Source organism: Sphingobacterium sp. JUb56, from assembly GCF_014191365.1.
GTDB lineage: Bacteria > Bacteroidota > Bacteroidia > Sphingobacteriales > Sphingobacteriaceae > Sphingobacterium > Sphingobacterium anhuiense.
In genome coordinates this window covers 57,672-115,342 of record NZ_JACHWL010000003.1, presented here as the reverse complement: position 1 = coordinate 115,342, position 57,671 = coordinate 57,672, and the positions used below count along the sequence as shown (strand labels likewise).

Annotated in this window: 36 protein-coding genes (1 of these 36 only partly in view); 5 read left to right on the top strand and 31 right to left on the bottom strand. The window is 38.5% G+C overall.

The genetic code is table 11. The features are described 5' to 3' along the window. From FHR29_RS24765 to FHR29_RS24730, 8 genes are all read right to left on the bottom strand, one after another. On the bottom strand, positions 1–387 hold the start of the coding sequence (locus FHR29_RS24765; protein ID WP_183917958.1) for an aspartyl protease family protein. It extends 1,083 nt beyond the left edge of the window; 387 of the gene's 1,470 nt are visible here — the first part of the coding sequence; the start codon lies at positions 385–387; the stop codon falls past the left edge of the window. A gap of 12 nt (positions 388–399) precedes the next feature. Further along, entirely contained in the window at positions 400–1,929 is a 1,530-nt protein-coding gene (locus FHR29_RS24760; protein ID WP_183917956.1) for a PKD-like family lipoprotein, read from the bottom strand. 11 nt (positions 1,930–1,940) lie between these two features. Continuing rightward, positions 1,941–2,744 carry a DUF4843 domain-containing protein gene (locus FHR29_RS24755; RefSeq protein WP_183917954.1) on the bottom strand — a complete coding sequence of 268 codons (804 nt, stop codon included), beginning with the start codon at positions 2,742–2,744 and terminating at the stop codon, positions 1,941–1,943. A gap of 7 nt (positions 2,745–2,751) precedes the next feature. Next, a complete protein-coding gene (locus tag FHR29_RS24750) occupies positions 2,752–4,191 on the bottom strand; it encodes a RagB/SusD family nutrient uptake outer membrane protein (RefSeq protein ID WP_183917952.1) in 1,440 nt (479 codons plus the stop codon). A 4-nt stretch (positions 4,192–4,195) separates the two neighbouring features. After that, the gene (locus FHR29_RS24745) at positions 4,196–7,534 is read right to left on the bottom strand and encodes a SusC/RagA family TonB-linked outer membrane protein (RefSeq protein WP_183917950.1); all 3,339 of its coding nucleotides are present in this window, start codon (positions 7,532–7,534) and stop codon (positions 4,196–4,198) included. A 304-nt stretch (positions 7,535–7,838) separates the two neighbouring features. Then, entirely contained in the window at positions 7,839–8,972 is a 1,134-nt protein-coding gene (locus FHR29_RS24740; RefSeq protein ID WP_183917948.1) for a FecR family protein, read from the bottom strand. Positions 8,973–9,052: 80 nt separating this feature from the next. Next, positions 9,053–9,625 (bottom strand): RNA polymerase sigma factor, encoded by a 573-nt coding sequence (locus FHR29_RS24735; RefSeq protein ID WP_183917946.1) that lies wholly within the window; start codon positions 9,623–9,625, stop codon positions 9,053–9,055. 148 nt (positions 9,626–9,773) lie between these two features. Then, complete coding sequence (locus FHR29_RS24730; protein WP_183917944.1) at positions 9,774–11,081, bottom strand: replication-associated recombination protein A; 1,308 nt, start codon at positions 11,079–11,081, stop codon at positions 9,774–9,776. 203 nt (positions 11,082–11,284) lie between these two features. Here FHR29_RS24730 and FHR29_RS24725 point away from each other — a divergent pair, with 203 nt between their 5' ends. Further along, entirely contained in the window at positions 11,285–12,862 is a 1,578-nt protein-coding gene (locus FHR29_RS24725) for a DUF3843 family protein (RefSeq protein ID WP_183917942.1), read from the top strand. A 75-nt stretch (positions 12,863–12,937) separates the two neighbouring features. On the opposite strand, the gene FHR29_RS24720 is transcribed toward FHR29_RS24725, so the two are convergent. The 17 genes from FHR29_RS24720 to FHR29_RS24640 all read right to left on the bottom strand — a co-directional run bounded on the left by FHR29_RS24720 (position 12,938) and on the right by FHR29_RS24640 (position 42,868). Beyond that, positions 12,938–14,353, bottom strand: coding sequence for an arylsulfatase (locus FHR29_RS24720; RefSeq protein WP_183917940.1), 1,416 nt, complete (start codon positions 14,351–14,353; stop codon positions 12,938–12,940). 304 nt (positions 14,354–14,657) lie between these two features. Then, positions 14,658–16,439 (bottom strand): RagB/SusD family nutrient uptake outer membrane protein, encoded by a 1,782-nt coding sequence (locus FHR29_RS24715; protein WP_183917938.1) that lies wholly within the window; start codon positions 16,437–16,439, stop codon positions 14,658–14,660. Between the two features lie 32 nt (positions 16,440–16,471). Continuing rightward, on the bottom strand, positions 16,472–19,930 hold the full coding sequence (locus tag FHR29_RS24710; protein WP_183917936.1) for a TonB-dependent receptor: 3,459 nt from the start codon (positions 19,928–19,930) through the stop codon (positions 16,472–16,474). A gap of 148 nt (positions 19,931–20,078) precedes the next feature. Next, positions 20,079–21,158, bottom strand: a complete 1,080-nt coding sequence (locus tag FHR29_RS24705; protein WP_183917934.1) for a FecR domain-containing protein — start codon at positions 21,156–21,158, stop codon at positions 20,079–20,081. 67 nt (positions 21,159–21,225) lie between these two features. Continuing rightward, positions 21,226–21,807 (bottom strand): sigma-70 family RNA polymerase sigma factor, encoded by a 582-nt coding sequence (locus FHR29_RS24700; protein WP_132844281.1) that lies wholly within the window; start codon positions 21,805–21,807, stop codon positions 21,226–21,228. A gap of 183 nt (positions 21,808–21,990) precedes the next feature. After that, the gene (locus tag FHR29_RS24695; RefSeq protein ID WP_183917932.1) at positions 21,991–23,940 is read right to left on the bottom strand and encodes a hypothetical protein; all 1,950 of its coding nucleotides are present in this window, start codon (positions 23,938–23,940) and stop codon (positions 21,991–21,993) included. A 23-nt stretch (positions 23,941–23,963) separates the two neighbouring features. After that, positions 23,964–25,718, bottom strand: a complete 1,755-nt coding sequence (locus FHR29_RS24690; RefSeq protein WP_183917930.1) for a LamG-like jellyroll fold domain-containing protein — start codon at positions 25,716–25,718, stop codon at positions 23,964–23,966. Positions 25,719–25,730: 12 nt separating this feature from the next. Continuing rightward, positions 25,731–27,740: a M60 family metallopeptidase gene (locus tag FHR29_RS24685; RefSeq protein ID WP_183917928.1), complete on the bottom strand. Its 2,010-nt coding sequence runs from the start codon at positions 27,738–27,740 to the stop codon at positions 25,731–25,733. An 11-nt stretch (positions 27,741–27,751) separates the two neighbouring features. Beyond that, positions 27,752–29,497 carry a LamG-like jellyroll fold domain-containing protein gene (locus tag FHR29_RS24680; RefSeq protein WP_183917926.1) on the bottom strand — a complete coding sequence of 582 codons (1,746 nt, stop codon included), beginning with the start codon at positions 29,495–29,497 and terminating at the stop codon, positions 27,752–27,754. Between the two features lie 45 nt (positions 29,498–29,542). Further along, complete coding sequence (locus tag FHR29_RS24675) at positions 29,543–31,153, bottom strand: DUF5008 domain-containing protein (RefSeq protein ID WP_183917924.1); 1,611 nt, start codon at positions 31,151–31,153, stop codon at positions 29,543–29,545. A 3-nt stretch (positions 31,154–31,156) separates the two neighbouring features. Continuing rightward, positions 31,157–31,888, bottom strand: a complete 732-nt coding sequence (locus FHR29_RS24670; RefSeq protein ID WP_260292935.1) for a fasciclin domain-containing protein — start codon at positions 31,886–31,888, stop codon at positions 31,157–31,159. 13 nt (positions 31,889–31,901) lie between these two features. Further along, entirely contained in the window at positions 31,902–33,494 is a 1,593-nt protein-coding gene (locus FHR29_RS24665) for a RagB/SusD family nutrient uptake outer membrane protein (protein ID WP_260292932.1), read from the bottom strand. Between the two features lie 10 nt (positions 33,495–33,504). Continuing rightward, on the bottom strand, positions 33,505–36,678 hold the full coding sequence (locus tag FHR29_RS24660; RefSeq protein ID WP_183917920.1) for a SusC/RagA family TonB-linked outer membrane protein: 3,174 nt from the start codon (positions 36,676–36,678) through the stop codon (positions 33,505–33,507). A 14-nt stretch (positions 36,679–36,692) separates the two neighbouring features. Continuing rightward, positions 36,693–37,661, bottom strand: a complete 969-nt coding sequence (locus FHR29_RS24655; protein WP_132844294.1) for a DUF5007 domain-containing protein — start codon at positions 37,659–37,661, stop codon at positions 36,693–36,695. 2 nt (positions 37,662–37,663) lie between these two features. Further along, entirely contained in the window at positions 37,664–38,323 is a 660-nt protein-coding gene (locus FHR29_RS24650) for a fasciclin domain-containing protein (protein WP_183917918.1), read from the bottom strand. 11 nt (positions 38,324–38,334) lie between these two features. Beyond that, positions 38,335–39,855: a RagB/SusD family nutrient uptake outer membrane protein gene (locus FHR29_RS24645; RefSeq protein WP_259194389.1), complete on the bottom strand. Its 1,521-nt coding sequence runs from the start codon at positions 39,853–39,855 to the stop codon at positions 38,335–38,337. Positions 39,856–39,898: 43 nt separating this feature from the next. Then, entirely contained in the window at positions 39,899–42,868 is a 2,970-nt protein-coding gene (locus FHR29_RS24640; RefSeq protein ID WP_183917916.1) for a SusC/RagA family TonB-linked outer membrane protein, read from the bottom strand. Positions 42,869–43,174: 306 nt separating this feature from the next. Here FHR29_RS24640 and FHR29_RS24635 point away from each other — a divergent pair, with 306 nt between their 5' ends. Then, the gene (locus FHR29_RS24635) at positions 43,175–44,296 is read left to right on the top strand and encodes a lipopolysaccharide assembly protein LapB (RefSeq protein ID WP_183917914.1); all 1,122 of its coding nucleotides are present in this window, start codon (positions 43,175–43,177) and stop codon (positions 44,294–44,296) included. A 45-nt stretch (positions 44,297–44,341) separates the two neighbouring features. Here FHR29_RS24635 and FHR29_RS24630 read toward each other — a convergent pair whose 3' ends face one another. After that, positions 44,342–45,079 carry a dienelactone hydrolase family protein gene (locus FHR29_RS24630; RefSeq protein ID WP_183917912.1) on the bottom strand — a complete coding sequence of 246 codons (738 nt, stop codon included), beginning with the start codon at positions 45,077–45,079 and terminating at the stop codon, positions 44,342–44,344. Between the two features lie 558 nt (positions 45,080–45,637). Here FHR29_RS24630 and FHR29_RS24625 point away from each other — a divergent pair. Then, positions 45,638–47,758 carry a carboxy terminal-processing peptidase gene (locus tag FHR29_RS24625; protein WP_132844303.1) on the top strand — a complete coding sequence of 707 codons (2,121 nt, stop codon included), beginning with the start codon at positions 45,638–45,640 and terminating at the stop codon, positions 47,756–47,758. Positions 47,759–47,831: 73 nt separating this feature from the next. Here the strand turns inward: FHR29_RS24625 and FHR29_RS24620 are convergent, their stop codons facing one another. From FHR29_RS24620 to FHR29_RS24605, 4 genes are all read right to left on the bottom strand, one after another. Continuing rightward, the gene (locus tag FHR29_RS24620; protein WP_221197946.1) at positions 47,832–49,538 is read right to left on the bottom strand and encodes a glycoside hydrolase family 3 protein; all 1,707 of its coding nucleotides are present in this window, start codon (positions 49,536–49,538) and stop codon (positions 47,832–47,834) included. A 118-nt stretch (positions 49,539–49,656) separates the two neighbouring features. Next, on the bottom strand, positions 49,657–50,199 hold the full coding sequence (locus FHR29_RS24615; protein ID WP_021188632.1) for a TetR/AcrR family transcriptional regulator: 543 nt from the start codon (positions 50,197–50,199) through the stop codon (positions 49,657–49,659). A 252-nt stretch (positions 50,200–50,451) separates the two neighbouring features. Continuing rightward, positions 50,452–51,135: a response regulator transcription factor gene (locus FHR29_RS24610; protein ID WP_132844305.1), complete on the bottom strand. Its 684-nt coding sequence runs from the start codon at positions 51,133–51,135 to the stop codon at positions 50,452–50,454. Between the two features lie 8 nt (positions 51,136–51,143). Then, on the bottom strand, positions 51,144–52,559 hold the full coding sequence (locus FHR29_RS24605) for a sensor histidine kinase KdpD (RefSeq protein WP_183917910.1): 1,416 nt from the start codon (positions 52,557–52,559) through the stop codon (positions 51,144–51,146). A 121-nt stretch (positions 52,560–52,680) separates the two neighbouring features. Here FHR29_RS24605 and FHR29_RS24600 point away from each other — a divergent pair, with 121 nt between their 5' ends. Beyond that, positions 52,681–54,069: a DUF4270 family protein gene (locus FHR29_RS24600; RefSeq protein WP_165902472.1), complete on the top strand. Its 1,389-nt coding sequence runs from the start codon at positions 52,681–52,683 to the stop codon at positions 54,067–54,069. Positions 54,070–54,075: 6 nt separating this feature from the next. Next, positions 54,076–55,083, top strand: a complete 1,008-nt coding sequence (locus tag FHR29_RS24595) for a kelch repeat-containing protein (RefSeq protein ID WP_183917908.1) — start codon at positions 54,076–54,078, stop codon at positions 55,081–55,083. A 142-nt stretch (positions 55,084–55,225) separates the two neighbouring features. Here the strand turns inward: FHR29_RS24595 and FHR29_RS24590 are convergent, their stop codons facing one another. Beyond that, entirely contained in the window at positions 55,226–57,637 is a 2,412-nt protein-coding gene (locus FHR29_RS24590; protein ID WP_260292924.1) for a TonB-dependent receptor, read from the bottom strand. Positions 57,638–57,671 lie beyond the last annotated feature (34 nt).

The window sequence follows — 57,671 nt, the reverse complement described above, 5'->3', positions numbered from 1 at the left end:
AGTAGCCCTTTTCATTCCATAAAGCTGATCAAATAATGTAATACGAACCAGCTTGCCTTCACTATTGAGCAAAGCATCCGTTTTTGTTTTCTTCCCCCCTTTTTCGGTTATTTCCACCGCATAAAGCTGCCCTTTATCAGTTTTCTTATTAGAAATTAAGGATATTGATTCAGCAGGATAATTTTTAATGATCTGCTGCAACCGATACTCAGCGCCCTTACCCGTATGACCAGCCACAGCGAAATTGTCTGCCAATGCGGTGATGAGATCCGTATAATCTTTTTTGAGAAAAGCATTCTGTAATTGCTGATCAAAAGACCCTCCGGATTGTGCGAATCCCATACCTATGGTGAAAGTTGCGAGAATTGTTAATATGTATTTTTTCATCGCTTTCCTTTTTTATTCGCGGTAAGAAACATCTGCAATTTTGCCAAATCCAGTATAGGATTCGGTCAATTTTGCAGCTCCGCCTAAACTGATTTCATAAAACTCCATCTTCCCTGAAGTATTGGGCTGGCTTGGATCGTAACTGCAGATCATCAATTTCTTTGAAAAATCTACATAACGTGGATCTGTCTTATTTTTGAGCAGTTTTTGATACTTCAATACACTAATTTTCCGATTTCCTAAATCAAGTAACATCGTGTATTTTTTACCGAACGGATCATATTGGTACACGTAACTTCCGACCGTATAGATAAGAGATCCGTAAACCGGATCGACCACATAACTCGTGGCTTGATCGATCTGGTGGGTATTGCTTACGACATCAAATGCCAAGGGCGTAAAGGTGGAGCTGCTGTGTACAAATCGTAATAATTTAATCTGACTGGTACTGCTATTTTTTAATAAGGCATAAAATTGATTGGTAGCGGTCAATGCTCTTTCCATATACAACAAGTCCATACCGACTTGATCGGGCGTGAAAATTTCTGGTTGCGAAGAACTAGGTTGCAATAAAGAATAATTGGTTCCGGAGTGCACAAGAAATCTTTTGTTATTCTGATCAAAAACAACTGCATAAGCAGTTCCTGCACCATAAAACTCGGCGATATATTTAGATATATTCAGCCGCGATCCACCGCTGACCCGATTTAATGTCGGTCCGTACAAGAAATTTTGTGTAATATTTTCGCCCATTAAGACACCATCACTATCTAGAATATAGGCTAACGCTGAATATTGCGATCGAATAACCTCGGCATGGTAAGTAGCAGAGGTAGGATGGTTGACCTCAAAACGTAAGTTTCGATAATTAGTCCAAGTTTGGATCTCATTATTAAAACTTAAAGTCGTCTGATCTGTCCCAACATAAATACGGTTTGAATATTTACTTGTGAAAGGATCGCGATTATAAAGATAATAAACCAGTTTTGGTTTTCCCTCTAGTTTTGCATCACTGAATGTGCTCAAAATATCGGTATAAGGAATATACTTTTGTTGACTCACATTATAATTCAACATATCTAACCGAACCTTGCCATCAATATCATTTAACACCAACCAGCCATTGCTCAATTCGGAAGTGACGTTAAGTTTGGAAATATTTTGATAGCGGTAATTAGTCTTTTTATTTTGAATACGGAAATACAGATCATACTCCCCTGGAGGTAACGTAATCGTCGTATCTAGATCGAGCTGATTCCCCAAAAATTTCTTCTTATCTGCGTTCAACACAGCGCTACTGGGATTAATCGTAAACCATTCAAAAGTATAGTCAGCAACATGAAATGGAGCGCCATCCGAAAACTTGATAACGGGTTTAATAACAAATTCCTTTTGATTGAAAGCTTGATAAATCGAGTCGACGCCCGTAAGTTGAATTTCACTTAATTCACTGTAGGTATAATTTCCTAAATCCTTATTACATGATAACAGACTGAATGTAAATAGGAACATCACTAATATTGCTTTAAGATTCTTTTTCATAATTAGTCTTTTTACTGTAGATAAACACCTAAGGTCATCGGGAGACCATCTTCATCTAAAACAGGAGTACCTTCTGCCTGCATTTCTTCAAAATAAGATTTGAGACCATATGCCCAGGCCAATATCGACGAAACGGAAGGCTGATAACCGATTGCGGTTATCTCTTCCAGATTCAATCCATAGCGATCAATTAGCAATTTCAATTTTTTGCCAGAAAATTTACCGAGATATCCATTGATGATACTTGCGGTCGTAGATTGTGTAGCATCCCAAAACCAGGGTGTACCAGCGATATCATTGGCCCAAAAAGTGAATTTGTTAAAATATTTTGTTTGTTCATTTGCTCCCGTTCCAATCAACTGGCTATTCATTGCCGTCGTAAAATTGGCGTTGTCCTCCAATTGCAAAAAGACCGTTAGGTTTTTCTCCTTCAGTTCTGCTGTTCTGTTTAAAACTAGCAAAAGGGTATCATTGACCTGCCCGCCTTTAATGGTGAAGCTACGGTCAAGGAATTCAAAATCACGGCCCTCTTTTAAATCACTACTGGGATCGATAGACAATTTATAGGGCCGGTCTGAAGTCTGTACTGAACCCATGGAGGCTACAATAATTGAATAAACTGCATTTTTCTCCGCAGGATCCATGTATCCGAAAGAAAAATTACCGTTATCTTTTGGTTCATAAATATTATTTCGAATGGTTCCTTGAAAATAAATCGCTGGATTTCCGGAGTATAATTCCAGAGGTTCCTGCTTACATGAGAACAAAAACAAAAGTGTCCCCATGCCTAAAATTGTATGTAAATTTCGCATCATTTTAAATTTATCTAGGGTCTGTTTCAGATAGCGGTACCGGAAAGGTATAGTTGTCCTTACTAACCGCTTTATTGGTAGTCGTTGCTCCACTGATGGTACGCAGATCATTACGTTTATAGTAATACCAGAGCTGACCTTCTCCATAAAATTCCTTACGGTATTCCTTTTTAATATTATCCGTCAGGTTGACTTCGGTCGACAATATTTCGCAATTTCTGTTCTGACGTAATTCGTTTAAATAAGCGAGTCCTTTTGTAGTATTGGGTTCACATTCTGCAGCAATCAAAAACACTTCACTAAGACGGATTCCAGCAATAGTATAGCGATAATTACGGTAATTGATATTGGACAGGTCTTTGTACTTTAAAAACACAGGATAGGTTTTTCCTCCGTCGACCCGCCAGGATGAAGAATAGCGATAATCATTTTCCCAATTTTCATAAACCTGATTGATAAAACGAGTCGTTGTACCTGCACTTAAGATTGTTTTATCATCTAGCGCAGGATTAAAGAGAGCTTCATAACTCGTATACAAACGTGGGCTTTCAAAAGCAAAAAGTAGCTCCATTGAAAAAATTCGATTGATGATGGATACTTCGCTTAAATCACTGGATTTTACCCATGGAAATTTACTTTTAGCTTCAATTACCGTTGTTGCTGCTTTCAATGCTTCGGATTTATTTCCGGCATATAAGTGCACACGCGCCTGTAAACCTTTGACCGCAAAATAATTGAAATGATAATTTCTAAATTGGAGAAATGGCTTATTTCCAACATCAATTGTCCCTACAGTCTGATCAACCTTCGTTAAGCTTAAAACAGGATCGTGCTTAAGCAATAAAGCTTCAGATGCTTGGAGATCGGCTATTATTTTTTCCATTACAAACGAACTCTTCGAAAAGGGAGCTGCTTCATAACTGGTATTGGAATAATAAGGGATCAATTGCACTTCTGGTTCTAAAGTATAGGCGGGAGCAAATAACCGCAGGATATCAAAATAAATATAGGCACGTGATGCTAATGCTTCGCCACGCATCAGACTTAAGGTTTGCTCGTCCAAGGTAGAACCGTAAGTATCTAAGTTTTCTAAAAAACGGTTAATGTTGGTTATATTGACATACAAGCTTGACCAAATATCATCTATTTTAGCTTTTACATCTTTATCCGCATAATTGAAGTTATTCAATTGCTTACGTATTTCACTATGGGTGGTAGAGATGTAATAGGTCTGCGCTAAGATATCGAGTGTTTCTAAAGTTAATGTGCGACCATACAATTTATTGTCAGCCATATTGAGATAAATTCCGTTTAGCGCATCGTAAAACCCTTGTGGAGTTTTAAAGACTTCTTCCTCAATAAATTTATCTTCGGGCTTGACGTCCAACCACTTTTTGCAGCTACTGAAAAGAACGGTTAGTGCCAACAAAGGAATTAATATTTTTTTCATGATTTTATTTGAATGTTGCGTTAAGACTCAAGGATACCGAGCGTGTAAAAGGATAGGAAATACCGCGCTCTCGTCTAACTGTCGAAGTGTAGAAAATATCGTTCATGAGTGCATTAATACGGAGGTTAGATAATTTTACCTGATCAAGCCACCTTTTATTCCGAAATTCATAACCGAACGTGATGGACTCGCCGCTAAATGAATTTTCACGTTGTATAAAGCGGGATGAAATCGGTGTTGTAGTTGTAATAGCAATACCTTTGAATTGAGCTTCATCACCGGGCTGTTGCCAGCGATCATAAAGCGCACGTTTATCTTGGTTACTGTTGACAATTTCTTCTTCAGACATATTCTCCACTTTATTAAACAGTGCGGTATTGAAATTGTCTTTCCTTAAGATATAACGGACCATCACATTGGCGGTAAAACCTTTATAAGCCAGACTGGTCCGAAGAATTCCTTCGGCAAGCGGCTGTGCATTTCCAATCGCCTGAAGATTGTCTATATTGTAATTGAAGGTTTGCTCTCCCGCTTTCGTTAAAAATACTTCTCTTCCTGTCGCTGGATCAATCCCCAAAGACGGAACTGCCCATAAGGTATTAGGACTATAACCATCGCGGTAGCGGATCAAAGCATTACTCTCCCGCATTTCTTGATTTAAAGAATTTAACTTATTGTCGAAATGGTCATATTTAGCCTTTAACATAGACCCTGTCAAGCCAAAAGTCAGAACAAAACGATCTTGTGGCCTATAAATAGGTGAATAATTAACGGTAGCTTCCAGCCCTTTATAATCTAAAGTACCTGCATTGAAAGGATAAGCTGATAAGCCGGTCGAAGAAGGAAGGGTTACAGCTACGACTAAAGGATCGGTAAACTTATCATAGGCATTTAATTGGAGATTTAATTTGTTACTAAATAAGGTTACATCCATACCGACACTCGTTTGTCGTGTACGTTGCCATTCCAGATCCGGTGCTCCCAATGCAACAAGTGAAATTCCCTGGCCAAAACGGTTCACGTCGGTATTATAATTAAAAACCGACTGGCTGACATTTCCGAAGTTTTGATTTCCTGTCACGCCGATATTTCCTCTTAAACGTAAGACATTGATCCAAGAAATACCCTTCATAAAACTTTCATGATGTGCATTCCAGCTGGCACCGAAAGAATAATAAGGCGAGAACAGATTGTTTGAACCAAAACTGGTCGAACCATCGACATTATAATTGACATCAACATTATATTTTTGAGCATAGGAATAGTTCACAGAACCGACCAGTGAAGTTCTTCTCGTTACACGGGTAGAAGCACTCGGTCTGGAATCTGTTTCAAAACCAAATGCAAAACTTGGATTTCCATTGCTTGCAGCAGGAAATCCAACAGCGGTATACCCATTTAATGTATTTTGGGTTTCACTGATTTCAGCTCTTAAATTGGCTGTAATGGCGTGAACTTCGTTCAAAACTTTACCATAGGTCAACATCGCATTGGCTGTATAACCGAATGTTGATGCTTCACGATGAGTCAAACTTCCTTTTTTCCGGTTCTCCACATTTTGAAAGGAACTGTGTAAAGGCGAGAGGAATTTGTCTGTGTTCGTTAACCCTTTACTAATCTGACCGCTGGCTGTTAAACGTAAGGCTGAATTAAAATCATAGGTCAGCATCAAATTATTATTGACAACATAGTTCTTGCCTTCATCAAAACTGGCCAGGTGCGCATCATACATTGGATTGAAAACTGACCAATAATAGCCAAATGTCCGGGAGTTATCTTGATAGGCTAAATATTTTTCTGAGGCAGGAAGAAATTCATAATAAGGGTTGGTATTCACCCAGGTTGAAAAACTACCGTAAGGTGATTCATTACTTTTATATCCTGTTACAAAAGCTCTATTAGCGATGTTTAATTTTCCGGTTCGATAATTTAGATTCAGGTTAGCCCCCCAATCTTCTCTACCCGAACCTTTCATCGCTCCCTTGGTATCCTTATAATTAAGGCCAATATCAAAGACAACCGCACCTTCCCCACCACGTGCACTTAAAGAGTGCCGATGAGAAAATCCATTTTGAATGGGTTTATCTAGCCAATAGGTATCAACGCCTGTCAGCACTGTTGCTAAACGTTCGTTATATAACTGATCCAGTTCCAATTGCTGGGATATGATATTATTACTCGCCGTAAAACGCCCTGACAATCTTTCAAACTCCAGTTTTTCAGTCGCATTCATCATATTATAACTCGACAGATCTGGAACCTGCGATTGCATATCTGTGGTATATGATAAAATAACCTTTCCTGCTTTTGGCTTAATTGTTTCCACAACAATAACTCCATTGGAAGCGCGCGAACCGTAAATAGCAGTGGAGGCTGCATCTTTCAAAATCGTCACCGATTGGATAATATTCATATCCAGATCCATGATCGTTCTTAAATTGGTTTCGAACCCGTCTAATATAAATAGCGGCTGGTTGGGATCAGTTGAAAATTCATCACGCAAATTGGAAGATGCAATACTGGTCTGTCCGCGAAGCTCAATAGTAGGCAACATATTGGGATTTGACCCCATAGCATTATTCTCGATCTGAATAAAAGAAGGATCGAGGGCACGTAAGCTGGCAACAATATTCTGGTTGTTGACCATCTTGAGTTCTTCACCTGTAAAAGTTGCTGTTGCACCAGAGAAACTCTCCTTTTTACGGGTCATCATCCCAGTTACCACCACCTCATCCATGGCATTATCTTTCTTCTTTAACTTGATCAGCATATTACCACCGTTCAGGTTAGCTTTTACCTCCTGGTTTTCAAATCCAACAAAAGAAATAACAAGTATTTCATTCAAAGCGGTAATAGGAAGGGTAAAGGAACCGTCTTCAAGAGAGTTAACGACTTTTTTAGGATCATCCTTTAGACGGATTGTGGCACCTGCAATAGCTTGATTGTTATCATCGATGACTTTACCTTTAATGAACTGCTGTCTAACTTGATGAAAGGGATCAGTAAGATGAAATGTAGCCGAAGGGGAAATGGTTCTGACACGATCTTTTTTCTTGATAACCACAGTCTTATCAAAAAAATGATAGGTTAGATTAACATCCTCCAAAATACTGTTCAGTGCTTGGCGTAAAGGGATATTCTGGAGGTCAACTGAAAGGTTTTCCAATGGAGCGACTTCAGCTTTTTTGTAAAAAAAGCTATAACCGCTTTGCTTCTCAAGGTCCTTTAAGATGGATTCAAGGTTTACTTTTTGCTTCTTTATGCTCACCTGCTGCGCATAGCTATGTGCATCCACTTGGGACAAACCTAACCCTAAAAGTAAGGCTATTAAGTTGATTCTCATTAGGGATTTGGGTAAAGGCCGCGCAAAGAAAGGGACTGTTTTTTCGGTCCTCCAATGTTTCGGACTATTTTGCAAAAGCCACGAAGTAAGGCACCGAAAATCTTTCTCCCCTTTGCTAGACGGAGTTCGCGTAATTTTCATTAAATTCGTTTGTTTGGTTAATGTTGTTAGTTTTTCACAAAATCGATACGTAAAGCCAAATCTTATTGCGGGTTCTGTTGGAGCAGAATCCGCTTTTTATTGACTTATACTTAAAAGTATCAGGTTATCATGTCCAGGTTTTTCATATTGGCTTTAAGTTTGGTTAAGTAATAATAAGGTGAATGCGGTTTCCAGAACCGACAACTGCTTTAGTCTTTAAATCGGCAAAATTTAAGAGTTCTATTAATTTATCTAAACTGATATTTCTTGGAATTTTCCCACTGTATTGAGGTCCTCGGTCAATACGCTGATAGCTGACATCAATATCATACCAGCGGGCAATTTCTTGCATCACTGCTGCCGTGTTCGTACCATCAAAACAAAACTGCCCTCTTTTCCAACCGAGCACATCTTCCATATTTACAGCAGCAGCAACCAGCTTTCCTTGTACTGTCTGTGCCTTTTCATTCGGTTTCAGATGAACAGACTGCCCTATATCTTTACGCGAAACAACAACAGAGCCTTCTTCTAAAGCTGTTTGTATCTGCTCTTTTGCATAGGCATTTACATTGAACTTCGTTCCTAATACTTCGGTCTGCTCTTGACCAGCTTTAACGATAAATCGAGCTTTATTTGTTGTTTTCTGCACATGAAAATAGGCTTCTCCTTCTAACTCCACCACGCGATCTCCACCTTCAAAAGAGGAAGGATAAATTAATTTAGAATCTGCATTTAAACTCACGAGCGTTCCATCAGATAACATGAGGTCATAAGTAGCCCCTTTGGGAGTATATAGAGTATTTCGTTGTACCTGCTGTTTTCCTGTAGCAACATTACGGTAAATAACTTTGCCTTGAGCATCTTTACTAATAAGCGTTCCGCCAACTTGCACACTTTGGTTTAAGGCCAATTGATCCAGATTGATCTGTTGCCCATCAGCCAAAGTTATTATAGCTGTTTCATGGCCCGGAGGAATGGAGGCTAGTAGGGATTTTGAAGCTTCTTGTTCTGTAACAGGCCAATAACGGACGGCAAGAAATGCAATCATCAAGATGGCCGCTGCAACACTGCTGTATCGTACAATACGTGAAATGCGAATACTTTTCTGGCTCTTATTAATCGTGCTTAATAACCGTTTTCGGGTATTTTTACGCATTTCGATCAACTCTTGTTCACCTCGTTCTTGCTCAGAAGGAAGCGCATCCATCCAGTCAAAAAGTGCTCTTCGCTCCTGCGGGCTCTCTTGCCTGTTTAAAAATAACGTGATTAACTTATAGATATGCTTCACTTGTTTCATAAGGGGCATCAAATTGATGGTCAGTTATAATACAAGTGTCAAAAACTAGGGGTAGCTTCTACTCGAGAAATGATTTTTTTTTAAAAAATTAAAAAAACATGAAACAGATGACTTGTAACAGCCCTCAATCGCTTGATAGCTTTATTGATATGTTTCTCAACTGTAGACTCAGAAATATTCAATTTTGCGGCAATCTCCTTATTGCTCAGAAACTCCTCCCGGCTTAATTTGAAAACTTCGCGACATTTTTCTGGCAGATTTTCAACCTCATTGGCCACGGTATCCAACATATATCGATAGTATAATTGATCTTCTAAGGGCAGGCTATCATCGAATAGATCAACATCACGAATATCCTGCTGATTGCCCTGTTTGAGCTGCTGTCTAAAATGTGCAAGCATCAAGTAACGACAAGAGGAATATAGATAAGCCGGTAAAGAAACAATTTCAACAATTTTAGCTCTGTTGTTCCATAAGGACAGGAAAAGGTCATGCAGGATATCTTCTGCTGTCTGAGGGTTTGAAATTTTTTTGCTAATGTGCCTGATCAAGTCTGCCGAATAGAAATCATATATAATGGCGAATGCCTGTTGATCTCCTTCTCCAATACGAATCAGAAGTTCTTCAAAGTTATGTCCATCAATATGTTTCATAGTACATGTAGTGGCAGTAAACATACAAAATATTTAACATTTCCTTAACAAAAACAGTTCAGGTAAAAGTAGAAATTGCATTTTACTGCCTGTTTTATTTTAATTCAATAAAACAGGCATATGCACTGCTGCTGCCACCACATAGAGATTAATACCGATATTTTTCCTTCCACTTATCCCGTAATCCCTGTCTTAACTTTTCTTCCTGTGGGTTTTTACCGGGATCGTATAAAGTCATACCGCTCAGTTGGTCGGGCAAAAATTCCTGCAGAACAAAATTTCCCGGAAATGCGTGCGCATATTTATATTCGGCTCCATAGTTAAGCTCTTTCATCAATTTTGTCGGCGCATTTCGCAAATGAAGGGGTACGGAAAGGTCTCCCGTTTGCTTCACGATAGCTTGTGCCTTATTGATTGCTTCGTAAGAGGCATTGCTTTTGGGAGAGCTCGCCAAGTAAGTAACGGCCTGCGCCAAAATAATCCTCGATTCCGGCCATCCGATGACATTAACAGCCTGGAAACAGGTATTCGCTAAGAGTAACGCATTGGGATTGGCATTACCGATATCTTCAGAAGCCAATATCAGAAGACGACGAGCAATGAAAGAAGGATCTTCCCCCCCTTCGATCATACGTGCCAGCCAATAAATTGCCGCATTGGGATCTGATCCACGGATCGATTTAATAAAAGCAGATATAATATCGTAATGTTGCTCGCCTGTCTTATCGTAAATAGCCATATTCTGCTGTACCTGCTTCAGTACAAATGCATTGGTAATCGGTTCATGATGCAGTAGCGCAGCATTACTGACCAGTTCAAGCACATTTAAAAGCTTACGGGCATCACCACCTGACAGACGTAAAATAGCTTCATATTCTTCAATTTCAATGCTTAATGCTTTGAGGTATTCGTCTTCATGCAAGGATTTCTCCACTAAACCAATCAGGTCTTCAGAACTTAAGTGTTCAAGAACATAAACTTGGCAGCGCGATAATAGTGCAGATATGACTTCGAAAGATGGATTTTCTGTCGTTGCCCCGATAAGCGTCACTAAGCCCCGTTCAACAGCCCCTAATAAAGAATCCTGTTGTGATTTAGAAAAACGGTGGATCTCATCAATAAACAGAATGGGTTGCTCCTGATTAAAATTCATAGCCGCTTGTTCCTGATTTAAATTCATCAGTCGCTCTGCTTTATCAATAACTTCGCGAATATCTTTCACTCCGGCCTGAATAGCACTTAAGGAAAAGAAGGGACGCCCCAATTCTTTGGCCATCAAGAGTGCAAGGCTGGTCTTACCAACTCCCGGAGGTCCCCAAAGTAACATGGAGGGAATATTTTTTTGCTGGATGGCATGATATAATACCGCATCGTGACCGATAATATGTTGCTGTCCAACATAATCTTCCAATTTCTTGGGACGCATGCGCTCTGCCAGTGGAATTCGTGTAGCCATAGATCAAAAGTAAGAAGATATTGCCAAATGTCCATTTACTTCACAATCAATTTATGGAATTCAAAAATTTGGTTATTTTTGAATGAGCATTGAATCGATACAACCCACTTGAGCTGAAACAGCTCTTTAATACTTGGCTTAGGATAGCTTCATTGCCCGAAAAATAAACCGAGTGAAACGAGCTCATTTAATGATTAATTTTAATGAAAAAAAACCGCATTTATATACAGGATTGGCTAGGACAGCACCCTTATCAAGGAAGATCGGATGCCGATCGTTTTTATTTAGAAGTAGCCAATGATATACAGGATGCCTTAAATACACTTTGGTTTGATGAAGAAGAAACCGATGCCCTGATCAGACCTGAAATGATTAAAACACTCAGTGTTTATTTGACCTGCTATCTGGAGGATGTGGTTTCTGGAACAAAACTTTTCGATGCTTTCCGAAAAGAGCACCAGGCACTTTATGGAAAGATGCTCCCTTTTTTCGAAGATGCGGCATTGACAGACTATTACCCGGAAGATATCAATCCACAAGATGTATTAGTCCTTGCATGGCTATTTTTCAGCGAACGTAACCCACACCTTTTCTTGGATAAAGAAGGCCGTTTACTGGCTTTGGTGACCGACCTAGCTTATGCTGTTTTGGAAGAATATTATGAGACTGCACCTGAAAATACGCTGTTACAAAAAGAGTATACACTAGCGACAGATGCCAATTATCTTGAAGTACGCAACTATGCTGAGAAGGTAATTGCGACCAATTATATCACCGGTGGCTATTACTATAACAGTTTGATGCAGCATATGGATATCGCTGACTTAGGACGCTATCAGCACGATCCGGCCTACTTAAATCAAATGACTTTCCGTGTTCGTGACAATCATTTCACTTTTTTCCGTCTACACCTATTAGCACTCAGATCCTGTGAATTTGTTGCTTCGACTGTAGATACTAACCATCCGCAACATGAGAATCTAAAAACCATCGGCAACAGAATTGATAGCTTTTTTGAATTTAAAAAAGTGGAAGAGGGCCGTTTAGAATTGAAACACCTGACAACTGGAGAAATTTTCTTGGTCAACCAAAATTCGATTCAAAACTTTCAGGAACCTACTGCTGATCAACTGTTCTATATGGAGATCGTGCCATGGGAAGGGGCCTGGAACCTATCGGGTATGATGTCTGCTGTCGAAAGGGATCAGATTGACTTAGCTTCCGATCAGGAAATGGATCAAGCATACGTGGTCGAAGCATTGCACGGAAAAACAACACTTATCGAAAACGCAGCACAACAAGTTGCTGACCTAAAGGAGCTGTTTGTTAAAAAACATCAGGGTCAGCTGGCATTTATGGAAGAATCTGAAATCAGCAGCTATATCCGCGATCTGACCAATACGTACCGCGAGCAGGTGGGATTACCGCCAATCGAAGAGGTTGCGAATCCGAATGAGGCAAGAGCTATGCCTGTTACAGCATTCTATAATTCGAAAATAGGTCTGGAATTTTTCGGTGGAATCGAAACGCTTTTCCCGCTTCAGAATAATCCATATTTTGTCGAAAATGAAAACGAACCGATCAGTTATGCGCAGCATCTATTGCAGCTCCTGGTTCAGAAATTTTACTCCGTTGGGCTTGTACAACATTATTACGAATTATACGAAAAGGAAATCAATGAGCAGTTTTTCTATCCACTAAGCAGTGAAACGATTGATTTTCTGATCCGTTTCTATAAAAGCGAAACCTATCATCAACAGCCACATGTGATGGTTAAGTAATATAAAGAAAGTTAGAAAGTTAGAACATTCTAACTTTCTAACTTTCTAACCTCCTTATCTAACCATCTAACACCCCTATCTAACTAAAGGAAAATCACTCGTTTCTACATGTGCTTTTGCGATGATTTTACGTAATTCTTCTACTTTTTTCGCGTTATTCGTCGCCAAATTATTTTGCTCTTTAGGATCTAATTTTAGATTGTAAAGTTCAGCAACAGGATTTCCACTTCTCACGTGCTGCAAAATCAATTTCCAGTCACCTTGACGCACTGCTTGACGGCCGCCATCTTCATGAAATTCCCAATATAGGTAATCATGCTGCTTTTGCTTTTTTGGTTTTCCCAATAATGTCGGAACAAAAGAAAGACCGTCTGTATATTGTGGCTTACCTGCTTTTGCCACTTCAGCTAACGTCGGCAGGACATCCCAGAATGCTCCTAAATAATTGGAGGTAGTGCCAGGAGCAACTTTTCCTTGCCAATAAACAATGAAAGGAGTTTTTACACCGCCCTCATATAGATCACGTTTATAACCCCGTAAACCTGCCGAACTGTTGAAAAAATCGGGATCTGCACCACCTTCACGATGTGCACCATTATCACTTGTAAAAACGATAATCGTATTATCTAACAAATTTAAGTCCTTCAGCTTAGCAACAATCTGTCCAACCTGTGCATCCATGCGGCTTACCATACTGGCGTAAGTAGCCCTTGGCTTAGCGACAGAAGCATATCCTGGAATCGTAGCTTTTGGTCCGTAGTCATTTCCTTTATGGGCTTTTTCTTCAAACTTGTTGGCATATTGCTCATAATATTGATCATCAGGACCAGACAACTCGGCATGAGGCAGTACGGTGGGGACATATAAGAAAAATGGTTTATCCTTGTTTTTATCAATAAATTCCAATGCTTTTTCTTGGATCAATTCAGGAGCATACTGCCCTTTTGCTAATAAACCATTACCCTCAAGCTCAATACGTTGTTGATTATGCCACAGGTGTGTTGGATAATAACGGTGCGATTGACGTTGGCAGTTGTAGCCATAAAATTCATCAAAACCTTTATTACGAGGCGATCCATAGGTATCCACCATTCCGAGGCCCCATTTTCCAAATGCACCAGTTGCATAGCCTGCTTTTTTCAGCAACATGGCGATCGTTTGTACCGAATCGGCTAAAGGTTGCTGCCCTTCTGGCTCCAATTCTTTATTCCCTCGGACAGGCGTATGACCGGTATGTTGGCCTGTCATCAATGCAGATCGGGATGGAGCACAAACTGAAGTTCCTGCATAAAAATTGTCAAAACGCATCCCCTCTTTTGCTAAGGCATCCAGGTGCTTCGTTTCAATAATCTGTTGCCCATAAGCTCCTAAATCACCATAACCCAGGTCATCTGCCATTATAAATACAATATTGGGGCGATCGGTTTTCTTTTGTGCTATTGCGATACTGCTCAGTGCAAAAAATAACGCAAATAATGCTGGTTTTTTCATTTTAGTGGTTTTTATAATTCTTGTCCTTAGTTTTATACAGAAACAAAGAGGACATATTAGACATCGATAAATGGTGGAGCAAAAGCCATACTGCTCACCTACATTGCAAATCATCAATATAAATTAAAATCCCTATAGATGATCAAGATCCGAAAGTAAAAAATAGATATGAAAGCTTAAAATAGGATGCTGTAAAAGAGATCGGTTACTATCAAAAAGTTACAATCAACATCAGATACCCTAAAAAGCTATTCAAAATTTATTCCTCTTCCCTAAAAATTCATAAGGAAGAGGAATGAGATTTTTACCAGTCCGGATTCTGTTTCAAATTGGTGTTTAAAACCAACTCTGCAGCTGGTATAGGATATAAGTAGTAATGTGGTAAAAAAGGACCAGGTGTCTTTCCTTCATATGAAATATATCCCTGAGTCTGATTATTTTCAATCGGTATAGGCGCATTTGCAGGTACGTCTACACCTTTTGTAATATAACGTCCCCGCTTTAAAGCAACCGCATAGTCCATTTTCTTCCAACGGCGCAGATCATCAAAACGAAAACCCTCTCCCATAAGCTCCACAGCTCGTTCCCGACGTATCTCCCAGAGTGCAGGAGCAACACTAGCATCGCGTGTAGGATCGACAGGGATACTGCCCAACTGTAGCGACGCAACCCCGCCCCTCGCGCGCAAAGGATTGATCGTTTTATCCACCAACGACTGGTCCAATTCACCCAGTTCATATTTCGCTTCAGCGTAAGAAATCAATACTTCTCCCATTCTGAATATGGGCGCATCATTGATGTCCTGATTTTGAATACGTTGAATTTTATTACTGAATTTATAGAAGCGATACCCCGTAAAACTCACACTGAACGGTTGACCTAGATTGTTGTCGACAAAATGAGGTTCCTGCTTTAAAATAAGACCTTCCCAGTTCATCCAAGGAAGCGTCTTCCGCTTATCAACGGATAATTGTGCCATCAGGTCAATATATTCACGGTCTTTAACATCTGCTGTATGCGTCCAAGTATAAGTAGGATGTTTCGCTTCAACTTTATAAGGAGGCGGTATTGTAAAATACAGTCTCCGGTCACGATTACGGAACTCGTCATAAGGGTTTTTATCGCCATCAAATTGCGGGCTTGACCAGCGTGTCTGTCCATCTTTCATCAGATATAGATCGACCGCAGCCTTTGTTAAATCCCAGCGCCCAGCAGAATTACGCGCAAGAGAAGCTAGGGAATGCATAATCTGATTCTGCTCGTACTGCTTATACAGCAAAACTTCAGGAACTTGAGCTAAAGACTCGCTATTAAACAATTGATCATAATCATTGAACAAGGGAATATTAGCGCCCATCAATTTCGCTCCTGCATCTGCTGATAAACGTAGATATTTATCTGCTTGAGCAAGCTGATGATATTTACGCCAGGTCCCCTCTCGTAGACCAAAACGAACAGTTAGGGCAAGCACTACATTTTTATTAATGGTATTCGGACCATCACCGTTTACTTTAATATTCTCAGAGGCATAATTGAGTAATCCTTCAATTTTTGTAGCCAGTTCATCCCGTGAACTTGGAGTACCATAAAGCACTTCTTTGTCACCATCATTGATCGCATGCTCTACCCAGATCGCTGTTCCATATTTATTTAACAGGTCCATATACTGGTAAGCTTTAAAGAAATAACCAATACTGCGAATATGTTTTTTATCTACTTCAGTCAGATTAGTTGCTTGATCGATATTATCCAAAAGAATATTGATCGATCGAATCTGTGTAAAGGGATCACTGTAATCACTCGATTTAGAAGGTACGACCACCCTTTGCCATAACCAATCGGAAGTCGCATTGGCATTGGCATTAGCAAAAAGATCGCCATTGACCTCTGCGTTGGGGGCTGATCCATTATACCCCGGGAAAGTACCGTAGAATTGCCAAGCGTAAGAAATAAAATTATTATAATTAGAAAAGGTGCTATTCTCCGTTAGACTCCCCTCGGGCTGTAAATCCAAAAGATTTGAGCAGCTCAGCATAGAGCCACTAAGACACAGCCCTAATGTATATAGTATGATTCTTTTTTTCATTTTATGATCTGTATTAAACCTTAACATAAGCATTAAAAAGTGACGTTAACTCCAAAACTATACTTCTTCAAGAAAGGATAGATACCACCTGAGCCTAAATCCTCGCCATCTGCTTCCATCCCTTTGATCATATGATCAGCTTTGAAAAGATTTTCACCAGATACAAAGAACTTAATATTGTCAACAGCCTTTGACCGCAGTATCTTACTGTCTAAAGTATAACCCAAGGTAATGTTACGGACACGTAAATATGCTCCGTTTGACAAATACTTGGTTTGTACACGCCGATTAGCGCCCGTATTTAAACCAGCATTAGCATAAACACGACCATACTCGGCATCGGTATTTTCCGGAGTCCAATAATCTAAATTATGCTGATAAAGTGTACCAAATTCATTATTGTAAGGCCACATCAAAAAATTGCTCAACCACAGATCTCGCTTTCCTACCCCTTGTAAGAATACTGATAGATCAAAGTTTTTATAATTGACAAAACCGTTTAATCCAAATTGATAGCGTCTATTGTTATTTCCGATCACTTTCATATCGCCCGGATCACTAACGGTACCCGTTCCAGAAAATATAGTCCCATCTCCATTCAGATCGGCATAAAGCATATCGCCTGGATTTTGCTTCACGCCCTTAAAAAATGGAAGACCCGGTTTTAAAGTACCGTTCATCAATTTAGCATCGAGTGAGTTGGCTTCAAAATCATTCGTGTTGTAGTAACGATCAGAAACGTAGCCCCATATTTCACCCATTTCTTTACCTTGATAATGCCCTGTAATAAGACCCGAACTATTTTCCATTCTTGTAATATAAGCTCTATTATCAGATAGATTAAATGTAAATCCGTATTTAAAATCTTTGAACTGATCTTTCCAGGTGATTTCCCATTCCCAACCTTTAGATTCTAAATCTGTTGAATTTTGGAATGGTGGCGCCGATCCTAATACCGCAGGTAAATCGGCTCCCTGATATAACATACCAATGGTTTGACGGCGGAACCAGTCGAAGCTTGTATTCAATCGGTTATTGAAAAGTGCAATGTCTACGCCCACATTTAATGTTCTAACTTTTTCCCAGGTAAAAGTAGAGCTGATCAGATTGGGCGCACCGATAGTCAGATAACGTACTCCGGTATTGGGATCAATCCAATTGGAGTTATTCGTTTCCATCTTAGGAATTACCGGAAAATATACTTGAGATCGATCGGGATTTAATACGACCTGATTTCCAATTTCACCAAATGATCCTCTAAACTTCAATAAGGGTATTGTATTTTTAAGATCTGACATAAAACCCTCCTCAGTAACATTCCATCCTGCTGAAACGGACGGAAAGAATCCAAATTGACTTCCTTTCAAAAAGCGTGACGAGCCGTCCAATCGTCCATTGACCTCCAATAAATACTTGTTTTTAAAATCGTAATTGATACGACCAAAATATCCTAAAACAGCATATTGTCCAAAAGAATCCGCTGTCGTCTGTGTTCCTGTACTGGTACCCAATGATGGAGAATCTGGGCTAAGGATACCAAAACGTTTTGCAGAAAAACTTTCTGAATAACTTTTCTCATAATTGACACCTGCTAGCCCTTTAAAATGATGATCTTCGATAGCATGGGTATAACTAGAATAAATATTTAAAGCATTGTAGTTAATCAAGGTATTACTCCGTTCATAAAAATCGTTATTGAACAAATATTCAGGATTGAAATTATTTGGATTCATATAGCGATGCTTACTCTGCGCATACTTATAATTATTATTTGTCTTACTAAATGTATATTCAGCAGTGATATTCCAACCAGGAAGCGGATTATAATCTAATTTTCCAAATAATCTCAAGTTTTCATTATAGTTTCGACTTGGGTCTTCATATTTCAGATAATTATTAGGCGTTCCAAAAGGAATCGCATTTCCTTCCGCATCTGTTGTCTCCCCCGGATTGAGGTAAGATCCAAAACTCAACGCTCGGTAGAACATCTCCCCCATATTGGCAGGTGTATAGCGGTTGTCATTTTTATACAAAATATTGGCACTTAAGTTTAGATTTTTCTTCAACTCAGCTCCGATATACGCATTTAGATTATAGCGCTTATAGCTATCTTTATCCGTTGTCATGATACCATCTTCATCACCATACATACCCGATAGACGGTACGCAATTTTCTCCGATCCCCCCATAATGGAAAGATTGTGCAGATGTTCGAAACCAGTTTGAAAAACTTCATGATAGAGATCATATTCCTTTAACGGATATTTCGTTCCGTTTACCTCCGTAATACCATCAGGATATTGCCCTGGATTAGCTTGATAATCTTGCAAGGATGATAACCAGGTATCTACATTTTGTCCGGCCCAATTACTGGTATTTCCAAAATCTTTTAATGCCTGCACAAATTGTAAGGGATTAGCTTTTTCCGGTAAAGTAGACGCGTTGCTCCAGCTCAGATTGCTCGAATAGTTAATTTTTGTCGGCTGGTTACGCGCCCCCTTCTTTGTTGTCACCAGAATAACACCAAATGCCGCTCTCGCACCATAAATAGAAGCTGCTGCTGCATCTTTTAATACGGTCACATTTAAAATATCTTTCGGATTGACATCGTCCATATTCATCGGAACATTATCGACCAAAATCAAAGGTGAACCTCCATTAATAGAAGTTGTGCCTCGAATATTGAGATCAGTATTCGTTCCTGGACGTCCGCTGCCAAAGGTAACCTGCAATCCAGGAAGTGCACCTTGAAGCGCTTGGGAACTACTGCTAATAGGTCTATCTCCTAAGACCTTGTCCATATCTACAGAAGAAACCGCTCCTGTTAAATTCGCTTTCCGCTGTGTGCCGTAGCCCACAACAACGACCTCTGCCAAAGCAGTAAGATCCTCTTGAAGCGTAATCGTCATAAAAGATTGACTTGCCTTAATTTCCTGACTGCCATAACCGATATTACTGATGAGCAAGATTGATGACACGTCACTAACTTTCAGGGTAAACTCACCCTTATCATTGGTACTTGTACCGCGGTCTTTGCTTTTCTCAATAACAGTTACACCAGCCAAGGGCAGTCCGCGACCATCGATGATTTTACCCTTGATTTCAAACCCTTGAACAGAATGCAAAGGAACGATTACATAGGTAATTCCATCATAACTTTTTAAAGTCAGATTGAATTGATTTAAAAGTGGAATTAGTGCATTATTCCAAGCTTGATTCTCAAAAGCAACAGAAGAAAGATTCTTATTAGAAACCAAGTTATCAAAATAAACAAACTTCACATTTGTCTGTTTTTCAATAGTCTTTATTACTGTTTTTAAATCTGTATTTCTAATTTTTAAAGAAACTTTTTCTTGCGCACTTATCGTTATTCCGAACGCTTTCACAGTAAATGCAAAAGAGAGTGCAACTGCTAGCTTAGTCATTAATACATATTTAATGGTGCTTGATTTAGGTAAATAAAATCCCCGACCATGTAAATTTTTTTTCATAGTTTTAACTTTAGTATGGAACCATAGCGTACTGATCTTTCTCAGGGACACGGTACGCTTTCTTACTTGCTAAGGATACACCTTCGGGTGTATCCTTTCCTTTAAAATGTGGTATTTAAGTATTGTTATATAGCATATGATTTAGGGTTTATTGTAATATAATTGATTCATTTTGTCTCTTAATTTCTATACTTGGATTGGCCTGCTTCAAAAGAGCCAGAACCTGATCAAGACTATATCCTTCCAAATTCCCACTGAAAGTAAATTGTTCTAATGCAGGGTTTTCAATCTGAATAGAAACATTATACCATTTGCTTAACTTAGACACAATTAATGACATTGGATCAGCATTAAAAGACAGCTTGTTATACATCCATAGCGTTTCAGAAGGAGCCTGTTCACCCTCTGAAATAATTAAAGTGGAGTGCTGTACCTGGATTTTAGGCTTGGGGTCTGTTTGAATGACAGGTCCTACTTTTGTTGGGAAAAGTGCAATCTTATCTCCGGGCTTAAGCATTAAAGATTTAACCTGACGGTCTGCTTTCAATTCAATAGAACCTTCCACAAGCGAAGTCTCTGTTTTGTCCTCATCGGGATAAGCACGGATATTAAAACGTGTACCCAGGACTTTTACCTCTGAATTCCTAAATTCAACAATAAACGGGTGTGAGCGATCATGAGCCACGGTAAAAAAGCCTTCTCCTTCTAGCTTAACACGGCGCTCCGCTTTCCCAAATGATTGTTCAAGAAATAGCTTACTGTCCCCATTTAACCAGACAGTCGTACCATCCGATAAATTAATAATTTTCTTTTCACCTTTTTTGCTGCTATACTGCTCAGTAAATCGTGTTTGTGTCTGCGAATTATAAATCCACAATGAAAGGATCAAAAATAGTGGCAGCAGAACTGCGGCTATACTCCTATAATTTTGATACCAAGGTTTTTTAATGGGGAAAAGGTGGTTTTGTTCTCTAAAACTATTCTCATCGAGAGAGTTCATCGATAATGTTGTCGTTTCAGAACTTTCAATCTTATTTAAAATAGATTGAAAAACTAGTTCAGAGTTGTCTACTTGTTCTTTATGGCTTGGTTTAATGCGTAAAAAATCAAACAGGACCTGATTTTTAGGGTCAGATTGGAGCAGATACTGAAATTGGCGATTTTCTTCAACGGACAATTGCCCTTGAAGATACTTATTTAGTAAGGTAATAAATTGGTCTTGCTCCATAAACTTGCTGATCTTACTTTAATGATCCAGATCCAACAAGAAACCACCAATGGCTTTTTATTTTTTTTTACAAACCACTGTAATTCAAAGTAATATTTTTATTTCCTAATACTTCTCTTAATCTTTTTAGAGCAAGCTGCATATGCCGATCAACTGTATGGACGCTGATATCCATAATCTCAGCCGCATCTTTATAACTACAATCCAGATCTTTAACTAAAGTAAAAGCCATCCGACATTTAGAAGGCAATTGGGCAATTGCGGCTTCTATCAACGTAATATGCTCCTGGGAAATATAAACCTGTTCAGGAGTAAGAACATGATATTCAAAATTGATGATTTCAGATAGATCAACTTGCAAAGGTAATCTTCCCAGATACTTGATCGCATTGTTTCTGACAGCCTTATATAAATAGGTATTTATCTGATCAATCTGCATTAGGCCAGCCTCTAATGACCACACTTTTAGAAAAATATCAGCAATAATATCTTCTACCACAGGACCGGACTTGACCATACCCATTCCAAATATTTTTAAATCTTTATAAAATTGTAAGAAAAGTTTCTTGAATGCCAGAGCATCGCGCTCCATAGCAATTGCATAGCGTAATTCTTCCCAGGAAAATGGTGATGGAGAATGGCCTAACATATGGTTTTCTTAAATCTAGATTTCTATAAGTGATTTTAAAGTTAGAAATTTTTATCGGAAGGAAGAAATTACAACATCTTTCTAATTTTAAAAAGTAATGAAAAAGAGAAAATAGCGCAATACCTAAAAAATAAAAAAGTGGAGAACGGATCCTCCACTTTTTAAACAGGTAGATATAAAAATCTAATCTAAATCTGCAGAACGCATCACCCGCACACTACCCGCTCCAGCTCCATTTGAAGATGTTGCGATGTACCAATTTCCCGTCCATTGATCATAGTACATACCAAAAGGGAAATTAAATTTGGCAGACAGAGCATCACCATCACTTGTTCCAGCAGTTGTACCAGCAATTGTAGTCAATACACTATTGGAATTTGATGCTAATTGTGACAATAAAACTAATTTATGAGCACCACTATTTGAAACAACAACCTGATGATCTGAAGTAACAAAAACCCCTCTAGGTTGATTTAAACTCTTTGTCATTACTTCTTGATAATTATCACTCAATCTTACTCGAGATAATCCTGCTCCATTGAAATGTGTAATATATAAATAAGCTCCGTCAGAACTTAACGAAAGTGCATGTGCATAATTCACCTGCGCAACTATTCCAATTCCTTCTGTCAAACCTGCAACACCGGAACCAACTAAAGTACTGACACTGGAAGTCGCTAGATCTATCTTGCGAACACGGTTACCCAACCATTCTGATACATATAAACAGTTCCTGAATTTATCAAATACCAGGCCTGTAGGACGATTGAAAGTAGCTGCAGTACCATTCGCATTATCACCTCCTGCGCTACCTGAACCGGCTAGTGTACTCACGACATATTCGCCATTTGTATTTTTGCTTATTTTTCGAACTTTATGCGCTCCAGAAACATTAGCCGCATCCACCGTATAAATGTTTCCGCTTGAATCAAGTGCAACGGACCATAAGCCATTAAAGGTAGCTGAGAGTGCTGCACCATCAATGGAACCTGCTGCCCCAGAACCAGCTACAACAATACTATGGCCATAAACATCACGCTTAATCAACTGATTTAGAGTGCCATCTGCAATATACAAATTACCATCGTTATCCATTGTAACCGCTTGAGCCCCTTTTGCATTAATCGTTCCCAGATTCAAAGTAGAGACCTTCAAATTATTGAAATTGGGCACTGAATAACGTGGTTTGACATCTTTAAACTCTACTTTAAATGTTCCTAAGAAATCTTTTTCTTCCAGTTCCAATCTGAGTCCATGAAATGGTAATTTCGTATCCGCATTGGATGTTAAAATTAAAGTTCCCGGGTAATTTAACTTTGGCAACAGTAATTCACCACTTGAAGTTAGCCTTACGGTTTGTTCTTGCCCAAAGTCATCTTCCAGAATACTTCTATACTTATATGTAACAGATTCGAAGTCTGCAATTTTTTGAGAATAAAAATAATTGGCTTTTAAGGTAAGATCACCTTGTCCAAACTTTTTTCTAGTAGAGAGCACCTGTTGGTCTTTGTCTTTAGACAAGAGACGTGCTTCCAAAGAATCCAAATCATAGGCGGCACCTCTTTCAGCAATACGTACTTTATACTGTACCGGAAAAGCGATCTTGTCAAATAAAACTTTTCCCGTAACAGATGTATGGATTGTATCAACAACAGAATAGGATTCATTAGCAGATTCTCTAACTAACAATGCAATCCGGGCACCTTCAACAGGTTGGTTATTTTCATCCTGTAACAATACTTCAATACTACTCTCCCCAAATCTTGGAAAGCTTTTTAGATGAATAGGATAATCTTTCTTTTCGGTCAACTCTACATAAGTTTCATCCAAATGATAACGACCTGTATCTCGAATCGATACTTTAACTTTATTGGGATAAGGAACTTCATATTTGAAACTCCCTTGCGCATCTGTAGCTACGGTATCGACAAAAGTACGACTACCGTCACCTTTTGTCTGACGCTCAAATAAAATTTTAACACCTTTGAACGCACTATTATCATCCGTATTGGTCAATATACCGGAAATTGTACCCCGATTAACTTCAGTAGTCTGATTCCAAAAATCATCCCGCTTACATGCACCTAGTGTAATAAGTGCACAGAAGATGGTATAAAAAATATTTTTTTTCATTTCACAAAATAGGCTTGAATAGATTATTTAATAAATTCCGTTTCGTAATTATTCAAGAAAACCTTTCCTGCTAGTTTCCATGATTCTGCCGGTTGAATATTCAGCCAGTAGTAAATCTGCGATGCCGCATCAGTACTATTCATAACAAACTGCATCTTCTTGTCCTGGTCAGAAAGACAGTTCCACTGATCTTGTAATTTCCAGACGGCAGTTGATTTATCGAATGTAAAAGCAGTATTACTATCACTACCCGTCGCACTATTGTTGATTTTATATCCATACCCCTCGTCTGCTTTCCAAAATCCTTTGACATTACCCCAATAACTCGTCTTATCATCTAGCGCGGCATGACAAGTAAAATCGCTGATTTCTTCGTCAGTCAATGCTTTGTTAACGAATACTAAATTATTAATGTCACCATTGAAAGTACCAATTGAAGCTACATTGCCCGAACCTAAAATAAAATTGGCCGCTGTCTGAAAACTTTTACGGTCTGTAGTAACATCTTTTTCCGTTCCTGCCACCCCGTCTACGTATAAAGTCGCATAACGTTTACCATCGCTTTTATTGTAGATCTTTAAGGCTATTGTTTCCCAGGTATTCACTGCACCTGCAACTGGACCTACAATTTGTAACTGCCCCCCACCATCACCAAGTAGCGCTCGATACTTTCCTGTAGTAGCACCTTCCAGCATAAAATGCCAGCCTCTATTGGAACTGTAGGCGTGAGAGGTTCTACCTAAAATAACTTGATGGCTTGTCCCTCCTGGTTTTACGTAATTTTTTACCTTAAACATAATGGTATACTCCTGACCATCCTTGATGTCGTAAAGAGCTGAGTTCGCGGCCGAAATAGTTGGAGTTATATAAGTCGCACCTTTATTATTTAACGTCAAAGAATTGGTCACATCTGCATCTTTAATATGCGTTTCCTGAAAATTTTCATTGTAGAAAATCATCGGAATCTCCCGTTCTGGCATACTAGCACCGCCATAACCATTTTCCAAACCTCCATGATTGGATGTAACAATAACCAACCAATCCTCAGTAGCATAGTTCTTGCGTTCTTTTAAAGCTGCAAGGACTTCTGCGATATAACCATCTACAGTCGTCAAATTAGCTTTATAACCAGCATTTTCGTAGCTAAAACCGCCTTGAAGACCAGCCTCATTGACACTTCTAAAATTGACTGTAGCAAACGCAAGTTCTGCAGGGCCTCGTTTTAATGCTGCAACTGCGCTATCACGAACCAATTGATCATTGCCTACCATAATCTTCGTATCTGCCAGCCCCAATAAACGATCTTGCATAGCGCCATAATCGGACACCGCCAATGATTTTAAAGTACGACCTGTTTCCAGCAATCTTTGATAGATGGTAAAAAAACCTTCAACAGCAGTCGAATTATTGCCATGTGGATCATCTTCATCGATATCTTCTTCGAAACTATTGCCAAAAACACCATGATTGGCACTATTTTTACCACTTAATAACGATGTCCACGTAGAAGCATCGCCCGTATTTGCATCTGCAAATGCACGGAAAGTATATTTAGCATGTGGCAATAGGCTCTTAATTGTAGCAGGAACTTCTTTGGCCAACTCACGACCTGAAAGTCCATCGATCACCAAAAGCAAAACTTTCCGATCTTTTACGGCAGGTCTTGATTCTTCTTTTTCGAATATTAGAGGAGGATCAAAATACTTTTTACAGGAACTGGTGAACGCTACGATCACCGTAAGCAATAAGAGCTGTATTTTATAAGAATTCATTTTCATAAAGTAGTCTTTTTAGGGTGTCACATTAATAAAACCAAGCTCAGCAATCGAAGCATAATCTGTTGGTGTGAACAAATCGGCCTTGTTAATTTTGATACGAGCATATTTAAAGGTCCTCGTTTCTTTCGTTTCAGAATTAAAGAAAAAATATTGCTTAAATAAATCTCGGGTCATATTGTGCGTTCCCGCAGGTTGCCAAAAAACATTGTCTTCACTTAATTCTAAACTAAATTTTTTGAAATGATTGGCATGATTAGCTACCTGACGGATAGACAGTGAAATGCCATTAGCAACGATGCTATTTGCACCTGTCTGTACTGTTATCGTCCATGTAGGTGAGGAAAATGCGGCTCCGGTACAAGTCGCATTCCAACAGGATGACCAAAATGTACTAATATCACCATCTAACATTTTTGAAGGCACATATGTATTACTCGCATCTGTTTGATTATTACTGGCGGTAGCGATCCATCCCGTTTTTGGAAGTTCTGGGTAATAAGCATTTTCACCTCCCGTATGTGTTACCGGATTATAAAGCCAGAAATATTGATTCAATAAAGGTAATTTCAATTCTTCTACCACATAACGTTTGGACACGTCACTGACCTTGATACCCCAACCAATCGATAAAAATGGCTCCATATCCATTTTTGTATATTCGCATAAGGACTCATAGAAAAAGTCAATTTTAGACTGGTTATTGGCCGATGTAAACCGCGCATTTCGTGCTCTCGTGTACAAATATGTCATGAATTCATATCCATATTTTTCAAAAATCTGTGCATACATGATGAGTTTAGCATCGTTATGATTTTTGGAAATGTTCTCCATATTGGCCCATGTCTTTGTTTTGGTCGCATCAGTGTTGCCAACAGGTGCGGAGTAAGTAATCCAAGCCTGTCCTGTAGGCCAAACTTCGGCTATCTTAGTATGTTGCTGCCCATTAACCCAAGCCATCTTAAAACTGAAAAGGTTATTGGTCACTTCTCCATTGCCATCGAAATTCCAAGTACTTCCCTGTTGCATATTGTGTCCCAGCTCATGATAAGTACCCCAATTTTGCGTCATTACAGATTGTAAACTCGTAGCCTGTCTAAAATATTCATCACTATTACGGGCATGAACAGGATAACCGGACGACTGCGCTACACCAGCTTTGAAAAGTACTTCATGAACAATACGCCATTTATTGAATGGGGCACGGTGGCGGACGTCTGGATTTCCTTCTGTCATACCCGTCCAATCCCAATATGCTTTTTGGATCATTTCATCCCATTTAGTCATCAAAGCGGTAGGATTAAGTAAAGGAAACTTTTTAAGCTTGGCGGTTTCTAGGGTTAATACCATGCGTTTTCCTTCCAGCTCAAACCAAGGAACTGTTGATTTGGAAACCTTATCCAACCATTCTGCATCGGTCGATTCGCCCAATTTGAAACTTGGAGCCTGTACAACACCAGAAAAAAGAAGATCGGCGGTACGTCCTAAAGGACTAGAAGGAAGGATGTAAATCAAGCCGCCATATAGGTTGCGTAGGTAATTTTTACCGGGAAACAACACTTGGCGTGAAGCGACTTGCAAATCACGCTGAGGAGCAGGAATACCTGTTGCACTATTATGTGTATGCGCACCGATCTGAGCGGTAAGTCCATAGATACCTGCAGGCACCTCAATGACAATAAGTTCACCTGCGGGTGCATACATACTGGTACTCTGCCAATTGCCTGGAGCAACTGAAATACGTAAATCGGAGGATCTGATTTCATCAAAATTAAGATCAATCGTCACCTTATAATTTTCCAAACGCGGTTCCTTATCACCGATCAAACCCGGAAAAACACGTGCTTGGGTATATTTTGAATAGTCGATCTTAAAACGGTTGGTATCAATGGCAGCACCAACAGTATCGGTATATTCTCCGGATGAATATCCATTATCAAATAAGTACCCGTAATCTTTGGAACAAGAATAGTTCAGGACCAAAGTTACTGCACAAGAAAAACAAAATAATAATTGCCTTTTCATCTTTTAGTTTTTTATTGATTTGAAAATGCTGGAGCCCAACTTTGTGCATCCAAATTAAACTGCCCAACCTCAATAATACCCAACCAGTTGTATACCATTTTAGGAATATCGACCGAACGAATCACGTAACGTTCTAAATAATCGGGCAATGTTGGACATAGATTACCGGCTCTCTCAGAGAAACTGGTAAAAGCAAATGGACCCACCATAGTAAAATTACGTCGGCTTGGACTTTGATCGCGGATTACTGCAGCTTCATCATTAGCAGGCCAGTAACCGATCAGATTGGGGTAATATGCATCGGACAAAGCCGTAGACATCGTTGTACAATAGTTACTCTGGATCTGAGCAACAGGAAGTGCCGTATTATAAAAACGGACATCGCCAATCATGTGCTTTTGAGTATCCTTAATAAATCCAGAACCGTAGCCCAATTGGAATACACCTGATCCAATACCGCTAACACCTGAGATATCTTTGGTTTCGCCAGCTACGCCATCGACATAAATAGTCATAAACTGTTTACCTTCTTGCTGAAAGAAACGACCTGTCAAGGTATACCAGCTATTTAATTCTAACTTTTGGGTGAAATAAGCAGTTGTACCGGCTACTTTTAGACGAATATTAGCACTCGATTCATCATTGGTACTACTGTAACCATTTAAAAATGCCCAGCCAGCTTCACCACCACTCGTACTTGATCGGTTACCTAGAAGTGTCGTATTATAGCCCCCAAATTGCAAAAATTTAACCTTCAACTGAATCGTATATTCTTTTGACTTATCAATATCATAAAGTTTACTGTCTGATGCTGACATCTTACCATATACCTGATTTGCTGCAGTTCCATTACTCACATACGTCGCCGCAGACGAGATCCACGACGGATCTGCTGTTTCCATTCTCTCAACAAGTTTATAGGTAAAATCGCTATTGTACATCAATGCGAAGTTGTTTCGTGCAGGTATTGCATAAATACTCCCGTCTTGTAATGCAGGATCTAAGGTATAATCCCCACCATTGCTAGATACAACTGCAACCAACCATTTTTCATTTTTATAACCTCGACGCGCTTTAATGGTGGTCATCAAATCTCCTAAACGTTGATCGAAAGTATGCAATGCCTGCACATATCCAGCTACTTTGGGGCCGAAACCAAATTGCCTTCCCGCTTTTTGAACATCAGAGAAAGTTGCCACCAAAACCCCGACCTCTTCTCGCTTTAATTCTTCCTTCGCATGTACCAATACCTCTTCATCAGATGCCACTTGTTTATTCAGATCCAAAGATCCTGTTTCAACAAGAAGCTGTACCGCATCACTGTTGCTTACCAGGGCGGTACGCGCATCTGTATATTGTTTGATCCGTTTAAATAGTGTTGGATAATTTGCCAAATTATTTCCAGTTGCTTGCTCGTTGATTACTTGATGTTTAGTAATTTCTGTACCCGTTAACAAATCGGCATAATTGCTCGTTAATAGTCCATTTTCATTACTCACCGAATTCCAACTAAAAGTTGAATTTAAAGTCATCGCCGCTAAATTTGGCATATTACCGTAATCTGTCGCCTCGTTACCCACGACGGTACCAACAGCTCCTTCCACAACAATGTAGGCTATCTTGTATTGATTGGCCTGAATCTGAAGATCGGACGGATTTTGGTCAAAGTCCAACTTATTGTCTAAGTCTTTATTACAGCTGGTGAGATGAACCGCTAAGAGTGCGATTATCCCAAAGTTTTTATAGTTCTTCCACATAATCCTATATGTTTATTTCTCTTGAATAATGGGTCTATTAGTTTGTTAGTCTAAAATGGTCAAACGAACAATGTTTCCTAGATTGCTCTTCCCATTAAAGGAGGTGAAACCTCCGACCAGTGTCAATGTACGTTGACCTAAGGAATTAGTACCCTCTAAAGAATCATTGACTGTACCGACTAAACGCCCCGTATTATTATAATCTTGCGCGAGCGTTCCATCTGCATTTAAAACCAGCAAACCCTCACGGATAATATTATCATAAGTTTTAAATGTGCCAGTAACTACAATAAGTCCATTACTTAATTGTACCGCATAAGAAGGATTACCCCCCGTAAAACCTTTACTTTGGAAACTTTTGTCTACCGAACCATCTAGATTGATAACCACGATACCATTTGTTGGCACTCCATTAAAACTGGTAAAATTTCCTGTGAGAATATATTTTTTAGTTTCTTTAACATAACTGATATCAAACACGGTCCCATTAGCTCCTGAACCTGTTTGAAAACTACTGTCAAACGTCCCATCATCTTTAAGTCTGACAATTCCGTTTGCCGCATTACTACCGTTAAAATTTGAAAATACACCGACTAGCACTAATTTACCATCAGACTGGAGATGTGCATCGAAAATGGATCCATTAACCCCTGCATAGCTTCTTTTGGGAATACTTTTATGATCAACAAAATAAGTAGAATCCAGTGACCCATCCATATTCATCCGAATGACACCATTCATACCAAAGAAATCAGTTAAAATATTATCGTAAGTAGAACGAGCATAATAATTACTGCTGTAGGTTTTAAATCCTCCAACGATGGTTACTTTATTATTCTGAACAAAAGTCTTTAAAATCGATGTTTCTGAACCGCCATTAAATGCCGGAACGATGATATTGCTTTTGTTCGGATCGTCCGTCAAATTTAATATCGGCGTTGACTTGACAAGCAATGCTCCTACTGAACTGATGGTGGTCATATTTTTAATCATGCTAACGGTATCATAACGTTGAAAGCCTCCTGAAATCAGGATATTACCATCGTTAAGTTCGTTCATGCTGTTAACATTACCCGTGACACCCTGTCCAAATTTCATTCCTCGAACAAATTCACCGGCATTGGTGATTCGTGCTAAACCCGAAATCTTGGAGGAAGCTCCATTTCCGTTATAATCGGAAAACATACCACCAATAAAAATTTGATTATTGCTAAACTTAGCAATCGAAAATAGAGGTCCATTGGATCCTACACCAGACTGGAAGGTAAGATCGATTCCTAATTTACCGATAATAGGCAAATTCGGTCCTGCAAATACTTGCCCATTTACAACCGCTTTGACCCCTCCAGTACTCGTATTCTCTGAAACCACGCTGGTCAAGGTCGAATCAGTGATATCTACGATATCTGACTCAACGTTATTGATGTAAAATTTAATCTGATCTTTATATTTCAAAAGACCATTGACCTTAAACACCACAGTACTACCTACTTTCGCTTGCGAAGGACTAGGTGTACCTTCCTGAAAAACAACATCTAAGGGCTCCTTACCCCCTGCATAAGGATCTGGTCCATATTCTATTTTATTGCTACAGGATATGACACTTGAAAGGACAAACATCACGAATAGCTTATTGGTTAATTTCATTCTTTTCATAACTTACTTGGTATAATCAATTCCATGCTCAATGGCCATTACAATAAAACGCGAGTAAACAAAGCCGAACCGATGTCTATTATAATTCAGCACATGAACCCGCCCGTTGGTCGGTTTGATATTGGACGATGAGACGAACGTATTTACCCAATCGGATGATGGGGTTGAATAATCGGGTACATACGACAGTAGAATCTGTCTAGCTCCGCCATATTTTATGGTGGCATCACCATTTTTTAAATCGTGGTACACGACACCTACATTAATAGATTCCGTTTCATCATAGGACTGAAAGATCTGACCTCCGAATGCATAGAGCGCAGTTGTATCTACTTGCCTGAAGTCAATCAGACCATAGTCACCTTTGATCAGGTATTGTGACAATATTTTTTTCCAAACTGCAGGTTTAACCTGTTTAAAGGAAGTAATTGTATCTTTTCCGAGCTGATACAAATAAGTATTCAACCCATCAATTGCTTTTCTAAATGTCGGATCTGGAGGAGCAAAAAAGGTGATCTGTTCATTTTTAAAAATATCCTCCATCCCAGCATATCGGATCACCTGTGTTAAGGTATCAAAAGGATCTTCAGGACGCTGACTTTTAGCATCAAGATAGGCCATCATATTACCATTAAACTTTGGGTCATGTGTACCCGTATCTTCAAAATAATCTTTATTGGTACATGCAACCACGCTTATCAGCACCAATAAACCAAATAGTATATTTTTCATCATTGTAGAGATTATCTTATTTCCAATAGTCGTTAAGTGTCATATAGGGATTATTATTCATCGCTTTGGGGTTAATCGGCCAAGTCCATCCACCTGCAACAAAACCAGCATAGCTCATCGCTCTGCTACTATAGAGCGGGTCATAGATTTTTCCTGTACGAACAAGATCATAGTAATAATGACCCTCGCCCATCAATTCTTTACAGCGTTCCCAATAAATGGCATCTGATAAGTTGTTTTCATAATTATTGGATGCAGGGTAAAGCCCTGCTTTAGCTCTACCCCTAATCAGATTCAACAACTCAGTAGCTTTGCCATCTTTTCCAAGATTGGCATTGGCCTCAGCTTGTAATAAAACCGCATCTGCCAATCGAAATATAATCTGGTAATTTCCCAACGATTGAGCAGTATTGCCAGAACCTAATGCTAGATTGAAAAACTTAAAGAAGGTAAAGGCGCCGGTGCCAGAGTACATGAAATTTTCACCCTTCAAATCGGTAAACCAGCTTTTAATACGACCGTCCTCTTGACCGTCGGGATAAATGGTTTTCATATAATTAGGATCGTAAGTTAACTCGCTTAAATTCGTTGTGGTCGAATTCAATAAAAAATAAGGCGCATGAAGTACATGCGCAAAATAAGTCTTCCGTAGATTGCCATACGATTCACCATAATTTACATTGTTAGGTATCTCAAATAACCCTTCTCTGGAACGACCGTTAAAAACTTCGGCAACCCGTTCGATAGGTAGCAGTTCGTAGGCATTGGCCACTACAGCCCCCTCTTGATAAAGCTCATCCCCTAAAACATCTGTTGCTGTATAATAGGACATTGCATTATCTTTGTCAAATCCGGCCAGCCACATATTAAGATGCATCATCAGTGCCAAGGCAGATCCTCTCATGGCACGTACACCGCGATTTGCTGGATCGCTATACGTCCAAGGTAAATCGTCTTTTACTTCAGCCAAATCTGCCAAACATTTCTTTGCCACTTCGACATGACTTGTACGCGGCAAAGCATCTTGATTATAAGAATTGGTATAATAAGGCACATCACTGAATAATCGGATCAAAATAAAATAAGACATGCTACGCATAAAAACAGCTTCTGCCTGATACTTCTTCACTTCATTAGCTGAAAAAGAAGGATCATTCTCAGCAACTTTTGGCACCAAATCGTATAAAATATTGGCAGATTGAATAACCCTATAAATAGGTGTCCAATCACTAACTTTATCCCACTCCACATTATACGTCCAGAAACGTTCAGCATCGGTTCCTGGTGTTGGTCTAACGGTGTTGACTAAAGTGCGGATATCACCACGACCAATGATACTAATGTCATTTCGGTTAGGAAAAGTCGCTGTTTTCAACACAGGAGCATTACGGAAATCTCCGATCAATAATACGGGACGATCAATACCCACACCTGAACGAAAGAGCCGATAAACTTCCCTTGTAAATGTCTCTGCATCGTCTTTATTACGCCAAAAATTATTACCTGAAAGGCTATCAATGGGCTCTACATTCAAGAATTTTTTACAGCCAAACAGGCTAAAAAGAACAAGTACCCCTATTGTATATTTTGTAATTTTGTTAATTATCATGCTCTTAAGATTAGAATTGAACATTTAAACCCAATGTATATGTCTTTGGTGTAGGATAACCATCCGATCGGTCATAGCCCATTGCTGTAACTCCCTCTGGATTTGGGCCGCTATATTTTGAAAAGGTATGCACATTATTGGCCGTCCCAAAAACACGTAAAGAAGTAATCTTATAACGTTGCGTCCATTCCCTTGGGAAATTATAGGCTAAAGTGATACTATTGATTTTCCAATAGGATCCATCTTCTAAAAACAACGTTTGATTAGGACGGAAGGGCTGTACGCCACTACGGCGCAAAAAATCATACGGATTTGGCCATTCACTATTATTACCTACAAGAGTCCAAAAGTCGTATTTATCTAGAGGTAATAATGCGGCATCTTTTTGGCCATTATTATCCCCAAATAGTGGGTTGCCGTAAGATCCCATCTGACTCGCTAATGCCGCATTAATGACATCGCGTTTTAAAGTAAATGAGGAGTTAACATTGATGCTCATCCCTTTATACTGGACAAAAGTCGAAAGTCCTCCAGTAATCTTTGGTTGAGCATTACCAACAACCACACGATCACGGTCATCTAAGATATAATCACCATTTAGATCCGTCCAAAAAGGATCGCCTCCTTGAAAATAATAAGTGGTACCATCCTTTACTGTTTTATAAGGTTCGCCAGTATCAGGATTGACAGGAACAGAAGCATCATCCGCAAAAGTTCCTCTATAATTGTACAATAAATATGATAAGCTGTTACGTCCTAAGCGGTAGTAGGTATCAAATCCATTTCCGGAATCGTCTTTAACAATATATTGACGTGCATTGTCAGGTAAACGCGTCAACACATCCTGATTGACAGCACCATTTAACGAAATATTCCAATTTACTTTGCTCTGGTTACTCAATGGTCTGAACATAAAAGTAAATTCGTATCCATAATTGACCATACTGACATCATTAGTTTTGATATTACTAAATGCATTGTGATCTGCCAATGGTCTTTCCCACAACATATTATCTACCTGCTTGTAATAGAATTCTTGAATAGTTGTAATTCTATTTTTTAGAATACCCATTTCCAGCGCTAAGCTACTTGATGTTGTTGTTGACGGAATCAACAAGCTATTGGGCATCTGCCCCCAGTTAAAACCGATAGTAGGATTATTGTTAAATGCACCTGTAAATATATATTTACCATTAGCATCGAACACCGTACCTGTCGGGACAATATTTTTTCCCCAACCCGCACGCAACGATAGGTAATCTAACCATGTGTCGGCTGCATCGGCCATAAAACTTTCTTTTTGGATATTCCACCGGCCAGATAAGGATGGATTCTTCTGCCACGCGACATCGGGCCCTACAGTGGATGACTTATCGAATCTATACGTAACATCAAATATGTATTTTGACATATAATTATAACTCGCCGCCCCTGCAAAAGCTACCGAACGGACATCGGACATATTATTGAGAACACCTCCTTTTGCTGAACTACCATTGAAACTAAAGGGGCCTTCTAACTGATCATTACTAAATCCTTCTTTCAATTGCGCTTTAGCAATCGAATTGTTGACATTGATCTCGTTTAAGATATAAGTAGTCAAAATATGTTTCTCATCTTCACCAAAAGCCTTGAGATAAGTCACTTGACCCATATTATATATGGTATTGCGCTGCGAATCGAAATTATATAATTTAGAATTGTTGTTATTGGAAACCGCTGGTGAAAAATTGTCGGTTCTATTTGCTGAATAGTTATAGCTGAAGTTATTTTTAAAACGTAAGCCATTAATTACTTCGTACTCAAGCTCTAGATTGGACTTCACATCTGTCGTTCGATTGTCATTGCGGCCGAGTATGGATGTTGCTAATGTCGGATCTACAAATGCTGAGCTTGGTCCAGGCAATAAAGAGGATGCTGAAGAAGAGCTCGCCACTCCTCCTTGCGAAACAGAGGTACCCGTTCCGGTTTTTTGTTGTCCGATATTTCCAGACATATTCACAAACATACGGAAACGGTCACTAGGGCGATATTCTGAATTCATACTCAAGGTATAGCGATCAAAACCTGTATTTTGAATGATCCCCTTCTCATTGTAATACTGTCCGTTAATCTTATAATTGAAAGTTGCATCACCACCAGAGGCATTGACGTTATGTGACTGGCTATAGGTAGACTTATAAAACACGTCCTGCCAGTTTGTGGCATTATTATAATAAGGATTTAAACTATCGGACAAAATCTGATTGTCAAAAATCAAATCACGACCATGGTAATAATTTTCCCCATAATTGAGCACTTGATTGATTCTTGACATACGTTCACCACGACCGCCCAGAATAGAGCGTAATTCGGGTGGTACTTTAAAAAATTGATTGGTAGAATACTGAATAATAGGCACCTTTGACAAACCTCTTTTTGTGGTAATCCGGATAACACCATATGCTCCACGAGATCCATACAATGCCGTTGCTGCCGCATCTTTCAGCACATCTACCGACTGAATATCTTCAGGTGGAATCAATGAAATTGGACTAATACCAGTGCCGGCACTGTTGAACCCATATTGAAAGTCGGTATTGTCATCGACAGGAACCCCATCAACAATGTATAGAGGTGAAGTCGGTGTCAGAAAAGCATCCTGACCTGACCCACTCATTGAAATATTGGATAGTCCACGTACAAGAACAGATGCACGAACACCGGGCTGGCCACTGCTAACCTGAACGTTCATACCTGCAACTTTACCTTGCAATAACTCTGTCACATTGGAAACTGGATTATCTTGAAGTTGCTTCCCATCAATGGTAATGGCAGAAGATGTCAATGTTTCGCGTTTCCGTTGCATAAATCCTTGTACAACGACCTCATTCAACTTATTTTCAGCTCTAGTCATATAAACCGTAAAGGTGAAGGCTTTCTTTCCCTCCAAAGACTCTTTTACTTGTGTATACCCCGTGCTTGTAAAGACCAATACATCATTGACTGGAGCATTGACTCTGAACAATCCTTTTTTGTCTGTCGTTCCAATTGCTTTGTTTAGCTTTGTGGACCGAATGGTTACGTTGGCAACACCAGCTCTATTTTGCTGATCTTGAACAAAGCCAGACACAGCTACCATGTCTTGTGCACTCAGGAACGAAACAAAGAGTATAAAAAAATTTAACAATATATATTTTTTCATCTTATATAATAATCTTAGTCGTTATCAAATAATGGCGCCTCATCAGGAAAATAGATCACCACATCCCAATCTCCCTTTTCGTAAATGCTGTAAAAAATGTTTATACGGCTCTGTAATCTAATCCCACCTAGTGCTATTCTCGAATATTGAAATTGTGATTTTGCAAAATCACCACTGTTCCATTTGGTTGCAATAGTAGGTACAAGTGGCATTGGATATTCCACATCATATCGAACTACTGTGGAATCGCTGGACATTTTTTTGTTAAAACCATGCACAAGTTCATCCCAATTAGTCTCATTGAAACGCGAAAGCTTGATCGGTTTTAGATCAGGACCTAATACCTTGAATGAAATAGAACTTCCTTCACCGGTTTTATGATACCATACTTGTATAGGTATCAATATATTTTTTGTAGAGTCGCCTAAAACTCCCGTTGACATAAAAAAACCGCCATCGCTAGACTCTTCTTTCTTTGGAATCAGGCGCATATTCTTAAAAAAACGACGCCCACCATTATTACTTACATCCACATCAAAGTAGTAACCCGAGTCGGGGTATGTTTTCAATATATTGGCATTACTGGCACTATGCATAGTTAGATTCCCTGAATGCTCGCCGATTTCCCATAGAGGTCGCATGACAGTATCACGCTTAGCACGAATTTCGTTCAATGATTTTTCCTCGCCTGTATAGCGACTCTTCCAAATCGAAACAGGAAAAAGCTTCAGGAGCTCAGGAGCAGGTTTCCCTTCATAATTTCGGACATCTGAAATACGAAAAGTCAACGGCATAGTCGATTGATCTGCATTAAAAATACTTGTATAAGAGGTAGTACGACCTAGTATGGGTTGAAATTCAGTTGTTGAAAAATTCATTTCTAAACTAAAGGCATCTAAATCGGAAGGGAAATTTTTTTTACACCCCAGCATACCCAGTGCTATCAAACCAAGCAGTCCCCTTGTGATCGTTCTTTTTTTCATAATTATCGATTAAAACGGGTTAAGAATTCACCAAAACCAAACTCATGCCCGTTAGACAGTATATGTACAACGCCATTTGTAGTTTTGATATTAACAGCTTGAGTTGCTGATCTTGTCCAATAAGTACTAAAATTCGATCCCTTTGTATCACTATAGAAAACCGTTACCAAACCGCCATCAACCAAGCCTGTAGCCTGTTGTTTGATACGCTGCGCATGCATAGGTTGACTAATCTTCAATGTTTTAATAAAAAGTCCATCGACAAAAAGCATTGAATCTGTTGTCACAATACCGCCAACCAGGTATTTACTCAGCACGGTATCCAATTGCACCAAATCAAGATCTTTAATATATAAGGGATCTTTTTTCTGATTCTTACGAATAAGATTGAAGTTATAAAGCGCCGATTGAAACGATGAGTTGGTTGGAGCAAACAACGTGACACTATCGGTTTTCATAGTTGCTTTGAGTTCTGGATACAGATTCAATACTTTCAATAGTGAATCGTATACCTGAGTTTTGGATTCCAGGTATTCAATGGTATTACCATTGAATAAATTTTCTCTATTCTGATAGTCATAATAGCCATCCATTTTTGTACAGCTGGCCCAAAAGAATAGCGTACAACATCCTAATAAAACGATTAAAATATAATTTTTCATGATAGTAGTTTTTACAACCAGTAAGGGTTTTGTTTCAACGCTTTGTTGTTATTCAATGCTTCTTTTGCAACTGGCCAAAAAATTCCTTTTTGATCGATCAACGTATTGAAAGCAGCATTGTCTCGTTTGATTTTATTATATCGCACCAAATCATACCATCTCCACCCTTCACCCATCAACTCACGTCTGCGCTCCGAAAAAATCTGATCTAATAAATTCCCTGCAGGAGCTTCTGCTAAACCACGGCTTTTACGAACCTGATCCAATAATCCTTTTGCTTCATCATTCTGCCCAAGCACAACAAGCGATTCGGCTTTTAACAGAGCAATCTCTTCCAATCGAGAGAACACAATCGCCGAACTAAATAATGGGAGCGATCCGTCAGCTCCGGAAACTCCTTCTCGGATCACTTTAATTTTACTAAAAATGGGATATAAACCTCCTAAATTTGAAAAGTAAGTGGACTGCGGTTCACCAGTACTGGTAATTTGAAAGCGAACATCCGATGGTTCATCAAATATTTGAACAATACGATCTGTGGGGATGTAGATATCTGGAATGGCCTTGGAAACCAGAGGACTTGCAAGTGTCAATTGTTCAAGATGCCCTTGATAAGAAGCTTCATTAGCAGACCATTTAAAAGGAAAAGCAACCAACTGCGAGTTTGATGAATTGAAAAAGAAACCATTCGCATTCGTTAGGTTGCTCGATTCAATAAATGCGGCACCACCTTTGCCGGCATTCGTAAGCACATAATCAGCATAAATAGAGGCTCCCAGATAATTGTTGGAACTGGCAGCGATATGTGCCAAAATAGCATTTGCCGACAATCTATTGAATAATACGCCATTCCAAGCTGCGCGGTCTTGACCAAAATAATACTGTGCCGGATAAATTGGGTCGGTTAAGTCGGCATAAACAAATGGAAGAATATCCTTTGCCGCTTTTACTTCTTGCTCAGCATAAGCCAACACTTCTTTTTCGGAAGACTGTTTAATGCTCGGAAAATTCCCTTCGTAAGCTTTATCCCAGATAGGTACATCGCCCCAGGTACGTGCTAATAAATAGTAGCAGAAGCCCTTGATGACACGCATCTGTGCAACATCAATTTTATTATTTAAACTGGTATACTGTGCATCAAGTGTTACAATCTGGCCTGATTTTTCAATGAATAAATTGGCGGCATTGATCACAGCATAAAATTTACGCCAGTTACTTAAATTTTGGACTAAGGCATAAGACGAATTTAAATCGCCTGAAATAATAACTTCCAGATCTCGTTTATTAACAGCCGTAAAATCCCCTCCTCGCAATTCACCGTACATCCAGTGGGCATTATCTTGAGCTAAGGCACTGCGCAATAAACCATATACCCCCATTAGAGAACCCCGCGCATCATTGATATCTTTCCACTTATTTTCTTCATTGACAATATGACGAGAATCTACATCCATCATTTTGTTGCAGCCCCCCAATAATGTTAGTGTGCCCAGTCCAAATAACAGTGCCCCAGGCGCCGCTATTCTTCTCATATATCGATTGATCTTTATCATCGTTAACATGTTCTTATTCTCCTTAAAAATCCATTTTTAACCCTAAAACGAATGTTTTAGGTAAGCGTAAACCAAGTCCATTGTCGTAACCATAAAAATCAACTAACTCTGGATCACGTCCTGAATATTTACTGATGGTCAATAAATTGCTTGCTGTTGCGTACAAATAGAGTTTGGTAAACTTGATATTATTTGCTTGCGCTAACTTGGTAAAATCATATCCTAAAGTAATATTGCGCAATTTGAGGAATGAGCCATCTTCCATAAACATATCCTGCTCAGCCTGATAAGGCGCAACTGGCGACCAGGGATTATACATCGGGTATGCTTTTTCATCAAAATTCTTTTCCCAATATGTAATATCGCGGACAGCACTTAGGTCATGCGCCTCATCTTGATTGGCAAAGTCAAAATAACGGGCTGCCTGCGCATTGAGGATATCTTTTTTTAGATTAAAATAAAGCAGGAAACTAAAATCAATCTGTCTGTAAGCAAACCTGTTGTAAAATCCTCCCGTATATTTCGGAATGACATTACCCATTAAATTACGATCATCATTGTTGATGTCGTAGTCTCCATTCTGATCTACCCATCGCGGATCACCACCTTTCATGGTTGTACCGTTGTAAGTCAGAATTTTATAGTTTTTGGGATCAACGGGTATATCAACATCATTTTGATAGATTCCCTTGTTTTGCAATAACCAGAATTGATCGATACGTTTTCCTACCTCTAATTTCCGAGTGCCAATTTCTACTTCTTGTAATCCATTTGGCAAAGCTTTTAATGCATTTGTGTTATAGGAAACATTGAAAGACCCATTCCATGAAAAACCATTATTTTGAGAGGGATAGTTAAAATTAACAGCTAAGTCAATACCTTGGTTATTGATGTCCATACCACTCAATCGTTCAAATTGATAACCAGACTCAGCCACAGTTGGCACTGCAAAAATTACATCTTTACTATTCTTATTGTAATATTCCACACGAGCACTGATACGCTTATTCTGTAGTTCAATATCAAATCCGGCATTGAACAGATCCGTATAAGACCACGGCAAATCGTATCCTATCCAGCCCGATTGGTATGGTCTTGAGATCGTGCCTATGCCGTTATATGAAAATATGTTATTGTTGCCCTTCCAGCCCAATTCAGAGCTATATTGAGGTCCTGCTGCATCACGATCATTTGTCGGCACATCACCCATCCGGCCCCATGAAGCAAGCACTTTAAAGAAATTAAAAGCGTCAGATTTAATAAGATAATTTAAATTGTATGCAGTACTTGCTGTGTAGGAGGTGAACCAACGGTTAGATGGCTGTATTGCCGATGATCCATCGTGACGGATTAATGCCGATAATTGATATTCATCTTTCTTTTCGTATGTAGCTCGGGCATATAACGAGGCCAAACGGTGCTCAATACGATCTTGATAATAATACGGAATGAAACCTACGGATTTTAAATAATTGGATTTATCGGAATTACCTTCGACCACATTGACCTTTATAAAATCATTTGGTCCTTTATATCCTTGGATATAATTATACTTTTGAGCATCTGCCTGGAAGTTAAAGCCACCTTCCAACAACAAACTTTTTTCCGTATCAAACTCATACTTATAATTCAATAAGTTGTCAAAGACCAAACGCTCGTTATAACCGAAATAATTAGAAACATAATTGTTGCCCGACATCAACGTCGACGGCCAGAAAACATTTCTTACATTTTCATTGTAATCAAGATGAATTTTTGGGGAGAAGTTGAGGTTTTTAAGTATTGCAAAATTCAGAGAGAAAGAACCTAATAGACTGGAATTTACATTATCGTCGATTGTTTTTTTGTACTCGTTAAGATATAAGCCATACATATCTTTATTTGGGGCAATAGGAGTTGATAAATCGGGAATGAAAGCCGTTTCACCCAATCGTTCGATAATGGAACGATTACGACCTCTTTCAAGTCGTGTTCCTTGGAGCATACTTGAAATAGTCAACCAAGTTACTGGTTGCATATTAAGGTAAAAAGCAGCTTGATAACGTTTTAAAGACGTTTCATCGGCAGCACCTGCATCTCCTTTATAATTACCAAAAAAACGGAAATTGGCACGTTCAGACCCCCCTTCTAAACTGCCATTGATCGCATAAATGGGTTTTTGCTGATAATAAGAATCTGTCCAGTTGGACGGACCGTAAAAATTAACATTGGACGAATCACTTAAATATGCCGGATAAGCACTCTGTTGTTGCAAAGTAGCATACCGTCTATAAAAAGGTTCTCTAAACGTTTTTTCAAATTCGGCATTGATAGTACTTACGCCTGAAGGTTCGGCAAAACCATAGTGTCCGTTGACACTCATTTTTCGCTGGCCAGCTTTTGCATTTTTAGTTGTGATATAGATGACACCATTCACAGCCCTGGGACCGTATATCGCCAAAGTACTATAATCCTTAAGCACATGGATCGATTCAATATTGTCCAAATCAAACATACTGTTCAAACTGGTGGCAGACCCGATGGGTTGTATGCTATAATTCTGGATGTCATAAATAATACTTGGATCATCAATCAACGGGATCCCATTGAGCACTACCAATGGTTTACTTTTATTAAAATCTACTGCTGACAATATTGGCCTACTTAAGCCCCTAACCATCATATTCTGCTTAATGGTACCAGGTTCTCCGGATGGCTCTTGCACATAAACACCTGCAATATTACCTTTTAGCATCTGCTCCAAAGTCAAGTAGGGCCTGTTTTGAATGTTCGCAAGATTAACGGTGTCCCGTCCCAAAAATGGTCTTGCTGGATCCAAGGAATAGTAAACAATGGAGTCTTTTGAAAGTGTATCCGATAAAGATGAATCCTTACCTTGTTTCCAACCATGTAAATGGCTTTTCCTGACTTCAAAAGGCTTCGCTTTAGAATGTGTAACACTTCCAGTGCCACAGCAAATTAGCAACGAATAAAAGACAAAAGCTTTTTTCATGAAATTTAGTTATTGGTTAATTGCTATAAATAGCATGTCAATAATTGGTAGTGATCTGACAGTTATGTTTTGAATTTCCTATCAAATTTTTGATAATATTAAGTCATAGTTACCGAACTCTTAATATCGAAAACAGACACAATCGATTGCGTGAATGGCGAAAACGTTATCGTGTATTTTGTACATCAAAACACGATCATGTAATGAAAAAATTAGGTTATGTAAGCTTAAATGAGGGACTTTAACAGTATTTTACACTTTTTTTATACATCTTTGTAAGATCCTCACCAACAGCAGGTATTATACATGATTAAAAAGAAATTTTGGAAAATAGCCTTTCTCAGTAGTGCTTATTTAGTAGCATTATGCTTCGTGTCTTATGCGCAGGAATTAACCAAAGATTATACTGGTTCAATAACAAAGTATAACAGTAATTTCAAGGGAATAGGTCCAAAGGTATATTTTGTCCCTCCACCTAAATCAAGAACGGAGCAATTGATTGACATTTTTGATAGCAATATGAGAAAAGATTATGCAAAAAAGATTGCTCAAGAACTTCGCTATAAAACGTTACTCACCCAAGTTAAAAGTCTACCGAATATAGGACGGTTTCAATATTTAATGAAACCAGAACCTACGGACTTAGCAACATGGAATGAACTCTTGAACCGCATCAGACAAAATTACGACGATCAAGTTAACCTCGCACTAGTAAATGAAGCAGGGCTATTTGCAATCAATAATAATTTACCCAATCAGGCAATTTCCTATTTTGAAAATGCAATCCTGATTGCGGCAAAAGAAAGCAATAAACTGGATCGTATTGTCTTACATCAAAACTTAGCGGCAGTGCTACTTTATTCCGGTAATTTTGAAAAAGCTGAAGTCGTAGCTCAGGAAAATTTGAACCTGGCAGTTCAATCAAAAGACTATCATGACCAAGCTAACGCCTGGATGCAAATAGCATTGGCCAAAAGCGGTAAGAAAAATTATAGTGAGGCTGAGCAAAATATTATCAGAAAAGCGATACCGCTCTATAATAAAGCAAAAGCTTATGAAGATAAAATAATAGCCTGGGAACAATTAGCGCAGGTTTATTTTGAGCAAAATAAATACACAGAAGCACAATGGTTTCTACTTCAAGCACAGCAACTAGCAGAAAATAAAAAGATCACAGATGAGTTGCCGGCAATTGAATATCTGCTAGCTTCATCAAAATTGTTAGATAAAAACTTTAAAATAGCCAAAAAAGAATTTTTATCTACGCTTCTACTAGCCCGCGAAAGGAAAAATGTACCACTTGAGCTCGCTGTATTAGATAAACTTGGCGAAGTGTACATGCATCTAAAAGACTTTGAAGAGGCTGATAAAACTTATCAAAACTTCACCAGCTTAAAAGCGACATTCAAGCAGGTTAAAGATCTATAAATTAAGCTGTAACCTGCTTGAATGGTCTGAATAGATTTCAAGCTTTTATTTCAATATTTCCTGTAAGAATACGAGTAAATGTTTCCAGGAGCGTTGCGCTGCTAAAGGTTCGAAATCACCACTAGCAGGATTGGTAAAGGCATGTTTTGCTGCTGCATAATAGATCATTTGCCAATCGGCACCTGCATGCTCCACCTCTTTTCGGAAGTTAGCAATCTCTTCTGGAGATACATGAGGATCTGCGGCACCATGTAGAACCAATATTTTAGTTTTGATTGGGCCATCAGGGCGGTTACTTTTGCCGAGGTTACCATGAATGGAAACAACACCCTGCACTTCCATACCTGCCCTAGCCGCCTCAAGTGCTCCGGTACCACCGAAACAATAGCCAATCACGGCCAAACGGCGTGGACTTGCTCCAGCTTTTACAAGTTGTTCTAAGGCTAAACGGATCCTTCTATGATATGCTTCTGGATCGTTCTTGTACTTTCCCGCCTGTTGCCCAGCTTCAGCAGCAGTAGTGGGTTTATTTCCTTCTCCATAGATGTCTGCAACAAATGTAATATAACCTTCCTTGCTGAGCTGTACCGCGGCCTGTGTCGCTTCATCGTCAATACCCATCCAGGCAGGAAGAATCAAAACCCCAGGAGCACCCTCGCCGGCATCTGTATTAACTAAACCAGCTAATGCTTGGTCTCCGTCGGAGTAACGTACAGGCTTAAGCTGACCGAAACTCGTTTCTGTGGCACAAAAACATATGATTGTCATTATTAAAGCTTTCATAAGAAAAAATTATTTATTAGTGTTAGTTTTCAATGGTATAAATGAGCTCGTTGCACTCGGTTATTTATTAGTGTTAGTTTTCAATGGTATAAATGAGCTCGTTGCACTCGGTTATTTATTAGTGTTAGTTTTCAATGGTATAAATGAGCTCGTTGCACTCGGTTATTTATTAGTGTTAGTTTTCAATGGTATAAATGAGCTCGTTGTACTCGGTTATTTATTAGTGTTAGTTTTTAATGGTATAAATGGGCCTTACTAAACAGTTTAATATATAGACTGAATCGAACATTAGCTAGACATAATGATGCTATCTTAGGAAATGATTGATCAGATAACATTATTATTACAGGAACGGTTGGTTTTTCAGAAAACATACTTAACTTCATTAAAATGAGTTATTATTAAAAGAAATATAAAATAGTGCATATTTTTCAATTAAAATATCAAATAAATTTGTTGATTTGTTGAAATTTATGAACTGAAATTATTTAAATTTAGCTCTTTGGATTTAAAGCGCTATCTCAATATATAAAAATGACTATTAAAATTATAGAAAATATGTTTAAAAAGCTAATATTCACCCTTTTTGTTATTTCAATTGTCTCCTGTGGCTCGAAGCCCCGTGTTAATTTAAGCGAAGTAGAAGGAGGTCTAAAGCCTAGCGCACAACACGAAGTCATAGCAAAAGAAGTTGCAGGACTTTTAGAATCGACCAGTTATAAAAAAGTACAGCTGAATGATTCCATATCTAAAATCGTATTTGATAACTTAATTAAATCTTTAGACCAGGGAAAAAACTACTTGTTGCAATCTGATATCGACGAGTTTCAGCAATATCGAAATTCAATCGCACAGGATTTCCGTAATGGTGATTTATCTGCTCCTTTTCATATTTTCAATGTATACTCTAAACGCTACTTAGAACGCATGCAATATGCATTGAAGCAAGTCGATGTAAAACAAGATTTCACAATCGATGAAAGCTATTTACCAAGCCGTGAGAAGTTAGGCTGGTTCAAAAACACAGCAGAAGCAGATACACAATGGAAGCATCGTGTAAAATATGATTTGTTAAATCTGGAAATGACAACTGTTAAAAAAACAGATAGTACAGAAACTAAACAGAAGGAAACCCTTCGCAAAAGATATAACAATTTAATTTCTCAGGGAAAGAAAATAAATTCAAATGATGCATTCCAGGTAATCATGACTGCATTGACAGATGCCGTAGATCCACATACTTCTTATTTTAACCCATCATTTGCACAGGCTTTCAATGAAGGTATGGCTAATACATTTGAAGGTATCGGTGCACGATTGACAATCGACAATGAAATGGTGACTATTAGTGAAATCATTCCTGGAGGACCGATCTTTAAAGATAAAAGCTTAGCCATTGATGACAAAATTGTAGGTGTGGCACAGGGGAAAGATGGAGAATTTGAGGATATCATCGGTTGGAGATTAGATGCAGCAGTTGCTAAAATTAAAGGTCCTGCTGGAACAATTGTTCGTTTAAAGATTTTACCTGCTGGTCAGCCGGTTGGATCTCACCCGAAAATAGTATCATTAACAAGAGAGCGAATTGTAGTAGCAGAAGAATCTGCGAAAAAAGAAATCTTAACTGTTAAAGGTACAGATGGCAAGAATTATCGTGTTGGTGTCATCAACATACCAAAATTTTACATGGATTTTGAAGCATACCGTAAGCGTGATCCAAACTATAAAAGTACAACCCGCGATGTGCGCTTATTGCTGGATACCTTAAAACAGGAAAAAGTAGATGCTGTTTTAATAGATTTACGTTTCAATGGCGGAGGATCACTTCCAGAAGCAATCGACCTAACAGGTTTATTTATTGACAAAGGTCCAGTAGTACAAGTACGGGATGTCCGTAACACCATTGATGTGGAAGAAGATAGAAATGCAGGAGTATCATGGGATGGACCTCTAGGCGTCATGATTAATCGTTTCTCTGCTTCAGCGTCTGAAATCTTTGCCGGTGCAATTCAGGATTATGGCCGTGGTGTCATCTTAGGTTCTCAATCATACGGTAAAGGTACGGTACAGTCTGCTGTTGATATGGCACGCGTGATCAGTCCTACAAGTAAATTATTATTAAAAGCACAAAACGAAAAAGATCCTGACACCCCAAATGGTGCGCCAGAATATGGTCAGATCAATATTACATTAGGGAAATTCTACCGTGTAAATGGTAGCAGCACACAACATAAAGGTGTAAGCCCAGATGTGACATTCCCGACGCAGTATTCTGCAGAAAAATTCGGTGAGAGTTCCGAGCCTTCTGCTTTACCTTGGGATCAAATCAAATCAAGTACGTATAAAAAAGTAGCAGATCTATCTGCATTGAACAAGAAGCTAGAACAAGAGCACGAAGCGAGAATGAAAAACTCGACAGAATACAAGTTTTTACTGGAAGACATTGCAACCTTTGAAAAACGCGACGAGGGAACTAAAATTCCATTACAACTTGATAAGTTTAAAAAAGAGCGTGATGATTTCCAAAAGAAAAATAGAGATCGTGTCAATGCTTTGCTGAAACAAAGGGGTCTACCGCTATGGGAAGAGGGTAAACCACAACCTAAAATGGAATTTGACTTTGTACAGGATGAAAGTGCTAAAGTGATGACAGATATGATCATCCAAGAAAAAAAATAAATGTATTTCTATCCATAATAAAAGGGGCTTATCATTTGATAAGCCCCTTTTTCTTTTAAAAGAATCGATTCCGCTATTTACCCGCAGCGTACTTGAAATATTTATTGATAGTGACCGGCAATTTCCCTGTAGCAATATTTTGTCCCAAAATTGTTTTTGCTGCAGCACGTTGCATAAAATCATCATTTTGATAAGCAACTAAAATAGTTTTACTTTTATGGACACCTTTAAAACCATCCAATGCATAAGGATTCGTGAAAAAAGTAACGATTGATTTCTTAGCCAATTTTTTAACCAAATTCTTTACCTCATTATTCGCTGGTACTTCAGGTCTTGGGCGAGAGCGTGTATCATGAATCGCAACTATAATCTGTTTATTTTTCTTGACCTTTTTGATGATATTCTTTAATTCCGCCTCACTTGTTTCATCAGTAACAAAATACTGCGTTTCATTAGTCAGCGCATCGGCCATTATCTGTTGAAAAGTGCCCGGAGATTTTAATCCGATATTGACAATTGCCGTTTTTTCTGAATTTTTAAATGATTTTATTTTATCCGTAGATTTCAAAACCGTGACAGATGATGCCGCCAATTGGTCTATCAGCTGCTTTGAAGAGGTTCTATTCAGATCCGAATATAGATTTACGGTATTCACATCACGATATTGATCTAAACCCAACCACAGCTTTGACGCGAGTACTTTTTTAACACGCGCATCCAAATCCGCTTGATTGATTCGGCCCTCCCCGATTGCTTTCAATACAAGGTCAATAGCGCGTTTACTATTTTCAGATACTTCCAACAAATCATGGCCTGCAATAATAGCCATTACGTCAGCTTCACCATGAGGGAAAAACTTTTTCACACCATTCATATCCATGGCATCGGTTACCGTTAAACCGCGGAAACCTAACTCTTCACGTAATATCCCTGTCACAATAGGTTTTGAAATGGAAGAGGGAATATTAGGAGTAGGGTCTAAACTTGGAATATTCATATGAGCAACCATAATCGCAGGCGCACCAGAACGAATTAATTCTTTAAATGGAAACATTTCCAAAGCTTCTAGACGATCCTTTGTAAAGGTCAGTTGAGGCAAGTCATGATGAGAATCAACATCAGTATCACCATGTCCCGGAAAATGCTTGAGTGATGAAATAATGCCACCATTCATCATTCCATCCATATATGCTTTAGCCTTTTTTGCGACATTCTCTTTATTGTCACCAAAAGAACGGAATCCGATAACTGGATTTTTAGGATTATTGTTAATATCAACAACAGGAGCAAAATTAAAATGCATGCCAATCCGATGAAAATCTTTTGCAACTTCTTGGCCCATTTGATAAATCAATTGATCATTCTGTATAGCTCCCAAAGTCATCTGATAAGGGTAAGATAGCGTTGAATCGGGAAGACGCATGCCTAAACCCCATTCTCCATCAAAAGTGATCAATAAAGGCACTTTTGAAAGATGCTGATAACGATTGAACATATCCACATGACGAACCGGCCCGCCCTGAAATACAACAAGACCGCCCAATTGCTCATCTTGAACAACCTGTGCTACAGAATCAATATAACGCTGTCCCAGATTGGTATGGGCACGCACCAAAAAAAGTTGGGCGATACGTTCTTTAGGTGTCAAGTTATTAAATACAGAATCAACCCAAGCATGGGGAGAATTAATATATTTCACAAAATCCTTCTTATCTTGAGCTTGTGAAAAAGAGATGGAAGATGCCAGTGCGGCAACACCCAAAGCTAGTTTTTTTAACATAATTTTTTGTTTAAAATAGAATACGAATAACGGGTATTTTTCACACAATAAAAAACAGTTTGTGCAACAATTTTATGAAACATGCATAAACTTGCATTATCGAACAAAAAAATATAACCTATATCAAGTTATATTTCTCTTCCAATAATATGGCTAGCTCCATCGCATGATCAAGTTCCCCATTAGCTTCCTTTTTCCATAAAGTATCGATTACAATCAATAAAAATTCGGTTTCCAAGTCCGGATTTTTATACCCGAGCTCCTTAAAAGCCCGCACAATAATCGCCTGCACGGGTTTCATAAACTGTTCATGCTGTTGTCTTGAAAAAGGATGATGGGAAAGGCGCTCTTGTAATTTCCAAAAGATAGGTTCATCAGCGACCAGCTTACTCGGTAAATTGATCATCTTACGTAAAAAATCTTTAGAATCACGGTAAGTCATCATACCCTTATGATGTGTCAGCACTTTACGATAGCCAGCCTTAATAAGGTGAACCAATAAAGCATCCTTATTCCCGAAATGTTTAAAAATTAAAGCCTCAGACACACCCGCATTTTGAGCAATAGCTTTGGTAGAGGTATCTGCATAACCTTGTTCTGAGAACAAATTCAATGCCTCACGAACAATTTTCTCTTTTCTACTCAATACACTATCTTTCATTTTTTTATTCCTTTTTACAGCGTACAAACTTAGATAAATTTGCGTTTATACCCAATTATAATCGTCCTAAATATAAAAGCAAATTATTCAATCCGTTCTTCTTAATTGATCACTGATAAATACTTCTCCATCTTCAAATCACTCCTTTAAATATACTTATTCTTTTCCTTACAGAGTCCCTCAATTGTAACTTAAAAATAATATTTTCAAGAGCTGACCAAAGTCCAGAAAACTTAGCCCTACAGAACGCCTTCAGAGCAATTCCTCAACAGAAAGCATATAACCTATACCTCGTATATTGCTAATCTTGATCCGTGGATCTTGATTCAAATATTTTCTGATTCGACTTATAAATACGTCAAGACTTCTTCCAGAAAAATATTTATCATAACTCCAGTAGGTCTTCATGATATCTTCACGAGGAATTACCTGATTTCTATTTTCATACAAGCTCCTTAAGAGTTCACTCTCCCGATAAGACAACTTAATGCTTTCGCCCTTATAGCTGAGTGTCTGTCTCAAGCTGTCTAAAACATAATCACCGATCATTAAATTTTGACTAAGCTGCATTTTAGGACTGTTCTTAACCAATGATTCGATACGAACGACCAACTCTTCAATACGAAAAGGTTTTTTAACATAATCATTCGCCCCCAAATGAAAACCTTTAACAACATCTTCTGTCTGCACGCGAGCGGTAAGGAAAATAATAGGCACCTGGCTGTCTAAGGCTCTTATATGTGTAGCCAATGTAAAGCCATCCATCACTGGCATCATCACATCAATAAGCAAAATATCCGGCTTTTGCTTTTCAAATAAACGAAGAGCCAGTTGCCCATCCTGACAATGTCTTACTGAAAAACCGTTCATCTCCAGACTATCAGCAACAATAAGTGCCAGGCTCGCTTCATCTTCAACATATAAAATATCAATCATAAATTTGCTTATTTAGGTATTTTGATCGTAAAGGTACTACCTTTACCTGGACTACTTTTTACTGTAATTTTACCTCCATGTTGCAGTATCACCTGGCGCACATAGGCCAAGCCGATTCCAAAACCCTTTACTGGATGTAAGTTACCTTCAGGAACGCGAAAAAACATACCAAAAATCTCTTTCTGATACTCCGTAGCGATGCCCTTTCCTTTATCAGCAACACTAAACTCAATATAATCGTTATAGTCATGGACATCTATAATAATATCAACCGTATCAGCAGAATACTTGACTGCATTTTCTAGTAAATTATTAATAACATTGCGGAGATGCGATTCATCGGCATTTAATGCTAATTTAGGAATAGAACTGTTCACAGAAATTTTAACTTCCTTACTGACATTGATCCGAAAAGTGTCTGCCGCATTCGTTAAAACGAGCATCAGATCAATCTCTTTTTTTTCAAGTTTGAGACCTTTTCGTTCATCAACATCCAATTGAAGAACCCGATCAATCATATCCGACAAGTGATCAAGCTCACGACGGGAAATGGCTAAATAACGATCCATCTTCACCTGATCATTTTTTACCCCATAGAGTTGAATCGCTTCGATAGCAGTCATAACAGTAGAGACAGGGGTCTTCAGCTCATGCGTCATATTATTAACAAATGCCTTTTGCATCTCAGCTAATCGATTCTGTCGAAAGATTGTTTTAAAGAGATAGAGAAAGGAACCGATAAAAATACTGATTAAAAGTATAGCAATGCCCAGCTGCCATCCTAAATCAAACAGGAGATTTTTCCATACCCGCTTAAATTTGACGATTAAAAAGCGACTGTCCGACGCATCTATCAATATCGGTCTTGTCCACGCTAACTTCTTTGCTCTATATTCCTTACGGATAGCGAACAAGCTATCCCTTGGAAAAATATCGGTCGTAACATCATATTCTGCGCGGACTCCCTTAGCTTCTAAAGCAGAGGCAAACTTTTCATTTATTTCGTCGATCATCGCTGGTGTGACATCGATCTGTGAAAATAAATAAGGTGCCATCATTTCTCCTCCCGACTTTCCGTGCGGATAAGGTGATCCCATCGTCTTTCCTCCTCGAGATGGTCCAGCTTTTGACTGTTTGTAATAGGATCCAAAATCTTTAAATAGCGAGTCTATCTCAGCATCTGTATATCTTGCTTTTAATTCTTTCCGTAATTTTCCCAATGCCCCGCCCTGATCACTTTTTAGATCATTACTATGAGCTTGATACACATCTTGTACAACATTAAACATACTCCGTTCTGCCGAAGAAAGGAACAGATCAAGCCGGTTATTGTAACTTCCGTAAAGCCATATACCCAAGATACTAATCATCCCGATACCTGTTAATACCGAAAGTGTTATCAATAATTTAAACTTATTTGCCATAATTAAAAACAAATTTAAATTACTAGATTTGCATTCGCCTTGGTAATTAACCATATTTAACAAAATATAACACTGATTAACAATGCGCATTGATTACATTTGCAATATTCAATTTTTAAGCATGATAAGAAATTTTAAGAGACGTAGTATTCAATTTTTATTCTCAGCGTTATTACTGATAGGCATTTCAGCTTGTAATAAAGATATTTCGCTCTCTTTAGACAATTCAAGAGATGAATCCATAGGATTAGTTCCTATCGATACCTTTCAGGTGAATACATCAACTTATCTGTTAGATGATGTACCAACATCTGGAACAGGAATGATTCTAGCCGGAAAAATTTCGAATACCACAACAGGATCTGTCCTTTCGACGTCTTATATGCGCATGGCTATCGATAACATTATTGCTGGCTCAATTCCAACAGCAGCAAAATATGACTCCATTACTTTTGTGTTAAAACCTAACAAATATTTCTACGGAGATACAACGAAAACGCAAACATTATCTGTTCACCAATTAACCCAACAGATTATATTAAAAGAAGTAAATACTGGTTCTGGCACGAATGAATTGCCTTATTATGTTAATGGAGCAGCAGTTTATAATAATCAAAAATTTAACTACGAACCAACTGCTTTAGGATCCTTGTCATTTAAACCCTTTGTGAAAAAATTAGATTCAATCGCAATCCGATTAAATGACAACTTAGGAAATACACTCTTTTCTTATATCAAGGATGGGCATGGAAATATTGCATCAAATGACAATTTCAATGAATACTTCAAAGGGATAGCACTTGTTCCTGGAAATAATAACACGGCAATGATCGGTTTTAAAGATACCGTGAGTATGCAGGTACATTATAACTATATAAACGACGAAGGATTTAAAGTAAATAAATCTACTTCATTTAATTTGGGCAACAAAGCTTATCAGTTTAATAATGTAGAAGCTGACCGTACAGGAACAGCATTCAATACATTAAGTGTTACAAATCCAGAATTGAAAAGCAGTGCAACAAACGGCGATGTTTTCCTGGAAGGTAGCACAGGAGCAGTCGTTAAATTAACTTTTCCAACATTATTGGATTTAGTTAACGATCCAACTGTAGCGATCAATAAGGTTGAACTCGTTATAGAAACAGAAAATAAATATCGTAATTCATTTTTTATCCCGCCTGCTCGCGTCGTGCTGATGATCGCGAATGCTGGTGGAAATCCGGTAAGTATCATTACTACACCCGTATTTTTACAGCAACAGGGACAGCAAGATCCTATTCAATATGGATTTTTGGCAGGAGGAGATGAGTTTGGTGCGAATGCAAAATATACGTTTAATATGATCGAATATGTTAATAATATAAAAAAAGATAGCTACTTTAACACATCTTTATTCTTGAGTGTGCCGCAAAGTAGTTTATTCGCAACTACAGATCGACTTATTATTGCAAAGGATGCAAATAACAAACCAAGAATAAAATTAAACATCTTATATACTAAATTTTAACAGTTTATGAACAAGAAAAATTGGCTACTAATATTATTAGCGTGCGTCGTTACTTTCTCTACTTACTCTTGTAAATCAAAGGATGATGATACTACAGATGAGGTAACAGAATGGACTAAAGGTTCTGCTTTCGATGGTGGCGCAAGAAGTGGGGCAGTATCTTTCTTAATTAACAATATCGCTTATGTAGCAACTGGTCTTGCTACTGAAGGTCAAGTATCTGTGCCTAAAAAAGATATTTGGGCATATAATGCAACTTCAGGAACGTGGTCTCAAAAGGCCGAATTCCCTGGCTCAGCTCGCTATGCTGCTGTTGCTTTTTCAATTGGAAACAATGGATATGTAGGATCTGGTTATGATGGAACAAATGCACTATCAGATTTCTATAAATATGATGTTTCAGCTAACACTTGGACTAAAATTGCAGACTTACCTGCTGATGCAGCTCGTTATGGTGCAATTGCTTTTTCAATTGGTGGTTTCGGTTATGTAGGTACTGGTTCTAAAGGAAACGATAACAATACAAACGTTAAATCATTCTACAAATATGATCCTACAGCTAATTCATGGACTGCTGTAGAAAGCCCATTAAAATCGAACAGAAGATATGGATTTGCTTTTGTTATCAATAACGTCGCTTACGTAGGTGGTGGTATCGATAATAGCTCATACCCTGAAGATTTCTTTAAATTTGATGGTACCAAATGGACTCCATTAAATGATTTAGATCGTAGTGATAACTCTTACACATACAACTTAACACGTTCAAGCGCATCTACTTTTGTATTGAACAATCTAGCGTATGTAGTAGGTGGTAGAAAAAACACGACAATCAACACGATCTGGGAATATAACCCAACAACTGATGTTTGGAATGCTGATAACCAAGTTTTCCAAGGTCAAGCTAGACAAGATGCTGTTGGATTTGGAATTGAAAATGTAGGTTATATCACTACTGGTCAAAACGGATCAAACAAATACTACGATACTTGGAAATTTGTTCCGGTAAAATAGTCAAAGAAAAAATACTAAATAATAAAGGGGCTGTATAATACAGCCCCTTTATTATTTGAGAATGCTTTACTCAGCACGTTAACAACTATAATAACGAGCATTAACGAACTATTGATTGCATTTTTGATGATTGGATTTAGTGCTAAAACTTCAGACTAAGTTGCGCTGCAAAATTACGAGGCATCTGCGCTACAATAACTCCATCTCCTGCGAAATAATTACTGTTGGTTAGATTATTCATCCGAAAGCCAAATCGATATTTCTCACGCTCCAGGGATACGGAAGCATTCACCAACGTATAAGCAGGGAAAGTAAATCGCCCTGTAATATTATTATCGACGGAAATCTGCTCACCAACGCGGTTAACGCCAAAACCCAATCCTAAGCCATGCAAAGTCTTCGTTTGAAAAACATAACTGATCCACGAATTAAAAACATTCGCAGGCCCAGCCGATGTCGGTCTACCTCCATCAACTTCTTGATTAGCTTTTTGATACTTACTATCATTATAAGTATATCCAGCCATCATATTTAATCCTCTAACTGGATTAGTAATAAGCTCAAACTCCAAACCTTTACTGCGCTGCTCTCCATCTTGTATCGTAACCTTATAACCTTTATCCCCCTCAAATACCTCGATATCACGGCTCATATTATTAACAACAATATCATAATAAGAAGCTGTAAAATTGAAACGATTAGACCAAAAGTTAGATTTCAGTCCGGCTTCCCATTGATTAGCTAACTGTGGTTTCATAACCCCACTGTAAGATTCAAGCTGTTGGCTCACTGGTGCCACATTTTTGAAGCCATTCATATAATTTGCATAAGCAGATAAGCGCTCTTTAAGAATCTGATAAACCATTCCAAATTTAGGAGACAAAGCCGTCTGCTTAAAATTACCCTCGCGCACATTGGTATTTAAATTCAACTGACCACGTGTATCAAAATGATCCACACGTAAACTTAATAGCGTAGTCCAACGGTCTGTCAAATAAACTACATCAGAAAAGTATGCGCCATAAACATTACTTGACGTATAGTTTCTTAACATATTTAATTTAGATTTCTGGATACTTGCTGTCGCTAGCTCCCTAGAAATAAAACCATAATCACTTTCTAAATTCTGTCCATTAATGGTGTCATACTTTACAATAGGTGAATGGTTATTGCGTAAAGATTGATTTAAATAATCAAACCCAATCAGTAACTTATTTTGAATACCCCCAATTTGGAAGGTGCCATTGAAATTCTGTTGTATGCTGGTCGAACTACCTTCGGAATTATTCCATTGTACATTCCGCTCCAATAAGGCATCACTAGTATTGCCACGAATAAATTGATATTGATACAGACCTTCGGTTTTTCTAAAATTTCTGGAAATTAGGGTTTGAGAAGTCCAGCTATCCGATAGCTGGTAATTAATTTCTGACCTGACATTAATGGCAGGAGCTTTCAAAGTCATATCATTATTCGAGTAAGATCTGCTCCAATCAAATCCTAATTCTTTAGGCGTTCTTGCAAATAATTGACGGCTCCTACTTAAAAAAATAATTGGCGTATTCGTTCCCTCATAATTGTAGATCTGTGCACCCAAATTAAAGACAAGACGGTCATTAACCTGATAACTAAAACTGGGTGCTGCAAAGAATGATTTTCTGAACTCAGAATCTCTAAAGCCATTCTGATATTGATAAGCAGAATTTAATCGAAAAAGTGTTTTTCTATTAGTTGTAACCGGACCATAAACATCTGCAGTAAGCCGATTAAGATTGAAGCTGCCAAATGTATAAGAAACCTCTCCTCCAAAGTAATCCCTTGGCCTTTTGGTCACGACATTGATTAGACCTCCAAAAGATGTAACGGCCCCACCGTACAAGGTCCCTGACGGCCCTTTGATAATTTCGATGCGCTCCACATCAGCTGGATCAATTTCACCATTTGTATTAGCAGGAACACCATCAACCATAGATACTTTCGTAGGGAAACCACGCAAACTATAGTAAAAACTGCCGTCACCATTTCCACGCCCTGGACTACCCTGCATTTTGACGATACCCGGAGCATTTTTCAAGGCTTCCGACAAATCCGTCGTAATCTGCTCTTTCATAATCGTTTGATTAACGGTACTGTAAGATTGTGGATTCTCCATATACGACAATGGCATCTTAGCAACGGAAGTACTGTCACGATCTAAAAATTTATTACGGCGATAACCATATATGGTAACCCCGTCAAGATTATTCATCTTTTTGATCACATAGATAACAGGAAGCTCCGAATGGGTTTGGTCAATCAAAATGTTTTCCCTAATTAGCTCAACATCATTAATACTTGCCTGTAGGATATACTGTCCCGTAGGCAGATCATTAAAATAGAATTCTCCCTTTTCATTTGTCCTCGACTGATATGCTGTATTTATTAACCTGAGGAGCGCATCTTTTGCAGGCATGCTTTCAGAAAGCATAATTTTTCCCTTCACCCTATCCTGCTTTTGTGCAAGTCCCAAAAAGGGTAAAAGACTACAAATAATAATTGATAAAAGTAATTTCATATTTGAAACAATAAATAAATAAAAATATATAAAA

Bases quoted from the DNA above. Each gene is read 5' to 3' on its own strand.
- FHR29_RS24760 (WP_183917956.1), bottom strand. From the start codon at position 1,929: ATGAAAAAGAATCTTAAAGCAATATTAGTGATGTTCCTATTTACATTC.
- FHR29_RS24755 (WP_183917954.1), bottom strand. From the start codon at position 2,744: ATGATGCGAAATTTACATACAATTTTAGGCATGGGGACACTTTTGTTT.
- FHR29_RS24750 (WP_183917952.1), bottom strand. From the start codon at position 4,191: ATGAAAAAAATATTAATTCCTTTGTTGGCACTAACCGTTCTTTTCAGT.
- FHR29_RS24745 (WP_183917950.1), bottom strand. From the start codon at position 7,534: ATGAGAATCAACTTAATAGCCTTACTTTTAGGGTTAGGTTTGTCCCAA.
- FHR29_RS24740 (WP_183917948.1), bottom strand. From the start codon at position 8,972: ATGAAACAAGTGAAGCATATCTATAAGTTAATCACGTTATTTTTAAAC.
- FHR29_RS24735 (WP_183917946.1), bottom strand. From the start codon at position 9,625: ATGAAACATATTGATGGACATAACTTTGAAGAACTTCTGATTCGTATT.
- FHR29_RS24730 (WP_183917944.1), bottom strand. From the start codon at position 11,081: ATGGCTACACGAATTCCACTGGCAGAGCGCATGCGTCCCAAGAAATTG.
- FHR29_RS24725 (WP_183917942.1), top strand. From the start codon at position 11,285: ATGAAAAAAAACCGCATTTATATACAGGATTGGCTAGGACAGCACCCT.
- FHR29_RS24720 (WP_183917940.1), bottom strand. From the start codon at position 14,353: ATGAAAAAACCAGCATTATTTGCGTTATTTTTTGCACTGAGCAGTATC.
- FHR29_RS24715 (WP_183917938.1), bottom strand. From the start codon at position 16,439: ATGAAAAAAAGAATCATACTATATACATTAGGGCTGTGTCTTAGTGGC.
- FHR29_RS24710 (WP_183917936.1), bottom strand. From the start codon at position 19,930: ATGAAAAAAAATTTACATGGTCGGGGATTTTATTTACCTAAATCAAGC.
- FHR29_RS24705 (WP_183917934.1), bottom strand. From the start codon at position 21,158: ATGGAGCAAGACCAATTTATTACCTTACTAAATAAGTATCTTCAAGGG.
- FHR29_RS24700 (WP_132844281.1), bottom strand. From the start codon at position 21,807: ATGTTAGGCCATTCTCCATCACCATTTTCCTGGGAAGAATTACGCTAT.
- FHR29_RS24695 (WP_183917932.1), bottom strand. From the start codon at position 23,940: ATGAAAAAAAATATTTTTTATACCATCTTCTGTGCACTTATTACACTA.
- FHR29_RS24690 (WP_183917930.1), bottom strand. From the start codon at position 25,718: ATGAAAATGAATTCTTATAAAATACAGCTCTTATTGCTTACGGTGATC.
- FHR29_RS24685 (WP_183917928.1), bottom strand. From the start codon at position 27,740: ATGAAAAGGCAATTATTATTTTGTTTTTCTTGTGCAGTAACTTTGGTC.
- FHR29_RS24680 (WP_183917926.1), bottom strand. From the start codon at position 29,497: ATGTGGAAGAACTATAAAAACTTTGGGATAATCGCACTCTTAGCGGTT.
- FHR29_RS24675 (WP_183917924.1), bottom strand. From the start codon at position 31,153: ATGAAAAGAATGAAATTAACCAATAAGCTATTCGTGATGTTTGTCCTT.
- FHR29_RS24670 (WP_260292935.1), bottom strand. From the start codon at position 31,888: ATGATGAAAAATATACTATTTGGTTTATTGGTGCTGATAAGCGTGGTT.
- FHR29_RS24665 (WP_260292932.1), bottom strand. From the start codon at position 33,494: ATGATAATTAACAAAATTACAAAATATACAATAGGGGTACTTGTTCTT.
- FHR29_RS24660 (WP_183917920.1), bottom strand. From the start codon at position 36,678: ATGAAAAAATATATATTGTTAAATTTTTTTATACTCTTTGTTTCGTTC.
- FHR29_RS24655 (WP_132844294.1), bottom strand. From the start codon at position 37,661: ATGAAAAAAAGAACGATCACAAGGGGACTGCTTGGTTTGATAGCACTG.
- FHR29_RS24650 (WP_183917918.1), bottom strand. From the start codon at position 38,323: ATGAAAAATTATATTTTAATCGTTTTATTAGGATGTTGTACGCTATTC.
- FHR29_RS24645 (WP_259194389.1), bottom strand. From the start codon at position 39,855: ATGAGAAGAATAGCGGCGCCTGGGGCACTGTTATTTGGACTGGGCACA.
- FHR29_RS24640 (WP_183917916.1), bottom strand. From the start codon at position 42,868: ATGAAAAAAGCTTTTGTCTTTTATTCGTTGCTAATTTGCTGTGGCACT.
- FHR29_RS24635 (WP_183917914.1), top strand. From the start codon at position 43,175: ATGATTAAAAAGAAATTTTGGAAAATAGCCTTTCTCAGTAGTGCTTAT.
- FHR29_RS24630 (WP_183917912.1), bottom strand. From the start codon at position 45,079: ATGAAAGCTTTAATAATGACAATCATATGTTTTTGTGCCACAGAAACG.
- FHR29_RS24625 (WP_132844303.1), top strand. From the start codon at position 45,638: ATGTTTAAAAAGCTAATATTCACCCTTTTTGTTATTTCAATTGTCTCC.
- FHR29_RS24620 (WP_221197946.1), bottom strand. From the start codon at position 49,538: ATGTTAAAAAAACTAGCTTTGGGTGTTGCCGCACTGGCATCTTCCATC.
- FHR29_RS24615 (WP_021188632.1), bottom strand. From the start codon at position 50,199: ATGAAAGATAGTGTATTGAGTAGAAAAGAGAAAATTGTTCGTGAGGCA.
- FHR29_RS24610 (WP_132844305.1), bottom strand. From the start codon at position 51,135: ATGATTGATATTTTATATGTTGAAGATGAAGCGAGCCTGGCACTTATT.
- FHR29_RS24605 (WP_183917910.1), bottom strand. From the start codon at position 52,559: ATGGCAAATAAGTTTAAATTATTGATAACACTTTCGGTATTAACAGGT.
- FHR29_RS24600 (WP_165902472.1), top strand. From the start codon at position 52,681: ATGATAAGAAATTTTAAGAGACGTAGTATTCAATTTTTATTCTCAGCG.
- FHR29_RS24595 (WP_183917908.1), top strand. From the start codon at position 54,076: ATGAACAAGAAAAATTGGCTACTAATATTATTAGCGTGCGTCGTTACT.
- FHR29_RS24590 (WP_260292924.1), bottom strand. From the start codon at position 57,637: ATGAAATTACTTTTATCAATTATTATTTGTAGTCTTTTACCCTTTTTG.